Here is a 56,696-nt window from a genome sequence, read left to right as displayed (position 1 = left end):
GACGTGGGCACCGAGCTGACGCCGGACACCCACATGGACCACGGCCGCCTGGTGGAGGCGATCCGGCGCGGGGACGGGGACGCGGCGGCCTCCGAGGCCGCGGGGTACCCGTTCGAATGGCTGAAGGAAGCCCCGGGGCGGGCGCGCGACTGACCCGGGCGCGCGACTGACCCCGGGGGGCCGTGGTGCGTGGGTCCCCTCGCCTCTTGACCCGCCATGGCCTGCAGGCCCTGCGGCAGGCCCACCCCTGGGGCTTCGGGGCCTCCGGCCCTGGCCTACGGCCACCCCAGGCCCGGGCCTGCCTCCGGACCAGCCTGCCACGACGCCTCAAGAGGCTCCCCCACACACCACGGCACCCACTCGCTGAGCGGGGCATCCCCGCCCCCGCGCGCGAGCGACGGACCCGCGGCTCCCTCCCGCCGGGCGTGGTGGCACTAGAAGGGCTCGGCCGCGAGGAGCAGTCGTCGGGGCAGGTACGGGGACTCGACGCGGACCTCCCAGCCCCGGCGACGGGCGTGGCAGGCCAGCGCCAGGACGTCGAGGTCGATCGACGCGTCGACGTCGTCGGCCCGGTCGGCCACCCGGAAGTGGTCGCGGTAGGCCTCCAGGGCGTCGGCCAGGGCCAGGTTGAAGCTCTCCTCGTCCCCCTCGACGAGCTGAGAGAGCAGCACCGCCGGCGGCGGCCGGAAGCCCCAGTCCCGGGCCTTCTCGACCTCCCGCAGCGCGCGCTCGGTCGCCGGCCCGGCGTCCTCTCCCTTCAGGTACGCGTGGAGGGCCACCCGGTACGCGGCGAACGCGGAGCGGTCCTCCTCCGCGTACCCGGGGCCCGTCAGGACCAGCGGTGCGAGGTCCTCGCGCGCGCCGGTGACCAGGGCGAACGCGATGGCGGTCTGCCAGGCGCCCGGGCCCGCCTCGTCGCGGCAGGCCGGGTAGCGCAGCGTGCGGCCGTCGATCTCCACCTCGGCCTCGGTGCCCGGCTCGGCCAGCGCGATCGTGAACAGCGCCGCACCGAGCCGGGAGGCCAGCCGCAGGTTGGCGAGCTGGGCATCGGTGGCGTCCGCGGAGCGCGCGGCCCGCGTCTTGAAGAGGATGTCCTGGTAGCCCACCGCGCTCTCGAGCCGCCACGCCTTGAGGGGCTCGCCGTCCCCGGAGGTGAGGGCCTTGCGGGTGCTCTCCTCGAACCGGGCCTCGTACTCCGGGCCGGAGGTCCGCTCCACGGCCGGCCGCTCGACCACGAGGGGTCCGGCGGCCAGGGCGGCGACCGCGTCGGCGCGCCGGTCGCGGCCGAAGCCCCCGACCCGGGGACCGGCGGTCTCGAAGCCGGTGACCAGGGCGCGCGGCAGGTAGTCGGTGTCGACGGCCGGCGACCAGCCCAGGGTGCGGTACGCCAGTGCGGCGAGGGCGATCGGCAGCAGCGGCAGGAGGCTGCGCGGGCGGGCGCCGGGCCCGGGCAGCTCGGTCAGCGGGAGCAGCAGCGCGGCGAGCCCGGCGTCGAAGGCCTCCCGGTCCTCGACGACCAGGGCGCGCAGGGTGCGCAGGGCCACCGCGTCCGGCCGGTCGAGCAGCTCCGCGCCGCGCTCCCGGGCCCGGGCGGCGATCCGGGCGAGCGCGGCGTCGACCGCGACGGTCTTCTGCTCCGCGGTCGGCGGGTAGTCGTCGTCGTCGTTCCCGGTGTCGCCGACGACCTGGGCCATGAAGCCGGCGACGAGTTCGACGGCGGGGTCCCCCGCCGTGTCGTCGCCGAACTTGTGGCGGGCGAAGTGGAACGCCTCCCCGTGGTACGAGGCCTTGCCGGCGAGGACCGCGAGGCAGAACGCGTCGAGCCACTCGCCCGGGGTGACCGACTCCTCGGGGTGCTCGGTGTCGCCGCGGTCGTACCCCATCCCGAAGTTCACGTAGTCGAGGTGGATGTGGAAGCTGTCGTGCGGGTGGTACGCGGCGTAGGTGACGGCGCCGGCCGCGGCCTCGGTGGCGTCCTTGAGCACGGCCCTGGCCTCGGGGTGGTCGAGGTCGGGGGTGTCGACGGACAGGGCGCCGAGGTAGTCGAGGAACTCCTCCGAGAGGTACTGCCACTCGTACGTGGCCATCCGGCCGCCCCGCGACATGGACCGGACCTCTCCCCCGATCCGGTTCACGAAGTCCGTCCGCGCGGCCGAAACCGCTCCCTGGCCGACCTGGTGACGCTCTATCCGCACTGCCCCGCTCCTTGATCGCTGAACTGCGGCCAGCGTAGGGACGGGGTCTGACAGTCCGTCGGCGGGGCGGACGCGGCGCACCGGGCGGCGGCCGGGTCTCAGCCGCGCTGGTGGCTCACCCAGGCCGACCGCACTTCCTTCCAGCAGCGCCCGGTCAGCTGCAGCTGGTCCGCCGGCCCCACGGCCACCGCCACGCTGTCGCTGTCGAGGTCCCACCACCGGTCGCACTCGATGTGCAGGCGCACCAGGTCGGTCCTCGGGTACGGGTTGTGGCAGCGCGCCGTGACGTGGGACCCCGCGATGTCGGTCTCGCAGTCGGCCCCGAACAGCTCGCGGCGCCCCGGCCGTGCCGGCTGGGCCGGCGGCTCGACGGGGAGCTCCGCAGGATCCACGCCCGCCTGGCCGCCGGGGAAGGCGTCGGCGGGGTCCGGCAGCGCCTCCGCCGCGGCGGGCGCGTCGGTCTCCGCCGCCGCGTCGGCCGCCGCCCCGGGCGCGAGGAGGCCGGTCAGCACGATGGCGGCGGCCAGCAGTGTCGTCGTACGGCTGCGGATCGGACGCACCCCGGTCCTCCCTCCCGCGAGTCGGCCCGGAAGCCCCCGCTCGACGCTCCCCGGGCGTGATCAGTCTGCGGGAAACGCGAGGGCCGCGCCTCCCGGAGGAGGCGCGGCCCAGGTGGGTACGCGCGGCGGCTGGCCCGTACGGGTGAACCCGGTGCGGGTCAGGCGCCCATGATGTGCACGCCGCCGTCGACGTGCACGATCTCGCCGGTGGTCTTCGGGAACCAGTCCGAGAGCAGGGCGACGACGCCGCGGCCGGCCGGCTCCGGGTCGTTCATGTCCCACGCCAGCGGGGAGCGGTGGTTCCACACGTCGGCCAGGTCGGAGAAGCCCGGGATGGACTTCGCGGCCATGGAGCCGAGCGGGCCGGCGGAGACCAGGTTGCAGCGGATGCTCTCCTTGCCCAGGTCGCGGGCGAGGTAGCGGCTGGTGGCCTCCAGCGCGGCCTTGGCCGGGCCCATCCAGTCGTACTGCGGCCAGGCGTACTGGGCGTCGAAGGTGAGGCCGACGACGGCCGCGCCCTCCGCCGGGAACAGCGGCTTGCAGGCCATGGTCAGCGACTTCAGGGAGAACGCCGAGACGTGCATCGCGGTGGACACCGACTCGAACGGCGTGTTCAGGAAGTTGCCGCCGAGGGCGTCCTGCGGGGCGAAGCCGATCGAGTGGACGACGCCGTCGAGGCCGCCGAGCTCGTCGCGGACGACCTGCTCCAGCCGGGCCAGGTGCTCGTCGTTGGTGACGTCGAGCTCGATGACCTTGACGGGCTTGGGGAGCTTCTTGGCGATGCGCTCGGTCAGGGTGGGCCGGGGGAAAGCGGTGAGGATGACCTCGGCGCCCTGCTCCTGGGCCAGCTTGGCGACGTGGAAGGCGATGGAGGACTCCATCAGCACACCAGTGACCAGGATGCGCTTGCCGTCGAGAATTCCGCTCATGGTGATCAGTGACCCATGCCCAATCCGCCGTCAACGGGAATGACGGCTCCAGTGATGTACGACGCGTCGTCCGACGCGAGGAAGCGCACGGCCGAGGCGATCTCCTCGGGCTGCGCGTAGCGGCCGAGCGGCACCTGGGAGACGATGCCGGCGCGCTGCTCGTCGGTGAGCACCTTCGTCATGTCGGTGTCGACGAAGCCGGGGGCGACGACGTTGAAGGTGATGTTGCGGGAACCCAGCTCGCGGGCGAGGGAGCGGGCGAAGCCGACGAGGCCGGCCTTGGAAGCGGCGTAGTTCGCCTGGCCCGCCGAGCCCAGCAGGCCGACGACGGAGGAGACGAGGACGACGCGGCCCTTCTTGGCGCGCAGCATGCCGCGGTTGGCACGCTTGACCACGCGGAAGGTGCCGGTGAGGTTCGTGTCGAGGACGGACGTGAAGTCGTCCTCGGACATGCGCATCAGCAGCTGGTCCTTGGTGATGCCGGCGTTGGCCACCAGCACCTCGACCGCGCCGTGCTCGCCCTCGATCTCCTTGTAGGCCTGCTCCACCTGCTCGGCGTCGGTGATGTCGCACCGGACGGGCAGCACGCCCAGCTCGACGAGCTCCTGCGGGGGCTCCCCCGAGCGGTACGTGATCGCGACCTTGTCGCCCGCGTCGGCGAAGGCGCGGGCGATGGCGAGGCCGATGCCCCGGTTTCCTCCGGTGACGAGAACCGAGCGGCTCAACGGATCACCCTTTCCCTAGCTGTCTGGACAGCGAAAACCTATCGGTCCAGTCGTGTGTACGCAGAATCGGTCCTCGACAGGGCCTGAAGTCGACGGCTGTCGAGTCCCTACAGAAAGAGGTATGCATTCCGGGCGTCGGCGCGACATGATCGGGGCGACCGGTCCCGACCACAGGGAGACATCCGTGCCTCATTCCATCGACGCGGCGTTCACCGCGCTGCCGCTGCGGGCGCTCGCCGACGCGGCGCTCGCGCGGGCGCGCGCTCTGGGCGCCGAGCATGCCGACTTCCGGCTCGAGCGGGTCCGCAGCGCCTCCTGGCGGCTGCGGGACGCCAAGCCCGCGGGCTCCTCGGACACCACCGACCTCGGCTTCGCCGTCCGGGTGGTGCACGGGGGCAGCTGGGGGTTCGCCTCGGGCGTGGACCTGACCATGGACGGTGCGGCGCGGGTGGCCTCGCAGGCGGTGGCCATGGCGCAGCTGTCGGCGAAGGTGATCAAGGCGGCCGGCTCGGCCGAGCGGGTGGAGCTGGCGGACGAGCCGGTGCACGCCGACCGGACGTGGGTCTCGGCGTACGAGATCGACCCGTTCACGGTGCCGGACGAGGAGAAGGCCGCGCTGCTCGCCGACTGGAGCAACCGGCTGCTGGCGGCGGACGGCGTCGCGCACGTGGACGCCTCGCTGCTGGCCGTGCACGAGAACAAGTTCTACGCGGACACCGCGGGCACCGTCACGACCCAGCAGCGGGTGCGGATCCACCCGCAGCTGACGGCGGTGGCCGTGGACGAGCGGACCGGCGAGTTCGACTCGATGCGCACGATCGCGCCCCCGGCGGGCCGCGGCTGGGAGTACCTGCGGGGCACCGGCTGGGACTGGGACTCCGAGCTGGAGCGGATCCCGGGGCTGCTGGCGGAGAAGATGCGGGCGCCGAGCGTCGAGGCCGGCCGGTACGACCTGGTGGTCGACCCGTCGAACCTCTGGCTGACGATCCACGAGTCGATCGGGCACGCCACCGAGCTGGACCGGGCGCTGGGCTACGAGGCGGCCTACGCCGGCACCTCGTTCGCGACGTTCGACCAGCTCGGCACCCTGAAGTACGGCTCCCCGATCATGAACGTGACCGGTGACCGGACCGCGGAGCACGGCCTGGCCACGGTCGGGTACGACGACGAGGGCGTCGAGGCGCAGAGCTGGGACCTCGTCAAGGACGGCACCCTGGTCGGCTACCAGCTGGACCGGCGCATCGCGAAGCTGACCGGCCTCGGCCGCTCGAACGGCTGCGCGTACGCGGACTCCCCCGGGCACGTGCCGGTGCAGCGGATGGCGAACGTCTCGCTGCAGCCGGACCCGGGCGGGCTGTCGACGGAGGACCTGATCGGCGGGGTCGAGCGGGGCATCTACGTGGTCGGCGACCGCTCCTGGTCGATCGACATGCAGCGCTACAACTTCCAGTTCACCGGCCAGCGGTTCTTCCGGATCGAGAACGGGCGGCTGGCGGGCCAGCTGCGGGACGTCGCCTACCAGGCGACCACCACCGACTTCTGGGGCTCCATGGAGGCCGTGGGCGGCCCGCAGACGTACGTCCTGGGCGGTGCCTTCAACTGCGGCAAGGCCCAGCCGGGCCAGGTCGCGGCCGTCTCGCACGGCTGCCCGTCCGCGCTGTTCCGCGGCGTCAACATCTTGAACACCACGCAGGAGGCCGGCCGATGACCCGGAGCACGAAGCCGCACGAGATCGTCGAGCGGGCGCTGGAGCTGTCCACGGCCGACGGCTGCGTGGTGATCGCGGACGAGGAGTCGACCGCGAACCTGCGCTGGGCGGGCAACGCGCTGACGACGAACGGCGTCACCCGCGGCCGCACCCTCACGGTCATCGCCACCGTGGACGGCAAGGAGGGCACCGCCTCCGGCGTGGTCTCCCGCTCCGCCGTCACGGCCGAGGACCTCGAGCCGCTGGTACGGGCCGCCGAGGCGGCGGCGCGCGGCGCGGGTCCGGCCGAGGACGCGCAGCCGCTGGTGACGGGGGTCCCGTCGTCCCCCGACTTCACCGACGGGCCGGCCGAGACCTCCTCGGCGGTGTTCGCGGACTTCGCCCCGGCGCTCGGCGAGGCCTTCGCCCGGGCCCGCGAGGGCGGTCGTGAACTGTACGGGTTCGCCAACCACGAGCTGGTCTCCACGTACGTCGGCACGTCGACGGGGCTCCGGCTCCGGCACGACCAGCCGAACGGGACGCTGGAGCTGAACGCGAAGTCGCCCGACCGGCAGCGGTCGGCCTGGGCCGGCCGGTCCACCCGTGACTTCAAGGACGTCGACCCCGGGGCGCTGGACGCGGAGCTGGCCCGCCGGCTGGGCTGGGCGGAGCGGCGCATCGAGCTGCCGGCCGGCCGCTACGAGACGCTGCTGCCCCCGACGGCCGTGGCGGACCTGCTGATCTACCAGATGTGGTCGGCCGCGGCGCGGGACGCGACCGAGGGCCGCACCGTGTTCTCCAAGCCCGGCGGCGGCACCCGGCTCGGCGAGCGGCTCTCGCCGCTGCCGCTGACGCTGCGCAGCGACCCGAACGAGCCCGGCCTGGAGGCGGCGCCCTTCGTCATCGCGCACAGCTCGGGCGACGACGCGTCGGTGTTCGACAACGGCCTGCCGGTGCCGCCGGTGGAGTGGGTGCGCGGCGGCGAGCTGGCCCACCTGACCACCACCCGGCACACCGCGGCACTGACCGGACTGCCCTCGGCCCCCGGCTTCGGCAACCTGGTCCTGGACGCGGGCGGGGAGAAGTCCCTGGACGAGATGGTGGCGGCCACCGAGCGGGGTCTGCTGCTGACCTGCCTGTGGTACATCCGCGAGGTCGACCCGGCGACGCTGCTGCTGACCGGCCTGACCCGGGACGGGGTGTACCTCGTCGAGAACGGCGAGGTCGTCGGCGAGGTGAACAACTTCCGGTTCAACGAGTCCCCGGTGGACCTGCTGTCCCGGGCCACCGAGGCCGGCCGTACCGAGAAGACCCTGCCGCGCGAGTGGAGCGACTGGTTCACCCGGGCCGCGATGCCCGCGCTGCGGATCCCCGATTTCAACATGAGCTCGGTCAGCAAGGGCGTGTGACCCCCATAGACTGAGATCCACGCGCCCCGGCGCGTGCCGCGGCCACCGCACCGGCCGCTTCTCCACCATTCGAAGGAGTCGAAAGACCGTGACGGACATCGTCGACGAACTGAAGTGGCGCGGGCTGTTCGCCCAGTCCACCGACGAGGACGCCCTGCGCAAGGCGCTCGCGGACGGTCCGGTCACCTTCTATTGCGGCTTCGACCCGACGGCCCCGTCGCTGCACGTGGGGCACCTGGTACAGGTGCTCACCGTGCGCCGGCTCCAGCAGGCCGGCCACCGGCCGCTGGCGCTGGTCGGCGGGGCCACGGGGCAGATCGGTGACCCGCGCCCGACGGCCGAGCGGACCCTGAACGACCCGGAGACGGTCGCGAACTGGGTCAACCGGCTGCGCACCCAGATCGAGCCGTTCCTGTCCTTCGAGGGCGAGAACGCCGCGGTGATGGTGAACAACCTGGACTGGACGGCGGGCCTGTCCGCCATCGAGTTCCTGCGGGACATCGGCAAGCACTTCCGCGTCAACAAGATGCTGACCAAGGACTCGGTCGCCCGCCGGCTGGAGTCCCAGGAGGGCATCAGCTACACCGAGTTCAGCTACCAGCTGCTGCAGGGCATGGACTTCCTGGAGCTGTACCGGCGCCACGGCTGCACGCTGCAGCAGGGCGGGTCCGACCAGTGGGGCAACCTGGTGGCCGGCCTCGACCTGATCCACAAGCTGGAGCCGCACGCGCAGGTGCACGCGCTGGCCACCCCGCTGATGGTCAAGGCGGACGGCACGAAGTTCGGCAAGACCGAGAGCGGCGCCGTCTGGCTGGACCCGGAGCTGACCACGCCGTACGCGTTCTACCAGTTCTGGCTGAACGTGGACGACCGGGACGTCTCCACGTACCTGCGCATCCTGTCCTTCAAGAGCCGCGAGGAGCTGGAGGCGCTGGAGGCGCAGACCGCGGAGCGGCCGCAGGCGCGCGCCGCGCAGCGCGCGCTGGCCGAGGAGCTCACCACGCTGGTGCACGGCGCCGACCAGTGCGCCGCCGTGATCGCCGCCTCGAAGGCCCTCTTCGGGCAGGGCGACCTGGCGGAGCTGGACGAGGCCACGCTGGCCGCGGCCCTCTCCGAGCTGCCGCACGCCACGGTCTCCGAGCTCGTGGCGGTGCCGGACCTGCTCGCCGAGACCGGCCTGGTCGCGAGCAAGTCGGCCGGTCGCCGTACGGTCAAGGAGGGCGGGGCGTACGTGAACAACGTCAAGATCACCGCCGAGGACGCCGTCCCGGCCCGGGAGGAGCTGCTGCACGGGCGTTGGCTGGTGCTGCGTCGCGGCAAGAAGAACCTGGCCGCGGTGGAGCTCACCGGCTGACGGCGCCGACGACGGCTCCGGGCCCTCCCGGCAGCACACGGCGAAGGGGCCGGTCCGCACGCACCGTGCGGGCCGGCCCCTTCGCCGTACCCGTGGGCCTCGACGGGAGCCCACGGGTACCGCTCCCCGTCACGTCGTCTGGCCGCGCTTGCCCCGGATCGCCATGTACATCATGTCGCCGAGCGCCACGACGGCGATCGCGCACGCCAACTGCAGCAGGTGGCGGGTCCAGTCGACGCCCCGGGTGTCCGCGACCCCGATCCAGCCGGCCACCGCGTTGCCGAGGATGGCGCCGGCCATGCCGAAGAGGGTCGTCAGCCACAGGGGCTGGTGCTGCTTGCCGGGCAGGACCGCCCGGGCGATGAGCCCGAGCACGAAGCCCACGATGATCGCCCACAACCAACTCATGTCGCCTCCTCATGCGGCATGCCGCGTTTACCGCGCAGGTGCGCTCAAGTCTCGTCCGACCGGGCGAATTACGCATGTCGGACGCCTCCGTCCGGGGGAGGTCATCGCGGCCGTCCGCCGAAGGCCCGACCCCCGCCCTCGGCAGCACCCGGGACCGGGCGTACCGTGGAGGTCCGGCCCGGGCGAGGAGGCTGCCCGGCGGCACGATGGGGTGGTGGAGCGGTGCGGAAGCGGAACGGTACCGAGGTGTTCCGGATCACCGGAGCCCGGCAGGGACTGGCCGAGGACGTACGTGGTCGCCAGCGCCGCTACGTGATCTCGATGGGCATCCGCACGGTGTCGGTGATCCTCACCGTGCTGTTGTGGAACGTCGAGCGGTACGTGGCCGTGGTCACGCTCGTCGCGGGCGCGCTGCTGCCGTACGTCGCCGTGGTCATCGCCAACGCGGGGCGCGAGCGGGCGCCCTCCCTGCCCTCGCACTTCGTCCCGGCGCCGGTGCGCCCGGCACTGGACGCGGGAAACCTCAATAAAAGCTCAGATCAATCATGAAGTTCCGCTGCACCGCACCGGGTCCTGCGTGACATACTGCCTAGGCGCTCCGCATCCCCCGTCGGAGCGACAGACCGACGCCGGGCAGCTCCCCCCGTGGCTGCTCGGCGTCGTCATTTCGTCTTCTAGGGTTGAGGCGTGATCCTCCCCATCGGACCCGACGAGTCCCCCGCCACCCCGATCTGCTCCGCCAAGGGCTGCCGCGCCGCCGCGGTCTGGGTCCTGGCCTGGAACAACCCGAAGCTGCACACGCCCGAGCGTCGCAAGACGTGGCTGGCGTGCGAGGAGCACCGCGAGCACCTGTCCCAGTTCCTGGGGGTGCGCGGATTCCTCAAGGACGTCGTGAAGTTCGAGGACTGGCAGGACCCGGAGGTCCTGTAGGCACCGTGGGCCGCGTGGGCTCCGGGGGCCCCGGGGCCCCGGAGCCCCCGGAGCCCCCGGAGGTCAGCCGCCGATGGCCGACATCGGGCGGTCGGGCTGGAGGAAGGACGGGTCGTCGAGGCCGGAGCCGGCCTTCTTCCCCCACATCGCCACCTTCCACAGGCGGGCGATCTCCTCGTCCGGGGCACCCGAGCGCAGGGCTCCGCGCAGGTCGGACTCCTCGGTGGCGAACAGGCAGGTGCGCACCTGGCCGTCCGCGGTCAGCCGGGTCCGGTCGCAGGCCCGGCAGAACGGCCGGGTGACGGAGGCGATGACCCCGACGGTGGCCGGGCCGCCGTCGACGATCCAGCGCTCGGCGGGGGCGGAGCCGCGTTCGGCGGCGCCCTCCTCGGTGAGGGTGAAGCGGGTGCGCAGCGAGGCGAGGATGTCCCCGGCGGTGATCATGCCGTCGCGCTTCCAGCCGTGCTGGGCGTCGAGCGGCATCTGCTCGATGAAGCGCAGTTCGTAGCCCTGCTCGACGGCCCAGGCCAGCAGGTCGGGGGCCTCGTCGTCGTTGAGGCCGGGCATGAGGACGGCGTTGACCTTGACCGGGGTGAGGCCCGCGTCGCGGGCGGCGGCCATGCCGTCGACCACGTCGTGGTGGCGGTCGCGGCGGGTGAGGGTCTTGAAGACGTCCGGGCGCAGGGTGTCGAGCGAGACGTTCACGCGGTCGAGGCCGGCGGCCTTGAGGGCGGCGGCGGTGCGCTTGAGGCCGATGCCGTTGGTGGTCAGGGACATCCGGGGGCGCGGCTCCAGGGCGGCGCACTGCTCCACGATGCCGACCAGGCCGGGGCGCAGCAGCGGCTCGCCACCGGTGAAGCGGACCTCGGCGACGCCGAGGTGGGTGACGGCGATCCGGACCAGGCGGACGATCTCTTCGTCGGTGAGCAGGTCGGGCTTGGCCAGCCACTGCAGGCCTTCCTCGGGCATGCAGTACGTACAGCGCAGGTTGCACCGGTCCGTGAGAGAGACCCGCAGGTCGGTCGCCACGCGGCCGTAGGTGTCGATGAGCACTGTGGCCCCCTCCCGTGTCCGGATGTGTAGAGGTTCAGCTACGTGTTCGAGCCTACGCGACGCGTGTTACGGACAGAGGTGCCCGAAGGAACGAGACGCGGCGAGGCCGCGTCGTAGAGAAGTACGACGCGGCCACGCTGCGTGAACGGCGGGTGCCGGAGGGCAGCCGCCGGATCCCGTGGGGGGGGTCAGTGGGCGCCCGTGCCGGTGAGCGAGCGGACCTCCAGCTCGGCGTACTTCTGCTGGTCGGCGGGCTCCTTGGACAGGACGGTGCCGAGCCAGCCGAGCAGGAAGCCGAGCGGGATGGAGACGATGCCGGGGTTCTCCAGGGGGAACCAGTAGAAGTCGGCGTTCTTGAACATCGACGTCTCCTTGCCGGAGACCACCGGCGAGAAGAGGACGAGGACCACCGAGGAGATCAGGCCGCCGTAGATGGACCAGAGCGCGCCCCGGGTGGTGAAGCGCTTCCAGAAGAGGCTGTACAGGATCGTCGGCAGGTTGGCCGAGGCGGCGACGGCGAAGGCGAGGGCGACCAGACCGGCGACGTTGAGGTCCCGGGCCAGGGTGCCCAGGCCGATGGCGACGGCGCCGATGCCGACGGTGGCCCAGCGGGCGGCCCGTACCTCTTCCTGCTCGGTGGCGTTGCCCCTGCGAATCACGTTGACGTAGAGGTCGTGCGCGAAGGACGAGGAGGAGGCGAGGGTGAGGCCGGCGACGACCGCGAGGATGGTGGCGAAGGCGACGGCGGAGATGACGGCCAGCAGGACCGCGCCGCCGGTGGAGCCGGCGCCGCCCCCGACGGCCTCGGCGAGCATGGGCGCGGCGGTGTTGCCGGCCTTGTTGGACGTGGTGATCGCGTCGCGGTCCAGGAGGGCGGCGGCGCCGAAGCCGAGGGCGATGGTCATCAGGTAGAAGGCGCCGATGATGCCGATGGCCCAGTTCACGGACTTGCGCGCGGCCTTGGCCGTGGGAACCGTGTAGAAGCGGATCAGGATGTGCGGCAGGCCCGCGGTGCCCAGGACCAGGGCGAGGCCGAGGGAGATGAAGTCGAGCTTGGTGGTGGCGTCCTTGCCGTACTTCAGACCCGGCTCCAGGAAGGAACTGCCCTTGCCGCTGTTCTCGGCGGCCCGGCCGAGCAGCTCGGAGATGCTGAAGTCGAACTTGAGCATCACCAGGAAGGTGATGAGCAGGGCGCCGGCGATGAGCAGGACGGCCTTGACCATCTGCACCCAGGTGGTGCCCTTCATGCCGCCGATGGTCACGTAGACGATCATCAGTACGCCGACCAGGGCGACGATCGCGACCTTGCCGCCGTCGCTGGTGATGCCGAGCAGCAGCGAGACCAGGACGCCCGCGCCGGCCATCTGCGCGAGCAAATAGAAGATGGAGACGACGATGGTGGACGTGCCGGCGGCGGTGCGGACGGGGCGCTGGCGCATCCGGTAGGCGAGGACGTCGCCCATCGTGTAGCGGCCGGAGTTGCGCAGGGGCTCGGCGACCAGGAGGAGGGCCACCAGCCAGGCCACCAGGAAGCCGATGGAGTACAGGAAGCCGTCGTAGCCGAAGAGGGCGATGGCCCCGGCGATGCCGAGGAACGAAGCGGCGGACATGTAGTCGCCGGAGATGGCCAGGCCGTTCTGGAAGCCGGTGAACTGGCGGCCGCCGGCGTAGAAGTCGGCGGCGCCGCGGGTCTGGCGGCCGGCCCAGATCGTGATGATCAGGGTGGCGACGACGAACAGGGCGAAGAGGGTGATGATCAGGGGACGGTGCTCGGTGGCGGCCCCGGCCGCGAGCGGGACGGCCGGGGTGTGCGCGATGCCGCTCATGCGCCGTCCTCCATACCGGACTTGATGGACTCCGCCTGCGGGTCGAGGACGGCGGCGGCGTGCCGGGAGTACCACCAGGCGATCAGGAACGTGGTGGCGAACTGGGCGAGTCCGAGCACGAGGGCGACGTTGACGTTGCCGAGGAGCTTGATGCCCATGAACCCGCCGGCGTAGTTCGACAGCAGCACGTAGACCAGGTACCAGGCGATGAACGCCACGGTGAGCGGGAAGGCGAACGAGCGGTAGGAGCGGCGCAGCTCGCCGAACTCCGGGCTCTGCTGGACGGCGGCGAACTCCTCGGCCGAGGGCCCGGGCCGGCGCGTGCCCGCGCTGCCGGGGGGCGGGGGTGCTTCGGTGCTCACGGGGTCTCCTTGCGGGGCGGGTGCGATGGGAGCGGACAAAACGACCTCCGTGGGGGGAAGGTGTGACACGTTCCCCCTGTCAACGGCACGGACGGCAGGGCTGGACGGTTCAACACCCGATTTTTCTTTCGGAATTCATTGCTCAAGCGGGAAGATCGGCGCTAGCTTCACTCGTCATGTACCCGTCCAGCGCAACCTGCGCGGACGGCTTTTTCACGGATGATGTGGAGAACCCATGGCTCATCTGGGATCCGGACGCCGACGCCTGCTGGCCGTGCCGATCGGTCTGGCGCTCACGGCTTCGCTCGGTGTCCTCCCCGCGATGACGGCCTCGGCGGCCACGCTCGACGGAGTGGCCGCGACCGCCTCGGACTACACCGGTCCGAAGCTGTCGTACGTGGTCAACCTGGAGCGCACCGGTCCGGGTACGGCCAAGCAGGTGACGAAGGCGATCGAGGCGGTGGGCGGCACGGTCGTGCACGCCTATGAGCAGATCGGCGTCGTCGTCGTCCACTCCCAGAACCCCGACTTCGCGAAGCAGATCCGCGCCGCGAAGGGCGTGACCTCGGCCGGTGCCACCCGCACCGCCCCGCTGTCGCCCGTCCAGACCACGGAGGAGGGCAGCACCCAGGTCCTCACCGCGGACGAGGCCGCCAAGGCCGCCGCCGAGGCCGCTCCCGGTCAGGAGCCGCTGGAGCCCAACCAGTGGGACCTCCGGAAGATCAAGGCCGACGAGGCGCACGCGATCAACCTTGGCAGCTCCAAGGTGACCGTCGGCGTCATCGACACGGGTGTCGACGACACCCACCCCGATCTGGCCCCGAACTTCTCCAAGGACCAGTCGGCCAACTGTGTCGGCGGCGTCGCGGACCAGACGGACGGCGCCTGGCGCCCGTACGCCGACGGCAGCGACCACGGCACGCACGTGGCGGGCACCATCGCGGCGGCCCGCAACGGCGTCGGCATCAGCGGTGTCGCCCCCGGCGTGAAGGTCGCGGGCATCAAGGTCAGCGAGCCGGGCACCAGCCTCTTCTTCACCGAGGCCGTGGTCTGCGGCTTCGTGTTCGCCGCCGAGCACAACATCCAGGTGACGAACAACAGCTACTACGTCGACCCGTGGTACTTCAACTGCAAGGACGACGACGACCAGAAGGCCCTCGTCGAGGCCATCGGGCGCGCCACCAAGTACGCCGAGCGCAAGGGCACGCTCAACGTGGCCTCGGCCGGCAACTCGAACTGGGACCTGGCCGGCGAGTCCATCGTCGACACCACCAGCCCCGACGACGCCACCCCGGTGACGCGCACCATCGACCCGCGCAAGTGCCTCGACCTGCCGACGCAGCTGCCGGGTGTCGTGTCGGTGTCGGCCACGGGTGACCAGGGCCTCCGCTCGTACTACTCGAGCTACGGCCTGGGCGTCATCGACGTCGCCGGCCCCGGCGGCGACAAGTGGCAGGTGCCGGACACCCCGGACAAGAACGGGCGCGTCCTGTCGACCCTGCCGGGCGGCGGCTACGGCTACAAGCAGGGCACCTCGATGGCCGGCCCGCACGTGGCGGGCGTCGCGGCGCTCATCAAGAGCAAGCACCCGAACTTCACCCCGGCCCAGGTGCAGGCGCTGATGAAGGCCGAGGCGGACGAGATGGCCTGCCCCGACAAGGTCTACGACGCCACCGGCGCGCTGGTGGACGCCACCGCGACGTGCAAGTCGTACGGCACCCAGACGGGCTACTACGGCGCGGGCCTGGTCAACGCGCTGCGCGCCGTGAAGTGGTAGCAGCAGCCTGACCCGCGGTACGTCACACGCGGGGGAGGGGCCGGGCGGAATCGTTTCGCCCGGCCCCTCTCGTCATACTCGGCCGGGTCAGGGCTTGATGAGCACCTTCAGGGCGGAGCGGTCGTCCATCGCGCGGTAGCCGTCGGGGACCTCGTCCAGGGTGACCGCGCGGTCGAAGACCGGGGACGGGTCGATGGTGCCGTCGAGGACGTCCGCGAGCAGCTCGGGCAGGTACGCCCGGACCGGGGCGACTCCGCCGCGCAGGGTGATGTTCCGGTCGAACATGACGCCGAGGTCCAGGCCGGTGCCGCTGCCGTGCGGCACGCCCACGTAACCGATGGCGCCGCCGTCGCGGGTGATGTTCACGGCGGTGCGCATGGACTGCTCGGTGCCGACGGCCTCGACGACCGCGTGCGCGCCCTGGCCGCCGGTGAGCTCGCGCACGGCGGCCTCGGCGGCCTCCCCGCGCTCGGCGACCACGTCGGTGGCGCCGAAGCGCTTGGCGATGTCGGTACGGGCGCTGTGCCGGCCCAGCGCGATGATGCGGTCGGCGCCCAGTCGCTTGGCCGCCAGGACGCCGCACAGACCCACCGCGCCGTCGCCCACCACGGCGACGGTGGAGCCCTCGCGCACGCCCGCGCCGAGGGCGGCGTGGTGACCGGTGCCCATGACGTCGGAGAGCGCGAGCAGCGCGGTCAGCAGGTGGTCGTCGGAGGCGGCCGCGGCGGGCAGCTTCACCAGCGTGCCGTCGGCGTGCGGGACGCGGACGGCCTCGCCCTGACCGCCGTCGAAGCCCACGGAGCCCCAGAAGCCGCCGTGCACGCAGGACGTGTGCAGGCCCTCGCGGCAGTAGTCGCAGGTGCCGTCGGACCACATGAAGGGGGCCACGACGAGGTCGCCGGCGCGGAAGCCGGACACCTCGGAGCCGGTCTCCTCGACGATGCCGAGGAACTCGTGGCCGATGCGCTGGCCCGGCTCGCGCTTGGCCTCGCCGCGGTAGGCCCACAGGTCGCTGCCGCAGATGCAGGCGCGCAGCACGCGGACGACGGCGTCCTGCGGCTGCTTGACGGCGGCGTCGGGCACCTCCTCCACGCGGATGTCGTGCGGGGCGTGGATGACGGTGGCGCGCATGTTCGGCGTTCCTTGCCTTCGGGTACTGGCCCGCCGGATCCGGATCGCGGCCCGCGCGGGTATGACGTCCCTACCGTACGCCCGGGTGGTCGGCCGGGCCCGGGCGGAGGGGGTCGTTCCGCGACGGGTGCGGAGACACCCCGCCTATGGGCGAAGGGTGCGTACGCCGGGCCGCAGGCCGCCCGCGGCCAGCAGGTACTGGGCCGCGAGGTACGTGAGCATGATCCAGAAGTCGGGCCGGGGAAGCTGGGGCCACTCGGCCACGCCCGTGGCGATCAGGGTGTCGGAGAGCAGGAACAGCGCCCCGCCGATGCCCGCGACCGGGCCCAGGACGCCTGAGCGGAAGGCCATGGCGGTCAGCAGCAGGCTGTAGCCCGCCACCGGGATGCGCAGCTCGGCCGGCAGGTCGGACCAGAGCAGGCTGACGGTGGTGACCAGGGCGAGGGCGTACGCCGCTCCGAGCAGCGGATGGGCGCGGGCGCGGCCGAAGAGCACGAGGTAGCAGACGTGCCCGAGGGCGAAGGAGCCCATGCCGACGAGGAAGGCCGGGTCGGCGTCGAAGAGCAGCGCCAGGTCACCGCCCCACCCGAAGGCGAGCGCGGCCACCAGCAGCCAGGGGCCGCGCCGGGTCAGGACGTAGCCCACGAGCAGCGGCATCAGCAGCGGCTTGGCGAGCACGTGCCCGGGGTGCCAGCCGGCGAGCAGGGCGCCGAGGTCGAGGACGGACGCGGCGCCGAAGGCGACCAGCAGCCCGCGGGCCACCGCGTCGCGGTGCCCGGCGACCTTGGGCGCGGCCCAGGAGGGCACGCGGAGCCCTGCGGCGGTGCCGCCGACCGGGTCGGGCGTCGGGGCGGTGCGGGCGCTCATGCGGGGGACTCCGTGGGGGTCGAGGGGGTGGGGGCGGCGGGTGCGGTCGGGACGGGAGCCGGGGCCGGGGCCGGGGCCGGGGCCGGCTGCCAGCCGGGGCCCTTGAAGACCCGGCCGGTCCGCTCGCGCCAGCTCGTGGCGGCCCGTACGTCGCGGGCGATGGCGGCGTACTCGTGGGTGGCCACCCGCAGCGGGTTGTGGGTGGCGATGTTCTTCGTCAGGCCGAAGACCGGCCGTTCGGTCTCGGCCGTGAACGAGCCGAACGTCCGGTCCCAGACGATCAGGATCCCGCCGTAGTTGCGGTCCAGGTAGCCGCCCTGCGAGGCGTGGTGCACGCGGTGGTGCGAGGGGGTGTTGAAGACGTACTCGACGGGGCGCGGCAGCCTGTCGATCCGCTCGGTGTGGATCCAGAACTGGTACAGGAGGTTCACCGAGTAGCAGAAGGCCAGCGCCGCCGGGTGCACGCCGAGCGCGATCAGCGGCAGGTAGAAGGGCCACGAGGTGGCGCCGGTCCAGGGCTGGCGCAGCGCGGTGGAGAGGTTGAACCTGCGGCTGCTGTGGTGCACCACGTGCGAGGCCCACAGGATGCGGACCACGTGGTGGCTGCGGTGCTGCCAGTAGTAGCAGAAGTCCTGCGCGAGCAGCATGAGCGCGAAGGTCCACCACAGGAACGGCACCCGCAGCGGGGTCAGTTCGTACACCACCGTGTAGAGCGCGACGAACGGGATCTTCGAGAAGAAGTCGAAGAAGAGGCTGCCGAGCCCCATGGTCAGGCTGGTGGCCGTGTCCTTCGCCTCGTACCCGGCGGCGTCCTCGTCCGGATGGACCCGGTAGCTCACCGCCTCCAGGACCGTGAGCAGCACGAAGGCGGGTATGGACCACAGCACGACGTCGGGCAGGTTCGGCATGCCCGCACCATAGGGCTGGGGGCGCGGCACCGCTAGAGGTTGTTACCGATCGGTATCCGGCGGGGTTACCGAGGGTTCGCGGGATAGGGTCCGTGCACGTTCCAGGGGAGGGGGTCCGGGGGGATGACGGGTATCGAAACGGCCGTCTTACGCACGGCGACCGCGGTGGGGGGATGGCTCTACCGGTCGCGGCTCGGCCAGGTGCCGGGGGCGGGTCTGACGGAGCGGCCGGTACGCCCGGGGCGGCGCTGGCAGCGCCCGGCGGAGCTCGGCGGGCCGGAGCTGCACCGGCTCGCCGAGGGTCTCGCGGACCGGCTCGGCCCGGCCGTGACCGGGCTGCCGGAGCACGAGCGGCTGGCCGCCCTCGACGCGGTGGCCGACGCCTTCGCGGCCCTGGGCCCGCTGGACGCCGACACCGCCTTCGCGGCGGACCTGGACCCCGTCGGGCTGGCGGCGCGGGTACGGGTCCCGTCGGGGGCGGGGCTGAGCGCGGCGGCGGAGGCCGTGTGCGGGGAGCTGGTCCGGCTGGTGTGCGTGCAGGTGGTGGAGCACCTCACGGCGATGCCGTCGTTCGGCGCCCGTGCGGACGTCGAACTGGTGCGGCGTGCGGGCGCGCTGCAGCGTACGGTCGACCGCCTCGCGGCCCGGACCGACGGCGCGGCCCACGCCTTCGAGGAGCGGTACGCGCGGTACGTCGCGGACACCCACGGCCGCCTCCAGCTCTTCGGCCTCACCCTCGGCACGGGCCGCCGCGAGTGGCCCCTGGACCTGGCGTACATCAGCCTGGCGGTCAGTACCGAGCAGCACCGGCTGCAACCGGACGAGCCGGTCCCGCACCAGACCGTGCTCAAGGCGGAACAGGCCCTGGGTGCGGCGGACCGGGTGCTGCTGCGCGGCCCGGCGGGCTCGGGCAAGAGCACGCTGCTGCAGTGGCTCGCCGTCAACGCCGCCCGGCAGGAGGGCGGGCCGTGGAGCACGTGCGTGCCGTTCGTGCTGCGGCTGCGCTCGTTCACGACGGCCGACGCCCTGCCGCTGCCGGCGGATTTCCCGAAGGCCTCGGGTGTGCCGCTGTCCGCCCCGCCGGGGTGGGTCGAGGACCTGATGCTGAGCGGGCGGGCGCTGGTCCTGGTCGACGGGGTGGACGAGGTCCCGCAGCGGCTGCGCGGCCGGACGGAGACCTGGCTGCGTTCGCTGGTCTCCGCCTTCCCGAAGGCCCGGTACGTGGTGACCACCCGCCCGTCGGCGGTGCCGGAGGACTGGCTCGCGGGGCAGGGCTTCGTGCCGCACGCGCTGCTGCCGATGGAGCGGGAGGACGTGGGCGCGTTCATCGCGCACTGGCACGCGGCGGCGCGGGCCGAGGGCGGCTCCGCCGGTGAGGACCTCGACGCGTACGAGGCCTCGCTGCGGGAGGCCGTCTCCGCCCGCCGGGACCTGGGCCGGCTCGCGACGAACCCGCTGATGTGCGCCCTGCTGTGCGCGCTGAACCGGGACCGCCGCATGCAGCTCCCCCGGGCTCGGAAGGAGCTGTACGACGCCGCGCTGGACATGCTGCTGGTACGCCGCGACACCGAGCGGGAGATCGGCGGGGTCGAGGGGGTCTACCTCACCCGGGACGAGCAGATCCTGCTGCTCCAGCGGTTCGCGTACTGGCTGATCCGCAACGGCCAGGTGGAGGCGGGCCGGGACGAGGCCGTCGCGCTGGTGGCGGAGTGGCTGGAGGCCATGCCCCAGGTGCGGGAACAGGGCGACGCGGAGCGGGTGTTCGCGCACCTGCTGATCCGCAGCGGGCTGCTGCGCGAGCCGGTGAAGGGCTCGGTGGACTTCGTCCACCGCACCTTCCAGGACTACCTGGGCGCGAAGGCGGCGGTCGAGTCGCGGGACTTCGGCGTCCTGGTGAAGAACGCCCACGACGACACCTGGGACGACGTCGTCCGCATGGCGGTGGGCCACGCCCGCCCCGACGAGCGGGCCCGCATCCTGCGAGGCCTGCTGAAGCGCGCCGACAAGGTCAAGGGCGCCCGCAACCGCCTGGTCCTCCTCGCCGCCTCCGGCCTCGAACACGCCCCGGAGCTGGACCCGTCCCTGCACGGGGAAATCCAGTCCCGGACCGCCGAACTGGTGCCGCCAGCCTCCCTCACGGACGCGGAGGAGCTGGCCAAGGCAGGAGAGCTGGTCCTTGACCTGCTGCCCGGCCCGGAGTCGCTGAGCGAGGAGGAGGCCGCGGCAGTCATCCGCACCGCCGCCGTCGTCGGCACGCCACGCGCACTGGCGCTCATCACCCGGTTCCGGCACGACAGCCGCGCCCGGGCGGTCGTCCAGCTGAGCCGCGGCTGGGCCCACTTCGACGTGGACGAGTACGTGGAAACGGTGCTGGGCGAGGTGGCCTTGGACTACGTGTATGTGTGGGTGGAGAGCGAGGAGCAGGCGACTGCCCTCCCTCGGCTCCGCCGCCTGCGCTGCGTGCTCGTCAACGGAGACCTCGACCTCCCCCATGAGTTGCTCGAACACCCCACGGTGGAGCGTCTGACCCTGCTGGGGAACCTCCGCTTGACCGATCCGGCACCGATCGCAGGCATGGCGCAGCTGACCCATATCGGCTTCCAGGACTGCCCGAGCCTGTCCACGCTCGCCCCGCTGGCCGGCCTTCCGCTGCGCGGCCTGACCCTGGCACGCGTGGACGGGGGCGTGTCACTGGCACCGCTGGCGGAGCTCGGCGGGCTTGCCGACCTCTCCCTGGACTACCCCGTGGCGATGGCCTCCGTCCGCGACATCCCCGGCGACGCCGACCTGAAGACGCTGGCCCTGTGGAAGGGGGCGCGCCATCTCGACCTCGTGGGACTCGAACGCTGGCCCGCCCTCGAATCGCTGACGCTCGCGGGCGACAAGCAACTCGCGCAACTGGCGGGCCACCGGGTGCAGCCTGCGCTGCGCACTCTGCAGATCCTGGGACAGGACGCTTTCACCCCCGCGACCGTGCCGCAGTACGAGGAGCTCACCTTCCTCGGCGTGAGCAAGTCCACCTTCACCGGCGGCCTGGACGCCCTGAGGAACCTGCCGAACCTGGCCGAGCTCGCCCTGGTCGACTGCGCCGGACCGATCGACCTCGCGCCGCTCACCGCACTGGACCAGCTGAAGATCACCGTGCACCCCGGCACGGAGGTCCAGGGCGCCGAGCAGATCCCGCCGGAGCGGCTCACGTACGTGAAGTACTGAGCCACCCCGGCGGGCCCCCCGTCACCAGACCCGGACCGAGCCCCCTCGGGCGAAGGCCGGGCTGGTGGCGTCGGGAGGCACCTCGGTCAGGGGTGCGGCGATCTCCGCGACCGTCGGGCCGTGCTTCGCGGCCAGGGCGTCGAGGAACGGCAGGTCGAAGCCGTAGACGCGGGCTGCGTTGCCGCCGGCCATGGCGGCCACCTCCGCGCGCGGGAGGCCGGCGTACGCGATGCGCAGGCCCTCGCGGGAGTACGGGGTGGTGCCCTCGTCGTGGGGGTAGTCGCTGCCCCACATGATCTTGTCGAGGCCGATGCGCTCGCGCAGCGGGACCTCGTGGGGGCGCATGAAGCTCGCGCCCACGAAGCAGTTGTCCCGCCAGACCTCGCTCGGCCCCTTCCCCATCGAGTCGGCCAGACCGGCGCCGAACTTGGACTCGGCGGTGGCCGCCCGCGTCGCGGCGCTGACCAGCCGGCCGTGGTAGTAGTCCAGCATGTCGAGCACGCCCGGGATCCAGCCCGAGCCCTGCTCGGTCAGCACCAGTTTCAGGCTCGGATGGCGGCGGAAGGCCCCGCCGAAGACCAGGTGCCACAGGGCCCGGTGCGAGAACCAGGTGGTCTCCACCATGAAGACAGCGCGGGCGGCCGGCTCGGGTCCCAGCGGCGGGGAGGCGGAGCCGCCGTGGTGGTTGACCGGTACGTCCAGCTCGGCGCAGACCGCCCAGATCGGGTCGTAGGCCTCGGAGTACAGCTCCGGGACCGCCGAACCGGGCGGGACGCCGGGCAGCAGGATGCCGCCGGTCAGACCCGCCGCGCGGGTGCGGCGGATCTCGGCCACCGCCGCGTCGACGTCGTTGAGGAGGATCTGGACGACGCCCGCCCGTCGGCCCGGCGCCTGCCCGCAGAAGTCGGCGAGCCAGCGGTTGTGGGCCTGCAGCCCGGCCCAGCGCTGCTCGTACTCGGCGCGGGTGGGCGGCTGCGCCATCAGGGATGCGTTGGGGAAGAACGGCGGGATGGTGTTCGGGAAGACCACCTCGGCGACGATCCCGTCGGCCTCCAGCTCGGCGAGCCGGCGGTCGGAGTTCCAGTTGCGGTCGGCGGTGTCGGCGAGGAGGTCCTCGTACGGGTTGACGTACGTGGCGGCCCAGGCGTCGAAGTCGTCGTGGTGCTTCTTCTCCAGGTACGGCTTGTAGTCGAGCAGGTCGGCGCCCGCGTGGCAGTCCGCCGAGATGACCGTGTAGCGGTCGTCCGCCGGGTGCGCGGGGCTCACGCGTCCACCCCCAGGACCGGGAAGTCGTGCCCGGTCAGCCAGTGCCGGCCGGCCTCGCGCGAGCGCGCCCAGGAGGCCTCGACGGCCGCCTGGTCGGGGGACTGGCCGAGTTCGGCCGGGGTCGGGCCGATCCGGCGGGCGACCGGGGCCAGGGCGTCCGTGTCGAAGCCGAAGACCTCGGCCGCGGCCAGCCCCAGCATCCGGCGGCTCTCCGCGACGGGGATGTCGTGGAAGGTGTTGCGCAGCCACTGCCGGGTGTTGGGCCACGTGCCCTCGGGGTGCGGGAAGTCCGATCCCCACAGGATGTTGTCGACGCCGATCTCGTAGCGCTGGGCGAGCTCGCGGCGCTTGGTGTTGGTGGCGCAGACGAACACCTGGCGGTCGAGGTACTCGCTCGGCGGCCGCTTGAGCTCCGCGAAGGGCGAGAGCTTCTTGCCGCCGTGCGCGCCGAGGTAGAGCCGGTCCATGAACCACAGCTGGTTGGGCAGCCACCAGCAGCCGGACTCGGCGACGCCGAACCTCAGCCCGGGGTGCCGCTCGAAGGCGCCCGACCAGAGCAGGAACCACAGCGGCCGGGCCGGCCACCAGGTGACCTCGGAGACGTAGATGCCCAGGTGGTCGCCGTACTCGTGGCGGGGCGCGGCCCCGGAGTGGGTGACGATCGGCATCGCGGTCTCGGCGGCGGCCGCCCACACCGGGTCGTAGCGGCGGTCGTGGTACGGCTCCTTGTCGACCCACATGGAGGGGATCATCAGGGCCCCGAGGCCGGACTCCTTGGCCCGGTGGATCTCCGCGACGACCGCGTCCGGCTCCGCCGTGATCGGCAGCAGGGCCACGCCGCAGTGCCGCTGGGGGTTCTCGGAGACGAACTCGGCCAGCCAGCGGTTGTGCGCCTGGGCGCCGGCCATGCCGAGCTCGGGGTCCTGGTCGCCGGAGAGGCCGAGACCGACGCCGAAGGGGGCGGCGGTCTGGCTGTCGACGGCGTCCGCGTCGGGGAAGACCACCTCGGCGGCGACCCCGTCGCCGTCGAGCTCCTTCAGGCGCTGGGCGGTGTCCCAGCCGCCGCGCAGGCCCTCCTCGTTGTCGTGGAACCACTTGGCGGCGAAGGCCTCGTTGCGGATGCCCAGCCGGGTGGCCTCCTCGCGGCGGGCGTCGCGCTCGCCGAGGAACTCGTCGAAGGCGCGGTGGAAGCGGGAGTCGAGGTAGGGGCGGTACCGCTCGGTGGGCAGGCCCGCGTGGCAGTCGGAGGAGATGACCAGGTACGGGTCGTCGTACGCGCCGGACGGGCTGTGCTGTGCGGCTTCTTCTGTCACGTCGGGCCCCTCAGTCGAGGATGAAGCTTTCCAGGTAGGCGGGGTTGGCGCGGTCGAGCATCGACTGCGACCGGGCGCGGATCTGCCGGTCGCTGTGCTCGCTGGCCGGCAGCATCCAGAAGCGGTCGGCGCGGATGCCGTCGACGACGTGCTCGGCGACCTCCTCCACGGGGGTGAAGTCCACCTCGTGCCCGGCCGCCCGCATGGCCGCCTCGTACTGGTCGAGGGTGCGGTACGGGCTCTTGCGCGGGCGCTGCTTGGCGTACCGCTCGGGGCGGTTGCGGTGGGACTCCCACAGGCCGGTGCGCAGCATGTGCGGGCCGGGGAAGAGGACGGAGGCGCCGACGGCGGCGCCCTCGGCCTTGAGGTGGGCGTAGAGGGACTCGGTCATGGTGACCACGGCGGCCTTGGTGACGGCGTAGACGGAGGCGGTCGGCAGGGGTGCGATGCCGCCGTCGCCGGAGGAGGTGTTGACGACGTGGCCGGGCGCGCCGCCCGCGATCATGCGGGGGACGAAGGCCTGGATGCCGTGGAAGACGCCCCAGACGTTGACGGAGAAGGCCCACTTCCAGTCGTTGGGCTCGTGCTCCCACATGCGGCCCTCGGCCCCGGAGCCGACGCCGGCGTTGTTGCACAGCACGTGGACCGCGCCGAAGGCCTCGTACGCGGCGTCGGCGAGGGCGAGGACGGAGGCGCGGTCGCTGACGTCGACGGTGCGGGCGAGCACCTCGGCACCCTCCGCCGTCAGCTCGTCGGCGGCCTTGCGCAGGGCCGCCTCCTCCACGTCGCCGAGGACAACCCGGAGGCCCTCGGCGGCGAAGCGGCGGGCCATGGCGAGTCCGATGCCGCTCGCGGCCCCGGTGACGACGGCGGTCTGGCCGGCTTCGAGCCGCATCACGCACTCCCCTCGGGCGGGCCGTCGAAGGCCTGCTGCGGGTCGTCGTAGCGCTGGTGGAGGTAGGGCAGGAGCGCCTGGGCGCTGACCCGTTCGGCCACCCGGCCCTGCTGGTCGGTGGTCTTCTCGCCGATGGTGATCTCCACGAGGCGCCGTACGGGCAGGTCGGCGACCGGGTCGTACATGGACTCGCGCAGGACGACGTCCCCGGTGATCCCCTCCAGCCGGCGCACCTTCTCGTTGCGCGTGCAGTGCACGAGCACGGGGTCCCCGTCGAAGCCCGAACCGTCCACGGCCGGCAGGAACTTGAAGTAGAAGTCGGTCTTGCGGGTCGGCTCGGGCAGCGGCAGCGCGCCGCTGACCGCGCCGCGCACCTCGACGAACGCGATGCCGTGCCGGGCGAGGGCGGCCCGGACGACCAGCCCGTCGCGCTCGACGGTGACCTCGCCGAGCTTCTTGGGTTCGCCGAACACCTCGCGGCCCCCGGTCAGCGCCCGCTCGTGGGTCATCGGCATGACCAGGGGGTACCAGCCCTCGACCCCGTCGTGGCGGGCGGCCACCGCCACGGATCCGGCGCCCAGCGGGTAGCCGGGGAGGTCGACCTTGCTGATGTTGGCCCGGACCAGGGGGCGGTCGCCGGGCTTGAGGGGCGGCGGGAGGACCGCCGCCACCACGTCGGGGTCGGTCTCCCAGACGGCCACGACGCCCGTGGACCAGATGTCGGGGAGGTTCGAGCTCTTCCTGCGCGACGCGGCGATCTCCGCTTCGGTGCGCGCTCCGTACCGTACGCGTGCCATGGGTGTGCCACCCTTCGTCGACGGCTTCCGAACGGCTTCTGTAACACAGTTACACCGAGCCCGATGAAGGGTAAAGAGGGCCGCACACAGCAAAACTGACGGCGTGTCGGACATTCCCACGGAGGAGGACGTCGATGGCGAAGAGCGCGCTCACCCGCGAGGCGGTGCTGGCGGCCGCCGCCGCGCTGGTCAGGCAGCACGGGCCGGACGCCCTCACGATGCGCAAGCTCGCCGCCGAACTGGGCACGGCGGTCACCTCGATCTACTGGCACGTGGGCAATCGCGAGCAGCTGCTCGACGCGCTCGTCGAGCGGACCGTACGGGACATGGCGGCCATCCGGCCGGCCGGCCGCACCCCCGCCGAGCGCGTGGTGTCGGTGGCCCGCAGCATGCGCCGCGAGCTGCGGGAACGCCCGCACCTGATCGCGATGGTGCACGAGCGCGGGCTGACCGACCGGATGTTTCTGCCCGCCCAGCAGGCGCTGGTGCGCGAGGTGCGGGCGGCGGGACTGCGCGGGGCACGGGCCGCGGACGCCGTACGGGCCATCCAGTTCCAGGTCGTGGGCTTCGTCCTGGTGGAGCGCAACCGCGAGCGCTCCCCCGTCCAGTCGCCCGGCGAGGGCGAACTGTGGGACCCGGCGGAGACGGGCGCGGCGGTGCTCGGGGACCCGGCCCTGCGCCGCGCGCTGGCGCGGCCCGCGGACCCCGAACGGCTCTTCCTGGTCTCCGTGAAGGCCCTGGCGCAGGCGCTGCTCGCGCCGAGGTGACGCCCCACGGGCGCGCCGTCCACGGGCGCGTCGTCCCACGGGCGCGTCGCCGGATTTAATGGCTTGGCGGCCGTGCGTGGCCCGTGGTCCAATCGGGGCCTACGGGGGCGGCTCCCCGGCGTGCATCCTTCTCACTCCTTCGAAAAGACTCCGCGCGCCCTCTCTCCGCCTCCGTTCACCGACGTGCGCCGCCGTTCACCGGCTTCCGCCGCCGCGCGCCACGACCGCCCGGGGCGGCCGGCCCCCGCCCGTGTCCCGACGGGCCCCGCGCGTCGTTCCACCACCGCCTCCCGAAGGGGACACCGCTGTTGCACGCTGCCGACTCCGTCCTGCTGCGCCGGATCCAGACCGTGTACGTCGACCACGACCCGGCACCCGCCGGCGGACCGGGACCGGCGCTGCGCAGGCTGGAGGCCGAACTGCTCGGCCGCGGCTGCACCGTCGCCCCCGGACTCCACGCGGCACTGGCGGGGCTCGGCTCGGAGGAACTGGCCTCGGCCCACACCCGGTTGGTGGGCCTGGTGGACGGGCTGCTCGGTTCGGACCGGACCCACCGCCCGCTCTTCCGCGGCTTCCCCGGCGTGGTGCCCCGGGACACCGAGGCCCTGTACCTCGACCGGGTCTTCGCGCACCTGCTCCAGCGGCCGGACCAGCCGTGCGTGCTGTGCGGCGCGGCCAGGACGGTGCGTCCGCTGTCGCCGTGCGCGCACCTGGTGTGCGGGCCGTGCTGGGGCGGGGGCGACTACGACGGCTGCCCGATCTGCCACCGCCGGACCGACGCCACCGAGCCGTTCCTGCGCGCGGTCCGGGCGGTCGGCGCGGCCAGGCCCGCCACCGAGGGCCCGCTGCGGCTGCTCCGGCTGGGCACCGACCGGGCCGCCGACGCGACCGCGCTGGTCGAGGACCTGCTGGCCCGGCGCACCCCGCTGTCGCCGCAGGACCGTCACGACCTGTTGGCGCTGCTGCCGCTCTCCCCCGTGTGGCGCGGGCTGCTGCCCGCCGAGATCCCGGTGCGCGAGACCAAGGCCCTGGTGGTCGGCACCCTGATGGCCGCGCGGCCCGAGGGCGCCGGGGCAGCCGTACGGGCACTGACCGCGGAGCGGCTGACCACGGCCACCGACGTGCTGCGGGTGCTGGCGGTGCTGTCCGGCGGGGACGCGGGGCTGCAGCCACTGCCCCGGTTCGGCGGGCTGCCGCGGCGGCTGCGGCGCGAACTGCTCGGCGTGCTGGACGGGTTGCCCGTGCCGTTCCTGGTCGAGGACGTGCTGCGGCACCCGACCGCCTGGAAGCGGGCCGCGGAGACCCTGCACCCCTTCGAGGGGCACCCCCGCCACCCGCGGGCCGCACTGGCGTTCGCCGTGCTGCGCGCCACCCCGGCCTCCCCGGGCACGGCGCTCGGCGCGGCCCTGCTGGCCACGGCGGCCGCCCATCCGGACGCGGTACGGATGGACGCCGACGGCGGCCGGATCCGGCCGGCCACCTGGGCCGGCCGGCTGGAACAGGCGCTGGCCGCAGGGGACCTCGGCACCGCGGCGGCCATCGCCGCGCAGCGCCCCGGCGAACTGGTGCGCCGGCTCGACCACCTGCTCCGGGTAGCGGCGGGGGGCCGCGGGACCGGCGCGGGGACAGCCACGGCCGACGGTACGGCCGTCGGCAAGGGGGCCGTGGTGGTCCCCGAGGGGAGCGGGTCCGAGGGGCTCCCGGCCGAGCTGGCCGACGCCCTGAGCCACGGGCTGCCGAAGGTGGGACCCGGCCCGCTGCTGTCCGCCCTCGGCGCCCTGCGGGTGCGCACGGAGGACCGTACCGGGGGGCGCCGGGTGTTCTTCCCGGCCGGCGAGGTCACCCGCGCCCTGGCGGTGCCGGAGACCCGGCCGCCGCTGCCCGGGCGCTTCGTCGCGGAGGCCGTGGCGTTGCTGGAGGGGGAGGTGCTGCGGCGGTTCGCGTCCGCCGGCGAGCGGACGGCCACGCGGACGGGCGGGGCCGGGGGCGAGGGCGCCGGCGCGGCGCCACCGGCGTCGTACGACCTCGCCGTCCTGGACACGGACCTGGCCGACCTGACCGTACCCTTCACCGAGCGGGCCACCGCCAAGGCCCTGGTCGCGGTCCCGCGGGGCAGCCGCCAGCCGGTGCCCGCCGGCGAGGTGCTGCGGCTGTTCCTGCACTGGACCGAGCCCGCGGGCGAGCGCACCGACCTGGACCTGTCGGTGGCCTTCTTCGACGCCGACTGGGGCTACGTCGGCCTGTGCGACTACACCTCCCTGCGGTTCGCCGGGGACGCCGCCGTCCACTCGGGCGACCTCACCTCGGCCCCGGCCCCCGCCGGGGCCACGGAGTACGTGGACCTCGATCCGGAGCAGCTGGCCGGTCACGGGGTCCGGTACGCCGTACCGCTGGTCTTCAGCTTCAACAACATCCCGTTCGACGAGCTGCCGGACGCCTTCGCCGGCTTCATGGCGCTGCCCGCCGACCGGCCGCGCGGCGCCCGGTACGACCCCCGCTCGGTCCGCCAGCGCTTCGACCTGGCGGGCGAGTCCCGGATCTGTCTGCCGATGGTCGTGGACCTGGAGCGGCGGCGGTCGCTGTGGACCGACGTCCACCTGCCGCCGGCCGAGGGCTACCAGAGCATCGCCGCGATGGGTCCGCGGCTGGGCGAGGTGGTCCGGGACGTGTACGAGCAGTTCGGCGCGGCGGCGCGGGTGACGCTGTGGGACCTGACGGTGTGGCGGGCCGCCGCCCGCACCCGGGAGGTGGCGGTCCTGCGCCGGGCCGGGCACCCGGGAGCGGGCGACGAGCTCTGGACGCACCGGCGGCGGGCGGGCGAGCCGGTGGCCGCCTTCGCGCACCGGATCGCGGGGCTCTCGGACCCGGACCGGCGCGAACCGGTGGCGGACGTCACGTCCGAGGCGGCCCGACTGGCCTCCGGCAGGAGGGTTTTCCTGGCCACGGTGCACGGCGGCCCCGCCCCCGAGCGGGCGGCGGGCACGGTCTACCGGCTGTTCCCCGGCGCGGGCGCGTACGGGCCCGGCTTCCGGCAGGCCACCGCCGGGGACCTGGTCGCCGAGCTGGGCTGACCGGCCGGCGGCGGGCGGCGGCGAGCTCGACGAAGCGCGGGCGGCCGCGGCCGGGGCGCGGACGGTCGTCGCGGGGCGCGGGCACTCGTCGCGGGGCGCGGGCGGCTGGAATCGACCCCGGCGGGACCGTCACTGTCAGCGGGGGCCCGTATCCTCTGTGACCATGCTCGAGGACCGTACGACCGCAGAGACGACGTGGCCGACCGCGTACCCCCAGGGGTACGCGGTCGTCGACGTGGAGACCACCGGGCTCGCGCGCGACGACCGGATAGTCTCCGCCGCCGTCTACCGGCTGGACGCCCAGGGGAACGTCGAGGACCACTGGTACACGCTGGTCAACCCCGAGCGCGACCCCGGCCCGGTGTGGATCCACGGGCTGACCAGTGACGTCCTCGAGGGCGCCCCCCTGTTCCCGGAGGTCGCCGAGGAGTTCGCCGAGCGGCTGGCCGACCGCGTGCTGGTGGCGCACAACGCCATGTTCGACTGGCAGATGATCGCCCGCGAGTACGCGCGCGCCGAGCTCACCGCGCCGGTCCGTCAGCGGCTGTGCACCATCGCCCTGTCGAAGGAACTGCGGCTGCCGCTGCCCAACCACAAGCTGGAGTCGCTGGCCGCCCACTTCGGCGTCGTGCAGCAGCGCGCCCACCACGCGCTGGACGACGCCCGGGTGCTCGCCGAGGCCTTCCGTCCGTCGCTGCACGCGGCCGCGCGGGACAACGTACGGCTGCCGCTGCTGGAGTGCCGGCCGCTGACCGAGTGGTCGGACGGGCCGGCCCGGCCGAGGATCGGGTACCAGGCCTCCTACCGGTCCGTCAGCTGGCGGCCGGCGCGCCGCCGACCGCCGTGCCCGTACCCCAATCCGGGTCGGTACGAGGACGGCGCGCCGCTCAAGCAGGGCATGCGGGTGGCGTTCTCGGGCGACACCTCGGTGGAGCGCGAGCTGCTGGAGGACCGGGCCGTCGAGGCGGGCCTGCACGTCGCGTCGAGCGTGTCGCGGCTCACGAGCCTGCTGGTGACGAACGACCCGGACTCGGCCACGTCCAAGGTGGCCAAGGCGCGCTCGTTCGGGACCCCGGTGGTGGACGAGGCGGCCTTCACGCAGCTGCTGCGGGACGTGGCTCCGGCAGACGGGTGACCGTGGGGCGACTCGCCCGGGTCCCGCTCGCCCGGCCCCGCCCGCTGGTCCCACCCTGTGGCCCATGGCACGTTGCGAGGTCTGCGGAAACGATTACGGCATGTCCTTCGAGGTGCACGCGCAGGGCGCGGTGCACGTCTTCGACTGCTTCTCCTGCGCCATCCACCGCATGGCGCCCATCTGCGAGCACTGCCGGGTCCAGATCATCGGGCAGGGCGTCGAGGTGGAGGGGCAGTGGTTCTGCGGAGCGCACTGCGCCCGCGCCGAGGGGAAGGTGGGGATCGTCGACAGCGTCCGGTAACCACCGTCTCGCCACATAAAGGACATTCAGGACCCCGACGGGCGTTCCCACCCCACTGCCCCGCGGGCGTGGACGGGGCCCCCTCGTCGGGGTCTGGCACGCGCGGGGTACCGTCGGAGCGTGTACCGCTTCTTGCTGACCCGGCAGTGGGTGTGCTTCACCCTCTTCGCCCTCCTCCTCATCCCCGTGATGATCAAGCTGGGCTTCTGGCAGTTCCACCGCCACGAGAACCGGGTCGCGCAGAACGAGCTCATCGCCCGGAGCCTGGCCGCGAGACCGGTGCCGGTCACCGAGCTCACGTCCCCCGGGCACACCGTGCCGCGCTCCGACTACTGGCGCACGGTCACGGCCACGGGCACGTACGACATCGCGCACGAGGTCGTCGTGCGCCGCCGCACCTCCACCGACGAGCAGGTCGGCGTGCACGTGCTCACCCCGCTGGTCCTCCGGGACGGCCGGGTGGTGATGGTCAACCGCGGCTGGGTGCCGGCCGCCGACGACCAGCGGGCCTACCCGGCGGTGCCGCCGGCCCCCAAGGGCGAGGTGACGGTCACCGGGCGGCTGAAGGCGGACGAGACGACGGGCGCCTCCGGCATCAAGGACCTCAAGGGCCTGCCGCCGCGCCAGGTGATGCTCATCAACAGCGCGCAGCAGGCGGCCCTGCAGCACCGGACGGTGCTCGGCGGGTACGTCGAGCTGACCGCGCCCGTGCCCTCGGACAACAGCCCCGAGCCGATCGCCGAGCCCGACCACGACTCCATCGGCCCGCACATGGCGTACGCGGTGCAGTGGTGGCTGTTCACCGCGGGTGTGCCGGCGGGGTGGGTGGTCATGGTCCGGCGGGAGAAGCGCGATCGCGAGGCGGCGGCGGGCGCCGCCGACGGGGCCTCGGCGGATCCTGCCGATCCTGCCGATCCCGAGGATCCTGCGGAACCGGCCGGGGTGGGGACCGCTTCGGCTTGAGTCGGGTTGGGCTCGGGGTCGGGTTGGGGTCGGGTCGGGGTTGGGGTTGGGGGTGGGCTCGGGTTCGGGTTGGGCGCGGGGGGTTCGGGTTCGGTTCGGGTTGGGTTCTGGTTCTGCTTTCCGTTCGGCAGGATAGGGACATGGATCTTGGACTGAAGGACCGTGTGTACGTCGTCACCGGGGCCAGCCGTGGCCTCGGCTTCGCCTCCGCCCGCGAACTCGTGGCGGACGGCGCGAAGGTGGTCGTGAGCGGCCGGGACGAGAAGGCGGTGGCGGCCGCGGCCGCCGAACTGGGGCCGAACGCCGTCGGGATCGCCGCGGACAACTCCGACCCCGAGGCCGCGCACCGGCTGATCACCGCTGCGCGGGAGCGGTTCGGTCGCTTCGACGGCGTGCTGGTCAGCGTCGGCGGGCCGCCCTTCGGATTCGGTACCGACAACACGGACGAGCAGTGGAGCTCCGCGTTCGAGGCGGTCTTCCTGGGGGCGGTCCGGTTCGCCCGGACGGCGGCGGCGGAGCTGGGCGAGGGCGGGGTCATCGGCTTCGTGCTCTCGGGCTCGGTGTACGAGCCGATCCCCGGTCTGACCATCTCCAACGGGCTGCGTCCCGGGCTCGCCGGCTTCGCCAAGTCGCTGGCCACCGACCTGGGGCCGCAGGGCATCCGGGTGGTGGGGCTGCTTCCGGCGCGGATCGACACCGACCGGGTGCGGGGACTGGACGAGATGTCCGGGGACGCGGAGGCGACCCGGGCCGCGAACGAGTCCCAGATCCCGCTGCGCCGGTACGGCACTCCGGAGGAGTTCGGCAAGGCGGCGGCGTTCATGCTGTCGCCGGCGGCCTCGTACCTGACGGGCGTGATGCTGCCGGTGGACGGGGGCGCGCGGCGGGGGTTCTGAGCCGGCTGCCCGTGGTGGGGGCTTGAGGTGTCGACTCGTGGTCTGTGTGGCGCGGTCGTCGCCTCGGGGCTTGAGGCACCGGCTCATGGTGGGTGCTTGAGGCACCGGCCCGCGGTGGTGCCTGAGGCGTCGTGGTCCTCAGCCGGTGTCGGGGTGGGCTCGCTTCGTGGGCCGCCCCGTGGTGCGTGGGTCCCCTCGGCGCTTGACCCGGCAGGGCCTGCAGGCCCTGCGGCAGGCCCACCCCTGGGACTTCGGGGCCTTCGGCCCTGGCCTTCGGCCACCCCAGGCCCGGGCCTGCCTCCGGACCAGCCTGCCCTACCGGCTCAAGCGCCTCCCCCACACACCACGGGGCGGCCTGCGGGGGCTGCGATCCTCCGCCGGCTCCAGCGGTCTTCCTGCCTTCGCGGGTCGGGGGCGGAGCCGGATGGGTCAGGTGACCCGGCGCACGTGGTGGTCCGTGGCGTGCAGGCGGGCCTCCGCGCGGAGTTCGGCCAGGCCGGCCGAGTCGCGGGCGTGGGTGAGGGCCTGGTCGGTGAGCGCGTCGAGGGCGTCGGCGGGGACGGCGTACGGGGCGAGCAGCAGGCGGACGCGGGCGGTGGGCGCCTCGCGCCTTCCGTGCAGGGTGACCTGCGAGCGGGCGACGCCGTCCTGGGCGCCGAGTTCGGCGCTCAGCGCGGCCTCGAGGGCCCGGCCGCGCAGCAGGGCGAAGGCGCCGTCGCCGGTGTCGACCAGCACCGTCTCCAGCCGGGACCGGCGCAGCTGGGCGAGCAGCCACCACAGGGCGAGCAGGACGCAGAGCGCCAGCGCCGCCAGGACCACGGGCCACCACCAGCCCTCCGCGCGCCAGTGCTGCCGCTCGTCGGCGCTCAGCAGGACGTCGTCGCGGCCCGAGAACGGCCACAGGCCGAGGAGTCCGACGACGCCCAGGGCCAGGAGCACCAGGCCGACGAGCCCGAGCAGGACCCGGTTGACCCGTCCGAGGCGGTTCACCGCACCCGCCCCCCTTCCTTCGTGGGGCGGGTGACTTTGACGTGGACCTGCATCTCGCGCGCGAGTCCGAGCTCGTCGAGCCCCACCGCCAGTACGTGGTCGAGGTCCGCCCGTACCTCCTCCAGCGGGCGGAAGTGCGAGGTCGCGCGGACCGTCAGGCGGGTCCGGCCCACCGCCGCCCGCGCGGACTGGATGCCGGACACCTCCATGGCGCGGTCGCGCAGGACGAGCGCGGCCGCCTTGCGGGTGAGCCCGGCCCGGACGCCGGGCACGACGGTGCGCATGGGCAGCAGGCCGCGCAGCCCGGGGGTGACGGCCAGGACGAGCAGCAGGATCCCGAGGGCCACGGCGGCGGCGGCCGCGGCCGTCACCGCGGGCTCGTCCAGGGTGTGCCGCGCGAGCGCGTCGGCGAGGGAGCGGCGCCACTGCATGCCCGGGCGGTGGGCCCGTACGGCGGCGACGTCGTAGAGGAACACGACGGCGGCGCCGAGCAGGACGAACGCCGTCAGGGCCGCCGGCACGCGCCGGGCCGACCAGAACCGCCGGGCGGTTCCGTGGCGGGCCGGGGCTGCGGGTGCGGGCTCGGGCTCCTTGTGGAGGTCGGGCGGGCGGGAGGTCATCGCAGCCGGGCCCGGGGCGAGGGCTGGGTGTGGGTGGAGTGCAGACGTTCGACGTCGATGTCGACCTCGGGCACCGTCATGCCGGCCAGTTCCTCGACGCGTGCGGCGACGGTGCGCCGGACGGCGGCGCATTCGGCGCCGAGGTCCGACGGGTAGTCGAGCTCCAGGCTGATGCGGACCCGGGCGATGTCGTGGTGCACGGTGACGGTCGCGTGCGGGGGTGCCACGTCGCGCGGTGCCCGGGGCAGCGCCTCGCCGGCGGCCCGGGCGGCGATCTTGGCGACGACGCGGTCGGCGATCCGGGTCGAGCCGCGTTCGGCGGGGGGTACGGCGGCGGCCCGGGAGGGGCGTAGGGGCCGGGGGCCGGGGGCGGCGGGGGGCCGCGGGGCGTCACCGGGGGCGCGGGGCCCGGTCCCGTCGGGGACCGGCCGGGGGACGGGTCCGTCCGGGTCGGGCGTGGTCACCGGCGGTCACCTGAGCCGGTCGTCGCGGCCGCGCGGGCGGAGGAAGTCCCCGAGTTCCACGTCCCCGTCCAGGAAACGGCCCGCCACGAAGCCGACGGCGCCGAGCGCCGCCACGAGAAGGAAGGCGCCGAAGCCGCCGAAGTACCCGGCGAACCCCAACGCCATGCCGGCCAACAGGCCGACCACGGCCATGCTCATCGCGAGCTCCTCTCGGCGGGTGCGGCTACTGGAGCCGGGTACTGGCGGGCGAGTCCGGCTCCTCGTCGTAATCCTCCGGCAGCTTGACGTCGGTGACGGCGATGTTCACCTCGACGACCTCCAGGCCGGTCATGCGCTCGACCGCCGAGACGACGTTCTCGCGGACGGTTCGGGCGACGGTCCGGATGGACACGCCGTAGTCGACGACGAGCTCCAGGTCGAGGGCCGTCTGCACCTCGCCGACCTCGGCCTTCACACCCCGGGAGACGGACTTCGCGGAGCCGCCCGGAACGCGGTCGCGGACGGCTCCGAACGTGCGGGACAGGCCGCTGCCCAGGGCGTGCACGCCGGGGACCTCGCGGGCGGCCAGGCCGGCGATCTTCTCGACCACGTCGTCGGCGACGGAGGTGCGGCCGCGGTCGGCGGCGTCGGGGAGCGGGCTGCGGCCGTGGGTGCCGCGGGTGCCGGACGGGCCGGGTGCGCCGAAGTCGTTGGAGCTGTCGTCGGTCATGCCGGGTCCCTTCGGGATGGTCGGGCTCCACCCACCGTAAGCGGGGTCGGCCGGGACCGCCCGCCCTGCGGGGCTGTTCCCCGGCCCGCCCGGTCTCGAAACGGGGGGCGGGCCTCCGGACGCCTTCCGGGCGCGACCACCACGCCGACGGGCCCCCGGTCGCCGTGGCGGCCGGGGGCCCGTCGGGGTGGTAAGGGTCAGTCGGAGAGGCCCGCGAGGTCGCGCAGCCGGCGGGCCTGGGCGGCCCGCTCGGCGGCGCGCTGGTCCTCGTACGAGCGGGTGACGGCGCCCCGCAGCAGGGTCTTCGTCTCGATCACCGCGTCCCGCGGGGCGGCGAGCAGCGCGGCGGTGAGGTCCTTGACCGCGTCGGCGAGCTCGGTGCCGGGCACGACGAGGTTGGCCAGGCCGATCCGCTCGGCTTCCTCCGCCTGGACGAAGCGGCCGGTGGCGCAGATCTCCAGGGCGCGGGCGTAGCCCACGGCGGAGACCAGCGGGTGCGTGCCGGTGAGGTCCGGGACGAGGCCCAGGCTGGTCTCGCGCATGGCGAACTGCACGTCATCGGCGACGACGCGCAGATCGCAGGCGAGGGCCAGCTGGAAGCCCGCGCCGACGGCATGCCCCTGTACGGCGGCGATGGAGATGATGTCGTTGCGCCGCCACCAGGTGAACGCCTCCTGGTACTCGGCGATCGTGGCGTCGAGGCGCTCGTCCGAGCCCCGGGCCAGGTCGAGGAAGGACGGCTCTCCCTCGAAGCCCTCGGGCGTGAACCCCTGCCGGTCGAGGCCGGCCGAGAAGGACTTGCCCTCACCGTTCAGGACGACGACCCGCACCGTGCCCGGCAACGACCGCCCGGCCTCCGCCAACGCCCGCCAGAGCGCGGGGGATTGAGCGTTTCGCTTGGCCGGATTGGTCAGTGTCACCGTGGCGACCGTGTCTTCGACGCTGAGTCGTACGCCGTCCTTGTCGAGCAGAGCCATCATCGCCTCCGGAGTCAGTCAGCATGCAGCTAAGTGACTGCACAGTAACCACCCAGCCGACCTCACGGCCGACCGGGGGTCACCGAAGCATCCGACGGCAGGTGTGACGATCCGCGGCAGCCCGCGGCCTTGGGTCAGGTCGTGGCCACCTTCTTGCCGCGCGTCGCGCCACCGCGACCGCGCAGCGTGACTCCGGACTCGCTGAGCATCCGGTGCACGAACCCGTAGGAGCGGCCGGTTTCCTCGGCCAGCGCCCGGATGCTCGCACCGGAGTCGTACTTCTTCTTCAGGTCTGCCGCGAGCTTGTCGCGCGCGGCGCCGGTCACCCGGCTGCCCTTCTTCAGAGTCTCGGCCACCCGTGCCTCCTCATGGGAAGTGCGCTCTGGACTTCTCATGATCACCCCTCCCCGCCTTCCTGGCCACCCATTCGACAAGGTCCGTCGGGGGGCTTTTTCCCGGAGTGCTGCGGCCGTCACGAGCGGAATTGCGCAGTCCGGATCTTTGCGGGCCCTGACCTGGAGATTCTTTTCGCCGGCCGAAAAGGAAGTGAGACGGCCAGCACGCAGAGGTACCAGTCCGTCTCACTCAGATGATGGATCACGCATGGGCCGAATGATCCAGAAGCCTCCGGATCATTCGCACCGAACGGGCCGGGCGGGCCCGGGCGGGTCGCCGGGGCGGGCTCAGGCGAGCGCGACCAGGTCCTTGTAGTCCGGGCCCCACAGGTCCTCGATGCCGTCCGGGAGCAGGATGATCCGCTCCGGCTCCAGCGCGTCGACCGCGCCCTCGTCGTGCGTGACGAGGATGACCGCGCCCTTGTACGTGCGCAGGGCGCCCAGGATCTCCTCGCGGCTGGCCGGGTCGAGGTTGTTCGTCGGCTCGTCGAGCAGCAGCACGTTCGCCGAGGAGACCACCAGCGTGGCCAGGGCCAGGCGGGTCTTCTCGCCGCCGGAGAGCACCCCGGCCGGCTTGTCGACGTCGTCCCCGGAGAACAGGAACGAGCCCAGCACCTTGCGGACCTCGACCAGGTCGAGGTCGGGCGCGGCGGAGCGCATGTTCTCCAGGACGCTGCGGTCCGGGTCGAGGGTCTCGTGCTCCTGGGCGTAGTAGCCGAGCTTGAGGCCGTGGCCCGGGGTGACCCCGCCGGTGTCGGGCTGCTCGACGCCCGCGAGCAGGCGCAGCAGGGTGGTCTTGCCGGCACCGTTGAGGCCGAGGATGACCACGCGGGAGCCCTTGTCGATGGCCAGGTCGACGTCCGTGAAGATCTCCAGCGAGCCGTACGACTTCGACAGGCCCTCCGCGGTGAGCGGGGTCTTGCCGCAGGCCGCGGGCTCGGGGAAGCGCAGCTTGGCGACCTTGTCGGAGACGCGCACGGCGTCCAGGCCGGCCAGCAGGCGGTCGGCGCGCTTGGCCATGTTCTGGGCGGCAACGGTCTTGGTGGCCTTGGCGCGCATCTTGTCGGCCTGGGCGTTGAGGGCGGCGGCCTTCTTCTCGGCGTTCTGGCGCTCCCGCTTGCGGCGCTTCTCGTCGGCCTCGCGCTGCTGCTGGTAGAGCTTCCAGCCCATGTTGTAGACGTCGATCACCGAGCGGTTGGCGTCGAGGTAGAAGACCTTGTTGACGACCGTCTCGACCAGGTCGACGTCGTGGGAGATCACGATGAAGCCGCCGCGGTACGTCTTGAGGTAGTCGCGCAGCCAGATGATCGAGTCGGCGTCGAGGTGGTTGGTCGGCTCGTCGAGGAGCAGGGTGTCGGCGTCCGAGAAGAGGATCCGGGCCAGCTCGACGCGGCGTCGCTGACCGCCGGAGAGGGTGTGCAGGGGCTGGCCGAGCACGCGGTCGGGCAGGCCGAGGGCGGCCGAGATGGTGGCGGCCTCGGACTCGGCCGCGTAGCCGCCCTTGGTCAGGAACTCGGTCTCCTGGCGCTCGTACTGGCGCAGGGCCTTCTCGCGGGTGGCACCGGCGCCGTTGGCGATGCGGTCCTCGTTGGCGCGCATCTTCTTGATGAGGACGTCCAGGCCGCGGGCGGACAGGATCCGGTCGCGGGCGAGGACGTCGAGGTCACCGGTGCGCGGGTCCTGCGGCAGGTAGCCGACCTCGCCCGAGCGGGCGATGCTGCCGCCGGCGGGCTGGCCCTCGCCGGCCAGGCACTTGGTGAGGGTGGTCTTGCCCGCTCCGTTGCGGCCGACGAGGCCGATGCGGTCGCCCTTGGCGACGCGGAACGAGGCGTTCTCGATGAGGATGCGGGCGCCGGCGCGCAGCTCGATGCCGGTGGCGGTGATCACGGAAATGCTCCAGGGCGGTTCGGACGGCGGAAGGGGGGCGGTGATGCGTGCTTCGCGTGCTTCGACGCCGCTAATCCGCGAGGAGATTTGCCATGGGAGTAAGTCTAACGGGGGTACGCAACCAGATTTCGGCGCTGTGAGTGGGTTCACTGCGTTCCGCCCCCGCGGTCACGGCCGTGCGGCGCTCCCCCGCCGCGGACCTGCGGGGTCGCCCGGGCGCTCGTTGGCCAGCGGGCGGCGGGTGGGGCTGACCCGGCCGAGGGCGTCGATCGCGACGATGCCCTCCTGCCAGGGCCGGTCGGGGTCGGCGCAGGGCCGGGGCACGAGCAGCACGCCGTCGACGCGGAGCGGCCCGCCGGGCCGGAAGGCGCAGTCGGCGGGGGCGGGGAAGGTCCAGCGCAGGTCGCCGTCGGCGGTGCGGTACGCCGAGATGCGGGCGGGGGTCACGACGGCGAGCATCCGGGTCCCCGGGTCGAGCGGCCACGGGGCGCCGGCGGCCGCGTCGGGCATGGCCCGGTGCCAGCGCACGGCGCCGGTCCGGCGGTCGGTGTCGGTGATCAGCCCGTCGTCCCAGAGGGCGACCGCGTGGCCGGGCACGGCCAACAGGGCGGCGGGCCTGCGGCCGGCGCGGCGGTAGGTCCACAACGGCGGGCCGGTGCCGGGGACGCGGGCGACGACGGCCGCGCCGTCGGTCCGTACGGCGGGCTCGGCGACGGGCCGGCCCGGGCCGGGGTGGACGGTGAGCCGGTCCCCGTACGGGGTTCCGCCGGCGCCGTGGACGGTGCCGGCGAGCGGGGCGGCGGCCGCCGTGGCGAGCAGCGCCGGGAGGGCGGCGCGGGCGGCCCGGCGGACGGCGTTGCGGTGCACGGGCGCCGAGCCTAGTGGGCGGCCCGGGGCGCGCCGGGGGCGGCGGGCCCCGGGTCGCCCGTTCGGCCCTCGCCCGGCGCGGGGCCGGCGCCGTCGTCACAGGATGGGGGGGTCGGTACCCGGAGCGAGGCGGTGCGGCCATGCAGTTCGACGACGATGCCGACCTGGACACGTCCGAGGTCCAGGACGTGCGCGGCAGCCGCATCCCGGGCGGCCGCGCCACGATCGGCGGCGGCGTCGTGGGCCTGATCGCGCTCCTGCTCGCGCTGTTCCTCGGGGTGGGTCCGGAGCAGCTGGGGATCTCCTCGGGGGACACCGAGCCGCAGGCGACCGCGTCGTCGGTCTCGCAGGTGGAGCAGGCATGCCGGACCGGCCGTGACGCCAACGCGCGCGAGGACTGCCGGCTGGTGGCGGTCGTCAACAGCGCGCAGGACTTCTGGCGGCAGGAATTCGCCCGCAGGGGTGGTGCGTACACGCCCGCCCCGACGGTGTTCTTCTCCCGGCGGGTGCCCACGGCGTGCGGGACGGCGACCTCGGCGGTGGGGCCGTTCTACTGCCCGGGCGACCGGAAGGTGTACCTGGACCTGGGGTTCTTCGAGGAGCTGCGGACGACGTTCGGCGCCTCGGGCGGGCCGTTCGCGCAGGCGTACGTGGTGGCCCACGAGTACGGGCACCACGTGCAGAACCTGATGGGGACGCTGGCCCGCGCCCAGGACGGCGGGACGGGCGCGAACAGCAACGCGGTGAAGGTGGAGCTGCAGGCCGACTGCTACGCCGGGGTGTGGGCGCACAACGCGACGCGCACGCCGGACGAGTCCACCGGGCGGCCGCTGATCACGAAGCTGACGGACGAGGACATCAAGGAGGGGTTGGACGCGGCGGCGGCGGTGGGCGACGACCGGATCCAGGAGCGGTTCCAGGGGCGGGTGGCGCCGGAGTCGTGGACGCACGGGTCGGCCGAGCAGCGCCGGCGGTGGTTCCACCAGGGCTACCGCACGGGCGACATGGCGCAGTGCAACACCTTCCGCTGAGCGGTCCGGTCGCCTCCCGGGGACCGTCACACCCTCCTGTCAGACTGTGCCGCGGGTCACTCTCACGAGAGGAAGTGGTCGACATGGCAGGTAGTCCGACCGTCTGTCCGACGCTGCTGTACAACGACGCGAAGGCGGCCGTCCGGCTGCTGACGGAGGCCTTCGGCTTCACCCGGGTCGCGGTGTACGAGGCCGACGACGGCACCGTGATGCACGCGGAGCTGGCGTACGGGACCGGCGTGGTGATGCTGGGCAGCAAGGGGCGGGGCGGGGTCTTCGACACGGCGATGGGGGACGCGGGTCCCACGGGCGTGTACGTGGTGGTGGAGGACGTCGACGCGCACCACAAGCGGGCCGTGGAGCACGGGGTCGAGATCCTGATGGAGCCCACGGACCAGGAGTACGGCTCGCGGGACTACATGGCCCGCGACGGCGAGGGCAACATCTGGAGCTTCGGCACGTACGCTCCGGCCGTCTGACCCGGGCGGGTCCGTCCCGGCGCCGGGGGCGGGGGTCGGGGCGGCGACCCCCGCACCCCGTCAGGCGCCGCCGGTGTGGACCTGGAAGGCGGCCCGGCGCACGGCCTTGGCCAGGGCCGGGTCGGGGTGCGCGGCGGCCAGCGCGACCAGTACCTGCACGGTGCGCGGGTGCCCGACCGCGCGCACCTCGTCGAGCAGGTGGGGCACGGTCGTGCGGACCGCCGAGTCGAGGTGCCGCACGAGGAGTTCGTTCTCGCCGTGGTCGGCGACGGCCGCGGCCGTGTCCACCCACAGCCAGGTCGACTCCTCGCGGGTGAGCACCTCCTGGACGTCCTCGGGGTCGGCACCGTCGTGCTCGGCGAGCCAGAGCAGCGCGTACGGGCGCAGGGTCGGGTCGGCGGCCGCCGCGCGCACGTCCGGTTCGGCGGGGGCGCCGACCACGCGCAGCGCCTCGAAGGCGAGACCGCGGAGCAGGGCGTCCTCGCCGCGGGCGGCCTGGAGCAGCTCGGCGATGGCGCTGCCGACGGGCCGGGCGGCGAGCCAGGCGCGGTACTCGGCGCGGGCGGCGCCGGGGGTGAGGCGGGCGCAGCCGAGGAGCATGTTGGCGGCGGGCTGCTCGATGTTGCCGCCGGCGGGGCTCTGGGCGGCGACGCAGATCTGCTCCAGCTTGACCCACACCGCCCAGCTGCCGAGCGGGGTGAGGGTGGCGCGCTTGGGGCCGAGGGTGAGGGCGTCGACCGCGGCCAGGGCGCCGAGCGCCCAGCGCAGCAGCCGGGCGAGGGCGGCCGGGTCGGGGGCGCCCGCGGTGTCGGCCGCGTCCTCGGGGTTCTCGTACGGGACCTCGCAGCGCTCGTCGCGCAGTTCGGCCACGCGCTGGCCGAGCAGGTCGAGCAGGGCGGGCACCGTCACGGGTCCGGCGGAGAGCTGGAGCAGAGACAGCAGCTGCGGCATGGCCTCGACGACCTCGGCGACGACCTCGGGGGCGAGGTCGGCGGGCGCGGGGTGGATGAGGGACCAGGCATCGAAGAGGGCGACCCAGCCGCGCAGCACGGCGGAGTCGTCGCTGTCCCAGGCGCGCAGCCGCCAGCCGGGGCGGGCACTGGTGCCGTGCATCTCGACGAGGCCGGCGAGCCGGGCACGGTCCCAGGCGGCGCGGATCTGGCCGGGGGTCAGGCGCAGGTCCGTTGCGGCCCGTTCGGCGGTGGCGGCGGGCAGGGTGCCGGGGCGGCCGTCGTCGGACGCGTCGCCCGGGTGCGCGGCGGTCCAGCGGGTGAGCCGCACCTCGTCGGCGAGTGACGCTCTGGCCCGGTTGGCGAGTTCGGCGGGGGCCGGGGTGCCGGCGGGCGGCCGGGGTGCCGGTCGGGTCCGCCGGTTCGTCACCGCCTCGCGGGCGGCGGCCACGGACGGCGTGGAGACGAGTCGGAGTCGGGAGTCGCGCGCCAGCTGCTCATCAGGCTTTCGGGACGTCACGGAGAGCAGTCTCGCCCTTCATCGGCCGAAAGCCCAAACGGAACCGGCCGTTGCCATGAGCGTGTTCACGTCATCGTGACAAGTGCGGGGCAGGTGGGGCCTCGTGAGAGCCGCGTCACACGGGGGAGTTCGCCGGGGGCGCGTTCACATGAGGGGGGTGAGGAAGCGGCGCAGGGCCTCCTCGTAGGCGGCGGGGGACGCGTTCCACATGGCCGCGTGGGGGGCCTCCTGGATGCTGTACAGCGTGACGAGGTCCGGCCGGCGATCGGCGAGCCGGCGGGTCAGGCCCCAGGGGGCGAGGGTGTCGCCGGGGCCGTGGAAGACCAGGACCGGCACCTGCAGCCCGTCGGGGTCGGCGGCCTCGGGCAGCCGGTCGCCGCGCAGCCCGGTCCGGCCCTGGGCGGCCCGGACGGCGAGCGGCACCAGGGGGCCGGGGGTGCCGCGGGCGGCGGCCAGGGCGCGCAGGGTGACGTGCCAGTCGAGCACCGGGGAATCGAGGACGAGGCCGGCGATGCGGTCGCGCAGCGCGGAGCGCGAGGCGGCGTGCAGCGCCATGGAAGCGCCGGTGGACCAGCCGTACAGGACGACCCGCTCGGCGCCGAAGCGCACGGCGTAGCGGATGGCGGCGTCCAGGTCGCGCCACTCGGACTCGCCGAGGTGGCCCAGGCCGTCCGGGGAGGCCGGGGCACCGAGGTCGTTGCGGTAGGCGAGGTCGAGCACGGGCACGAGCTGGCCGTGCAGGAAGGGGATGAGGTTCATGGGGTGCTCGCGGGTGGTGCCGAGCCCGTGCACCGTGATGACCCAGGTGCGGCGGGGGCCGGGCACGAACCACGCGGGCAGGGCGCCGAGCTCGCCGGGTACGTCGACGTCGGCGTACCCGAGCCCGAGGGCGCTGCCCGGGTCGCCACGGTGGAGCGAGGGGGTGAAGCGGACGCGGGTGCCCGGGACCAGCTCGCCGTGGGTGACCCGGTCGAGGCGGCGCACGACGGTGTCGGGGTCGTGGGGCACGCCGTCGAGGACCGGGCCGACGACCGCGTGGACGCCGGGGGCGTCCAGCCCGTACGTGCCGGGGCGCAGCGCGGCCAGGCTGCGGGTCAGCGCGACGCGCCCGTCCACGGCGGAGTGGACGCTGAGCGGGACGGGGTCGGGCAGGGGCCGGCCGGGGGCGGGCCTGAGCACGGCGTCGCCGGCGTAGCGGCCGGCGGCGACCGCGGCCGCGCCGGCGCCCACGAGGGCGGTGACGGCAGCTGCCGTCGCTGTCACGGTGCGCACCGCTCCAGTCTCGGAGGCGGGGGGCCCGACGGCCAGCGGAGGGACGTCCGCGGAGTGATGTGGATCTCATCCTGGGGGTCTCGGTGACTCTCCGTGTCCGGGAGACTTGTCTTGTTCACCTACCCCTGACGTGCATTTTTGCGGACATGAGTGCCAGAATCCGGACAAAATAGGGCGGTATCTGGCCCTCCGGTACACCGATCCGCCCGACCCAGTTCATCTTCCGTTCACTCAGGTTGCCTACGGTCGAACGAGCCACTGACCTCAAACAGAAGCCTGGGTAAATGGAGCACATAACGCTTCTCCTCGGGATCGTGATCGTTACCGCCCTCGTGTTCGACTTCACGAACGGTTTCCACGACACCGCCAACGCGATGGCGACCACCATCTCGACTGGCGCTCTCAAGCCCAAGACGGCGGTGGCCATGTCCGCCGTGCTCAACCTCGTCGGCGCGTTCATGTCCGTTGAGGTCGCCAAGACGATCTCCAAGGGCCTGGTCAACGAGGACGGCATCCAGCCCGAAGTGATCTTCGCCGCGCTCGTCGGCGCGATCCTCTGGAACCTCGTGACCTGGCTGGTGGGCCTCCCCTCCAGCTCCTCGCACGCCCTCATGGGCGGCCTCGTCGGTGCCGCGGTCGCCTCCGCCGGCCTCGGCGCCGTCAACGGCGGCACCCTGGTCACCAAGGTCCTGATCCCGGCCGTCGCCGCCCCGCTCGTCGCGGGCGTCGCCTCGATGGTCGCGACCCGCGCCACGTACAAGTTCGGCAGCAAGGTCGACGACAAGACCTCCGCCAAGGGCTACCGGGCCGGCCAGATCGCCTCCGCGGGCCTGGTCTCCCTCGCCCACGGCACCAACGACGCCCAGAAGACGATGGGCATCATCACCCTGGCCCTGGTCGCCGGCGGCGCCATCGCCCCCGGCTCGAACCCGCCGGTCTGGGTCATCGTCTCCGCCGGCCTGGCGATCGCGCTCGGCACCTACCTCGGCGGCTGGCGCATCATCCGCACCATGGGCTCGGGCCTGACCGACCTCCAGCCGCAGCAGGGCTTCGCCGCCCAGACCTCGGCCGCGAGCGTCATCCTGTCCTCGGCCAACCTCGGCTTCTCGCTCTCCACCACCCACGCGTGCTCCGGTGCCGTCATGGGCGCCGGCCTCGGCCGCAAGGGCGGCGTGGTCCGCTGGTCCACCGCGACCCGCATGTTCATCGCCTGGGGCCTGACCCTGCCGGCCGCCGCCCTCGTCGGCGCGGGCGCCGAGTGGGTCATGCGCATCGGCACCGTCGGCGTCGTCGCCGTCGCCCTCTTCCTGGTCGGGTCCTGCCTGGCCATCTGGCTGATCTCGCGCCGCCAGGTCGTCGACCACCACAACGTCACCGACCTCGACGCCGAGGAGCCGGGCGTGATCACCACCGCCATCGCGGCCGTCACCCCGCCGCCGGCCGGCACCACCGCCGCCGTCACGGACGAGGACCTCAAGGCCACCATCCCGGCCCCCACCCAGCCCGAGGCCCCCCAGGCCCCGGCCGCGGTCTGACCCGCCGCACCACAGAGGACTAGAGGACTTTCGGTATGGACATCGACTGGGCAGCTCTCGGCTCCGTCTTCGGCGTCAGCCTCGGCGCGACCGTCGCCCTGGTGAGCCTGTTCACCCTCGGCATCGTCGGCCTCTCGAAGCACGAGGCCGCGGTCCAGCAGGGCGGCGCGGCCCACCTCGCCCGCTCGGGCGCGTACGCCGCCTTCGCCGCCTGCGCGGCGGCCGTGGCGTACGGGATCTACCTCATCGTCACCTGACGACCGGCGACGACGTGCTCCCCCGCGGGTTCTCCCGCGGGGGAGTTTTCGCATGCCCGCACGTCCGGCCGGGGTCCCGCGGCGGGCTCCCGGCCGGGGCTTCCGCGCGCCCCCGCGTGCACCTCACCGCAGGTCAACGGCGAGTTGACGGGCTATCGCGGTGCGTGGTGGACTGCCCGAGCCATCACGGCGGCAGGAGAGGAAGTCCGGTGCGAATCCGGCGCGGTCCCGCCACTGTCACCGGGGAGTTCGTACGGCCGGACCGTACGCGCGCCCCGGGAGCCAGGAACTCTCACCGCCGGTTACGTCGAACCAGGGCGCGGACCCTGAGTGAGGACATACCTGCCATGCGTGCCGATCGCGTGTTCGCGTACGGCGCGGCGGTGGGCCTGATCGGCGACCGGATCCTCGGCGATCCGCGCCGCGGGCATCCCGTCGCGGCCTTCGGACGGGCCGCGGCCGCCGTGGAGCGCGCCCTGTGGCGCGACCACCGGGGCCGCGGAGCCGTGCACACCCTCGTCTGCGCCGGTGGCGCCGCCGCGCTCGGCGTGCTCGCCGCCCGTGCCGTGCGCGCCCGCCCGGCCCCCGCCCGGATCGCCCTGACCGCCGCCGCCACCTGGGCCGTCGTGGGCGGCACCTCCCTGGCCCGCGAGGCCCGCGCCATCGGCGGGGCACTGGCCGCCGGGGACGCCGACGTCGCCCGGGAGCGCCTCCCCCACCTGTGCGGGCGCGACCCGCAGCACCTGGACGAGCAGCAGATCGCCCGGGCCGTCGTGGAGTCGGTCGCCGAGAACACCTCCGACGCCGTGGTCGGCGCCCTGGTCTGGGGCGCCGTGGCCGGCGTACCCGGGCTGGTCGCCTTCCGGGCCGTGAACACCCTCGACGCGATGGTCGGCCACAAGTCCCCCCGCTACCTGCGCTACGGCTGGGCCTCGGCCCGCCTCGACGACCTCGCGGGCTGGCCCGGCGCCCGCCTGACGGCCGCCGCGGCCGTGCTGGCGGGCCCGGACCGTCGGGGGGCGGTCCGGGCCTGGCGGCAGGACGCCGCGAAGCATCCGAGCCCCAACGCCGGACCCGTCGAGTCCGCCTTCGCCGGCGCGCTGGGCGTCCGCATGGGCGGCACCCTCTCCTACGCCGGCCGGACCGAGCACCGCGCCGTGCTCAACGGCGACGCCCGCCCGGTCTCCGTGCCCGACATCGAGCGGGCCGTCCGGCTGTCCCGGCAGGTCACCTGGCTCGCGCTGGGCGCCTGCGTGGCGGCCCGGGCGCTGGCCGCGCGGAGCCCGGGACGCCGGGCCGGCGGACGCCGGGGCTCCGGGCGTCCGGCCCCGGTACCCCGGCCCCTCGTACGTTCGGTCACGACACGGAAGGCGGCGCGCGGATGAGCGGCGGCGCACGGCTCGGCGGCGGACTGCTGGTCGCCGGCACCACCTCGGACGCCGGGAAGAGCGTGGTCACGGCGGGCATCTGCCGCTGGCTGGCCCGCAAGGGCGTCAAGGTCGCGCCCTTCAAGGCGCAGAACATGTCCCTCAACTCCTTCGTCACCCGCGAGGGCGCCGAGATCGGCCGTGCCCAGGCCATGCAGGCCCAGGCGGCCCGCGTCGAGCCCACCGCGCTGATGAACCCGGTGCTCCTCAAGCCGGGCGGCGACCGCAGCAGCCAGGTCGTGCTGCTGGGCAGGCCGGTGGGCGAGATGAGCGCCCGCGGCTACCACGGCGGCCGCCAGGAACAGCTGCTCGGCGTGGTGACGGACTGCCTGGCCCAGCTGCGGGGCATGTACGACGCCGTGATCTGCGAAGGGGCCGGCAGTCCGGCCGAGATCAACCTGCGGCGCACCGACATCGTCAACATGGGCATCGCGCGCGCCGCCCGCTTCCCCGTCGTCGTGGTCGGCGACATCGACCGGGGCGGGGTCTTCGCCTCGTTCTTCGGCACCACCGCCCTGCTGAGCGCGGCCGACCAGGAGCTGGTGGCCGGCTACCTGGTCAACAAGTTCCGCGGCGACGTCTCCCTGCTGGAGCCCGGCCTGGAGATGCTGCGCGGGCTCACCGGCCGGTCGACGTACGGCGTACTGCCCTTCCAGCACGGTCTGGGCATCGACGAGGAGGACGGCCTGCGGGTCTCGCTGCGCGGCGCGGTGCGCGAGTCGGTGGTGGCCCCGCCGGTGGGCGAGGACGTGCTGCGGGTCGCGGTGTGCGCGGTGCCGCTGATGTCGAACTTCACCGACGTCGACGCGCTGGCCGCCGAGCCGGGCGTGGTCGTGCGGTTCGTGGACCGGCCGGAGGAGCTGGCGGACGCCGACCTGGCCGTCGTACCGGGCACCCGCGGCACGGTGAAGGCCCTGGCCTGGCTGCGCGAGCGCGGGCTGGCCGACGCCCTGGTGCGGCGGGCCGCCGAGGGGCGGCCGGTGCTGGGCATCTGCGGCGGGTTCCAGGCGCTGGGCGAGCACATCGAGGACGAGGTCGAGTCGAAGGCCGGCGCGGTCGACGGTCTCGGCCTGCTGCCCGTACGGATCCGCTTCGAACGGGAGAAGACCCTGGCCCGGCCTTCGGGCACGGCCCTCGGCGAGCCGGTCGAGGGGTACGAGATCCACCACGGCGTGGCGGACGTGCGCGGCGGCGAGCCCTTCCTGGACGGCTGCCGGGTGGGCTCGGTGTGGGGCACTCACTGGCACGGCTCGCTGGAGTCCGACGGCTTCCGACGGGCGTTCCTGCGCGAGGTCGCGGCCGCCGCGGGCCGCCGGTTCGTACCGGCGCCGGACACGTCCTTCGGGGCCCTGCGCGAGGAGCAGCTGGACCTGCTGGGCGACCTGATCGAGGAACACGCCGACACCGCCGCGCTGCTGCGGCTCATCGAGGCCGGCGCTCCGGCCGGCCTCCCGTTCATCGCTCCGGGGGCGCCCGCATGACCGTCCAGACCACGCAGTACCCCTTCACGGCCGTCGTCGGGATGGACGACCTGCGGCTCGCCCTGCTGTTGAACGCGGTGAGCCCGGCGGTGGGCGGCGTGCTCGTCCGCGGCGAGAAGGGCACGGCCAAGTCGACCGCGGTGCGCGCCCTGTCGGCCCTGCTGCCGCCGGTGCCGGTGGTCGCGGGCTGCCGGTTCAGCTGCGATCCCGGGCAGCCCGACCCGGGCTGCCCGGACGGGCCGCACGAGGACGACGCGGCCGCCGCGGGGGCGGACCGGGCGGCGCGGATGGTGGAGCTGCCGGTCGGCGCCTCCGAGGACCGGCTGGTGGGCGCGCTGGACATCGAACGGGCGCTGGCCGAGGGCGTGAAGGCCTTCGAGCCGGGCCTGCTGGCCGACGCGCACCGCGGCATCCTGTACGTCGACGAGGTCAACCTCCTGCACGACCACCTGATCGACCTCCTGCTGGACGCGGCCGCGATGGGCGCGTCGTACGTGGAGCGCGAGGGCGTGTCGGTGCGGCACGCGGCCCGGTTCCTGCTCGTGGGCACCATGAACCCCGAGGAGGGCGAGCTGCGGCCGCAGCTGCTGGACCGGTTCGGGCTGACCGTCGAGGTCGCGGCCTCGCGCGAACCCGGGCAGCGGGTCGAGGTGGTCCGGCGCCGGCTCGCGTACGACGCCGACCCGGCGGCCTTCGCGGCCCGATGGTCGGGGGCGGAGGCCGAACTGCGCGACCGGGTGGTCGCGGCCCGTGCGCTGGTGCCCTCGGTGGCGCTGGGCGACGGGGTGCTGCTCCAGATCGCCGCCGTGTGCGCCGGCTTCGAGGTGGACGGCATGCGCGCCGACATCGTGATGGCGCGCACGGCCGTGGCCCTCGCCGCGTGGGCCGGGCGGACGACGGTGCGCAAGGAGGACGTCCGGCAGGCGGCGCTGCTGGCCCTGCCGCACCGGCGGCGGCGCAACCCCTTCGACGCGCCGGGTCTGGACGAGGAGAAGCTCGACCGGATCCTGGACGGCTTCCCGGACGACGAGCCGGAACCGGAGCCCGAACCCGATCCGGAGCCGCAGGGTCCGGGTGACGGCGGCGACGGCTCGGACGGGCCTGACGGCGGGGACGGCCCGGACGGGCCCGACGACGGCGGGGTGCCGCCGCAGGGCCAGGGCCCCGCGGACGACCGCGCCGCCGAGCCGCCCGCGCCCGAGCCCGGCCCCGAGCCCGCGCCCGAGCCCGAGCCCGCCGCGGCCCCGGCGGCCGAGGCGCCGGAGCAGGCCGCCGTACGGGCCGGGGAGCCCTTCCGCGCCCGCACGCTGAGCGTGCCCGGCCTGGGCGAGGGCGCGGCGGGCCGGCGCTCGCGGGCCCGCACCGCGCACGGCCGCACCACCGGCGCACAGCGTCCGCGCGGCCACCTGACGAAGCTGCACCTGGCCGCCACGGTGCAGGCCGCCGCCCCGCACCAGCGGGCCCGCGGCCGGTCCGGCCCCGGGCTGGTGGTGCGCCGGGACGACCTGCGCCAGGCCGTGCGCGAGGGCCGGGAGGGCAACCTGGTGCTGTTCGTCGTGGACGCCTCGGGTTCGATGGCCGCCCGGCAGCGCATGAGCGCCGTCAAGGGAGCCGTCCTCTCGCTGCTCCTGGACGCCTACCAGCGGCGCGACAAGGTCGGCCTGATCACCTTCCGGGGCAGCTCGGCCGACCTGGCCCTGCCGCCCACCTCCTCCGTGGACGCGGCCGCGGCCCGGTTGGAGAAGCTGCCCACCGGCGGGCGGACCCCGCTCGCCGCCGGGCTCCTCAAGGCGCACGAGGTGCTGCGCGTCGAGCGGCTGCGGGACCCCTCGCGACGGCCCCTTCTGGTGGTCGTCACCGACGGGCGGGCCACGGCGGGACCGGACGCGCTGGCGACCGCCGCGCGCGCGGCCCGGCTGCTCGCGGGCGGGGGCACCGCCTCCGTCGTCGTGGACTGCGAGTCCGGACCGGTACGGCTGGGCCTGGCCGAGCGGCTCGCCGTCGACCTCGGCGGGCCGGCAGTGACCCTCGACGGGCTGCGGGCCGACTCGATCGCGGGCCTCGTGAAGGACGTACGCACCACCACCGACCCCTACAGCACCAGGAAGGCCGCGTAATGCCCCAGGGACAGCCGACCGTCATCCCCGACGACGGCCTGACGACGCGTCAGCGCCGCAACCGTCCGCTCGTGTTCGTGCACACCGGCCCCGGCAAGGGCAAGTCGACGGCCGCCTTCGGCCTGGCGCTGCGCGCCTGGAACCAGGGCTGGCCGATCGGGGTGTTCCAGTTCGTCAAGTCGGCCAAGTGGAAGGTGGGCGAGGAGAACGCGCTCAAGGCCCTCGGCGAGACCGGCAAGGGCGGCTCCGTCGTCTGGCACAAGATGGGCGAGGGCTGGTCCTGGGTGCAGCGCGACGCCCAGCTCGACAACGAGCAGGCCGCGCGCGAGGGCTGGGAGCAGGTCAAGCGCGACCTGGCCGCCGAGACCCACCGGCTGTACGTGCTGGACGAGTTCGCCTACCCGCTGCACTGGGGGTGGATCGACACCGACGAGGTCATCGAGGTGCTCCGCAACCGTCCCGGGCAGCAGCACGTGGTCATCACCGGCCGCAACGCGCCGGAGAAGCTGGTGGAGTTCGCGGACCTGGTCACCGAGATGACCAAGGTCAAGCACCCCATGGACACGGGCCAGAAGGGCCAGAAGGGCATCGAGTGGTGAACGTCCCGCGGCTGGTCCTCGCCGCGCCCTCGTCCGGCAGTGGAAAGACCACGGTCACGACGGGCCTGATGGCCGCGTTCACCGAGCGCGGCCTGAAGGTCTCCCCGCACAAGACCGGGCCCGACTACATCGACCCGGGCTACCACGCGCTGGCCACGGGCCGGCCGGGGCGCAACCTCGACGCGTTCATGTGCGGCCCGGACCTGGTGGCCCCGCTGTTCGCGCACGGTGCCGCCGGCTGCGACCTGGCCCTGGTCGAGGGCGTGATGGGCCTGTACGACGGGGCCGCCGGGCAGGGCGAGCTGGCCTCGACGGCGCAGGTGGCGAAGCTGCTGCGGGCGCCGGTGGTGCTGGTGGTCGACGCCTCGTCGCAGTCCCGGTCGGTGGCCGCGCTGGTGCACGGCTTCGCCTCGTTCGACCCCCAGGTGCGGCTCGGCGGCGTGATCCTCAACAAGGTCGGCTCGGACCGGCACGAGGCGATGCTGCGGGAGGCGCTGGAGGAGGCGGGCGCGACCGTGCTCGGCGTCCTGCGCCGGGCGCCGCAGGTCGCCGCGCCCTCGCGGCACCTCGGGCTGGTTCCGGTCGCCGAGCGGCGGGCCGACGCGATGGACTCCGTACGGGCCCTGGCCGAGCAGGTCCGGGCGGGCTGCGACCTCGACGCCCTCCTGGCGCTGGCGCGGTCCGCGCCGCCGCTGGCGTGCGAGGCGTGGTCGCCCGTGGCGGACCCGCGCGGGGGGACCGCGGCCATCGCGGAGCGCGCGGCGCGGGGCGCGGGCCCCGTCGTCGCCGTGGCCGGCGGGCCCGCGTTCACGTTCTCGTACGCGGAGCACACCGAGCTGCTGTCGGCCGCCGGCGCGCAGGTGGTCACCTTCGACCCGTTGCACGACGAGGACCTCCCCGACGGCACGAGCGGGCTCGTGATCGGCGGCGGCTTCCCCGAGGTCTACGCCCCCGAGCTGGCCGCCAACGAGCCGCTGCGCAAGGCCGTGGCCGAGCTGGCGGCGACCGGCGCCCCGGTGGCCGCCGAGTGCGCGGGCCTGCTGTACCTGGCCCGCTCCCTCGACGGGAAGCCCATGTGCGGGGTGCTGGAGGCGGACGCCCGCATGTCGGAGCGCCTCACCCTCGGCTACCGCGAGGCGGTGGCGCTCGCGGACAACGCGCTCGCCGCCGCCGGCACCCGGCTGCGCGGGCACGAGTTCCACCGCACGGTCATCGAGCCGGGTGCGGGCGCATCGGGTACGGACACCGGTCCGGCGTGGGGGTTCACGCACCCCGAGCGGCGCCTGGAGGGCTTCGTACGGGGCGGTGTGCACGCCAGCTACCTGCACACGCACTGGGCGGCCGAGCCCTCGGTCGCCCACCGCCTGGTCGCGGCGGCGGCCCGGGCGGCGGCCCCCACCGCGGGCGCCCCACCGGGGGCGGCGGCACCGGCATGACCCGGCCCCGCTCACTCCGCGAGGCCGACCACGACCCAGATGCCCACCACTCCCCCGACCGTGCACAGCAGTGTGGACAGCGCCGGGTGCTCGTGGTGGGCCTCGGGAAGGATCTCGGCGGCCGCGAGGTAGAGCAGGGCCCCGCCGAAGAACCCCAGGTACGCCCCCAGGGGTTCCTCCGGAAGCGTGAACAGCGTGGTGGACAGGGCCCCGAGCACGGGGGCCGCTGCGTCCGCGAACAGCATGAGCAGGGCCTTGCGGCGGTCGTTGCCGTACATGCTCGTGAGCGTGTACGTGTTGAAGCCGTCGGCGAAGTCGTGGGTGATCACCGCCAGGGCCACGGCCACGCCCATGCCGCCGCCGACCTGGAAGGCCGCGCCGAGCGCGATCCCGTCCATGAGGCTGTGGCCGACCATCGCCGCGGCGGCCGCCAGACCCACCTGCGGTACCCGGGCGGTCCCGTCGGGGCGCAGCCGGTCGGCGGAGTGCCCGAGGTGCTCGTCCCCGCCGTGGGGGTGCCCGGCGTGGTGGTGCCCGCCCTCTCCCCCCGCCCCGTGCGCGGCCTGCCGTACCGCCAGCAGCCGTTCCCCCACGTGGGCGACGAGGAACCCCGCCACGAACAGCAGCAGCGCGATCGGCACCCCGAAGACCTTCCGGCCGGCGGCCTCCAGGGCCTCCGGCAGCAGGTCGAGGCCGACCACGCCGAGCATCAGCCCGCCCGCCAGGCCCAGCACGAGGTGGCGCCGGTCGGTGACGCGCTGCGCCGTCCACCCGCCGGCCAGCGTCATGAAGAACGCGCCCAGAGCCACGATGACCGCCATAGGGCCCTGCATACCGACTGCGGGTGGTTCGCGCACCTGCGTGCGGCCGAGTGGCGAGGCACACCGTTGACCGCCGGGTTGACATCCGGGAATCATCGCTGCACCCGATCCCCCCACAGTTCGAGAGGACCCTCGTCTTGATCGGCTTGATATCCCGGGCGCCCGACGCCCGGGTCGTTGTCGGTGTCGGTGCCCGCAGGGGCGTGTCCGTGGACGAGGTCTGCGGAGTGGTCGAGGACGCGCTGCGCGGGGTCGGGCTGACGCCCGCCGCGGTGGCGGCGCTGGCCACGGTCGAGGGGAAGGCCGGGGAGGCGGGCATCGTCGGCGCGGCCGCCCGCTACGGCGTACCGCTGGTGGCCTACGACGCCCGGACCCTCGCCGACGTGCACGTGCCGCACCCGTCGGACGACGTACTGACGGCCGTGGGCACGCCCTCGGTCGCGGAGGCCGCCGCGCTCGCGGCGGGCGGCCGGCTCCTCGTACCCAAGCAGCGGTCGGCGCAGGCCACCTGCGCGGTCGCCACGGCCGGCGACCGGCTGGCCGTGGCGTCCGGTCCGGACCTGCGCCACCACGGGGACGCCGAGGTGCGCGGCATCGCGGGGCTGGTGGACCTGGCCGTGAACGTACGGGCGGACACCCCGCCCGCGTGGCTCAGGCACGAGATCGCCACCTCCCTGGACGCCCTGGCGGCCTACCCCGACGGGAGCGCGGCGCGGGCCGCGGTCGCCGAGCGGCACGGCCTGCCGGTCGAGCGGGTGCTGCTGACGGCGGGCGCGGCGGAGGCGTTCGTGCTGCTGGCGCGGGCCCTGCCGGTACGCCGGCCGGTAGTGGTGCACCCGCAGTTCACCGAGCCGGAGGCGGCGCTGCTGGACGCGGGCCACCGGGTGGAGCGGGTGCTGCTGCGCGAGGAGGACGGCTTCCGGCTGGACCCGGCGGCGGTCCCGGAGGAGGCGGACCTGGTGGTGGTCGGCAACCCGACCAACCCCACGTCGGTGCTGCACCCGGCCGAGACCCTGGTGCGACTGGCCCGGCCGGGCCGGGTCCTGGTGGTGGACGAGGCGTTCATGGACGCCGTCCCGGGCGAGCGCGAGGCGCTGGCGGGCCGTACCGACGTACCGGGGCTGGTCGTGCTGCGCAGCCTGACCAAGACCTGGGGGCTGGCGGGGCTGCGGATCGGCTACGTGCTGGCCGACCCCGAGACCGTGGCCCTGCTGGAGCGCGCGCAGCCGCTGTGGCCGGTGTCCACGCCGGCGCTGGTGGCGGCCGAGGCCTGCGTCTCGGAGCGGGCGCTGGCGGAGGCGGAGGAGGCCGCCCGTCAGATCGCGCGGGACCGGGACCACCTGCTGGCGGGGCTGGCGGAGTTCGAGGAGATCCGGGCGGTCCGGCCGGCCGAAGGACCGTTCGTCCTGATCCGGGTGGACCGGGCGGACGAGGTACGGGACCGGCTGCGCACGCTGGGCTTCGCGGCCCGGCGGGGGGACACCTTCCCGGGGCTGGGCCCCGACTGGCTGCGCCTGGCGGTGCGCGACCGGGCCACGACGGGCCGGTTCCTGCAGGCCCTGGACAAGGCGCTGACCCTGACGACGCGCTGACCCTCATCGGCCCCTACGCCGAAGGGTGAGGGCGCCCTGTACCGACGCCCTCACCCTCGGCTCCCCATGGCCTTAGGCCCCCTACCCCCTCGGACCGGTCAGGCCCCGCTGCCGCGGCCCCGGCCACCGCGGCCCAGCACCAGCGCCCCCGCGCCGACGCCGACCAGCAGCAGCGCGCCGCCGGCCACGTACGGGGTGGCCGAACTGCCACCGGTCTCGGCCAGGTTGCCCCCGGTGGTACCGCCGGACTGCGGCTTCACGTCGGGCTTCGTGGTGTGTCCGGGCGGCGTGGGCACCGACGTGGCGGGCAGCGTGGCCGACGGGGTCGGACCGCCCGCCGGCGTCGCGCAGGAGGCCTCGGCGAGCACGACCTCGCCGTCGACCTCGGCCACGTTCAACTTCAACGGGTTGACGGAGACCTTCAGCCGCAGCGCCGTGGCGGCCGCGGTCCGTGAGGTGGTCTCCTTGCTCGACAGGTCCAGCCGCACCTCGCCGACCGCGGGGACGTCGACCTTGGTGGTGCCGCCCGCGGAGAGCGTGACGCGCTTGCCGAGCACGGTGACGGCGCCGAGCGCGTTCGACTCGGCCACGGGACGCCGGCCGGCCTCGCACAGGGCGCGTGCGGTGACCTTCTCGACCTGGATGAGCGAGAGCAGCGGCAGACCCGGGACGTGGATCTTCGCGTTGACCAGCTTCACCGCACCCTCGGCACGACGCCGGTCGGCGGTGGCCGTGGCGCTGGCCACGTCCGCCCGCAGCACACTGACGGGCTTGCCCTGCTCGACCCCGTCCAGCGTCACGGTCAGCGCGGTCCTGTCCGCGCTGGCCGGGGCCTGGACCTCGTTGAGCGTGGCCTTCAGCGGCACGTGCACGGTCTTGTTGAGCAGCCCGACGTCGAGTCCGGTGCGCAGCACGACGGCGCTCGCCCTTCCGTCCCCTCCGGTGGCGTGCGCGGGGCCGGCGGTGAGGAGCGCGGTGGGACCCGCGGCGAGGGCCGCGGCGGCCAGCGCGGCTGAGGAACGGCGTACGGGCGTACGGAAGGTGTTGCTGTTCAAGGTGGTGGAACCCCCAACGAGTTATGGAGCCGCGGGCGGCGCCAATGGGGGACACTGCGCCGCCGACGGCCTCGACCCGAGGAATCCTTACGCACTGAGAGTGAACGAGCGGCAACCTGGCGTGAGTTCACTCCAAAGAGGGGTTTCCGCCTGCGCATTCGAATCACGCGACACGGCACCCCCGCACAACCCACCCGAGGCACCCCCACACCCACGAACCCCGCCCACACGAGCCATCCCAACGATGCCGATCAGCAAGGGGTAACGCCCACGTCAACCACCCCGTCCGGCCCGAAGAAGCCCGTGACTCCCCCTCGTTGGGGCCCCGGCCACAGACACCCCGCCCCTCCCCCACCCAGGCCGCCGACTCCTTGGCGGTGCCGGTGGGTCCCGTGGTGTGTGGGGGAGGCGCTTGACAGGGGTGGCAGGCTGGTCCGGAGGCAGGCCCGGGCCGAGGGGGGCCGCAGGCCCGGCCGA

52 protein-coding genes and 1 riboswitch (1 of these 53 running past the window's edge) are annotated in these 56,696 nt (G+C 74.0%); of the genes, 24 read left to right on the top strand and 28 right to left on the bottom strand.

What is annotated here, in order from left to right; genetic code table 11:
• A protein-coding gene (locus ACIQCH_RS27930) for a FadR/GntR family transcriptional regulator (protein WP_402585284.1) crosses the window boundary here: on the top strand, positions 1-153 show its final stretch. The gene continues 537 nt to the left of window position 1, outside the view; the window shows 153 of its 690 coding nt (coding positions 538-690); the start codon falls outside the window, past its left edge; its stop codon occupies positions 151-153.
• 281 nt (positions 154-434) lie between these two features.
• Here the strand turns inward: ACIQCH_RS27930 and ACIQCH_RS27925 are convergent, their stop codons facing one another.
• The 4 genes from ACIQCH_RS27925 to fabG all read right to left on the bottom strand — a co-directional run bounded on the left by ACIQCH_RS27925 (position 435) and on the right by fabG (position 4,409).
• Entirely contained in the window at positions 435-2,195 is a 1,761-nt protein-coding gene (locus tag ACIQCH_RS27925; RefSeq protein WP_402585282.1) for an Imm49 family immunity protein, read from the bottom strand.
• Positions 2,196-2,293: 98 nt separating this feature from the next.
• On the bottom strand, positions 2,294-2,755 hold the full coding sequence (locus ACIQCH_RS27920; RefSeq protein ID WP_402585280.1) for a hypothetical protein: 462 nt from the start codon (positions 2,753-2,755) through the stop codon (positions 2,294-2,296).
• 158 nt (positions 2,756-2,913) lie between these two features.
• On the bottom strand, positions 2,914-3,684 hold the full coding sequence (gene fabI / locus ACIQCH_RS27915; protein WP_402585278.1) for an enoyl-ACP reductase FabI: 771 nt from the start codon (positions 3,682-3,684) through the stop codon (positions 2,914-2,916).
• 5 nt (positions 3,685-3,689) lie between these two features.
• Entirely contained in the window at positions 3,690-4,409 is a 720-nt protein-coding gene (gene fabG, locus ACIQCH_RS27910) for a 3-oxoacyl-[acyl-carrier-protein] reductase (protein WP_402585276.1), read from the bottom strand.
• Between the two features lie 184 nt (positions 4,410-4,593).
• On the opposite strand from fabG, the gene ACIQCH_RS27905 reads away from it, so the two are divergent.
• The 3 genes from ACIQCH_RS27905 to tyrS all read left to right on the top strand — a co-directional run bounded on the left by ACIQCH_RS27905 (position 4,594) and on the right by tyrS (position 8,859).
• Entirely contained in the window at positions 4,594-6,117 is a 1,524-nt protein-coding gene (locus ACIQCH_RS27905; RefSeq protein WP_402585274.1) for a TldD/PmbA family protein, read from the top strand.
• Entirely contained in the window at positions 6,114-7,505 is a 1,392-nt protein-coding gene (locus ACIQCH_RS27900) for a metallopeptidase TldD-related protein (protein WP_402585272.1), read from the top strand. The genes ACIQCH_RS27905 and ACIQCH_RS27900 overlap by 4 nt, the downstream gene beginning before the upstream one ends.
• Positions 7,506-7,593: 88 nt before the next feature.
• Positions 7,594-8,859: a tyrosine--tRNA ligase gene (tyrS, locus tag ACIQCH_RS27895; RefSeq protein ID WP_402585270.1), complete on the top strand. Its 1,266-nt coding sequence runs from the start codon at positions 7,594-7,596 to the stop codon at positions 8,857-8,859.
• Between the two features lie 129 nt (positions 8,860-8,988).
• Here the strand turns inward: tyrS and ACIQCH_RS27890 are convergent, their stop codons facing one another.
• A complete protein-coding gene (locus ACIQCH_RS27890; protein ID WP_402585268.1) occupies positions 8,989-9,267 on the bottom strand; it encodes a GlsB/YeaQ/YmgE family stress response membrane protein in 279 nt (92 codons plus the stop codon).
• A 222-nt stretch (positions 9,268-9,489) separates the two neighbouring features.
• Between ACIQCH_RS27890 and ACIQCH_RS27885 the strand changes: the two genes are divergently transcribed.
• Both ACIQCH_RS27885 and ACIQCH_RS27880 read left to right on the top strand, forming a co-directional pair.
• Positions 9,490-9,816: a DUF3099 domain-containing protein gene (locus tag ACIQCH_RS27885; protein WP_402585266.1), complete on the top strand. Its 327-nt coding sequence runs from the start codon at positions 9,490-9,492 to the stop codon at positions 9,814-9,816.
• A 141-nt stretch (positions 9,817-9,957) separates the two neighbouring features.
• Positions 9,958-10,197, top strand: coding sequence for a hypothetical protein (locus ACIQCH_RS27880; RefSeq protein WP_402585330.1), 240 nt, complete (start codon positions 9,958-9,960; stop codon positions 10,195-10,197).
• A 63-nt stretch (positions 10,198-10,260) separates the two neighbouring features.
• On the opposite strand, the gene moaA is transcribed toward ACIQCH_RS27880, so the two are convergent.
• The 3 genes from moaA to ACIQCH_RS27865 all read right to left on the bottom strand — a co-directional run bounded on the left by moaA (position 10,261) and on the right by ACIQCH_RS27865 (position 13,438).
• Positions 10,261-11,250: a GTP 3',8-cyclase MoaA gene (gene moaA / locus ACIQCH_RS27875; RefSeq protein ID WP_402585264.1), complete on the bottom strand. Its 990-nt coding sequence runs from the start codon at positions 11,248-11,250 to the stop codon at positions 10,261-10,263.
• A gap of 188 nt (positions 11,251-11,438) precedes the next feature.
• Positions 11,439-13,076, bottom strand: coding sequence for a cation acetate symporter (locus ACIQCH_RS27870; RefSeq protein WP_402585262.1), 1,638 nt, complete (start codon positions 13,074-13,076; stop codon positions 11,439-11,441).
• The gene (locus tag ACIQCH_RS27865) at positions 13,073-13,438 is read right to left on the bottom strand and encodes a DUF485 domain-containing protein (RefSeq protein ID WP_402585260.1); all 366 of its coding nucleotides are present in this window, start codon (positions 13,436-13,438) and stop codon (positions 13,073-13,075) included. The genes ACIQCH_RS27870 and ACIQCH_RS27865 overlap by 4 nt, the downstream gene beginning before the upstream one ends.
• Positions 13,439-13,673: 235 nt before the next feature.
• Between ACIQCH_RS27865 and ACIQCH_RS27860 the strand changes: the two genes are divergently transcribed.
• Entirely contained in the window at positions 13,674-15,215 is a 1,542-nt protein-coding gene (locus ACIQCH_RS27860; RefSeq protein ID WP_402585258.1) for a S8 family peptidase, read from the top strand.
• An 87-nt stretch (positions 15,216-15,302) separates the two neighbouring features.
• On the opposite strand, the gene ACIQCH_RS27855 is transcribed toward ACIQCH_RS27860, so the two are convergent.
• From ACIQCH_RS27855 to ACIQCH_RS27845, 3 genes are all read right to left on the bottom strand, one after another.
• Complete coding sequence (locus tag ACIQCH_RS27855; RefSeq protein WP_402585256.1) at positions 15,303-16,346, bottom strand: zinc-dependent alcohol dehydrogenase family protein; 1,044 nt, start codon at positions 16,344-16,346, stop codon at positions 15,303-15,305.
• 144 nt (positions 16,347-16,490) lie between these two features.
• Positions 16,491-17,213 carry a lysoplasmalogenase gene (locus tag ACIQCH_RS27850; protein ID WP_402585254.1) on the bottom strand — a complete coding sequence of 241 codons (723 nt, stop codon included), beginning with the start codon at positions 17,211-17,213 and terminating at the stop codon, positions 16,491-16,493.
• A complete protein-coding gene (locus ACIQCH_RS27845; RefSeq protein WP_402585252.1) occupies positions 17,210-18,121 on the bottom strand; it encodes a sterol desaturase family protein in 912 nt (303 codons plus the stop codon). Before ACIQCH_RS27845 ends, ACIQCH_RS27850 begins: the two co-directional genes overlap by 4 nt.
• Before the next feature lie 123 nt (positions 18,122-18,244).
• Between ACIQCH_RS27845 and ACIQCH_RS27840 the strand changes: the two genes are divergently transcribed.
• A complete protein-coding gene (locus ACIQCH_RS27840; RefSeq protein ID WP_402585250.1) occupies positions 18,245-21,334 on the top strand; it encodes an NACHT domain-containing protein in 3,090 nt (1,029 codons plus the stop codon).
• A 21-nt stretch (positions 21,335-21,355) separates the two neighbouring features.
• Here the strand turns inward: ACIQCH_RS27840 and ACIQCH_RS27835 are convergent, their stop codons facing one another.
• Genes ACIQCH_RS27835 through ACIQCH_RS27820 form a run of 4 tightly spaced genes read right to left on the bottom strand, consistent with a single transcriptional unit; the run spans position 21,356 to position 25,605 of the window.
• Positions 21,356-22,600 carry an amidohydrolase family protein gene (locus ACIQCH_RS27835; protein WP_402585248.1) on the bottom strand — a complete coding sequence of 415 codons (1,245 nt, stop codon included), beginning with the start codon at positions 22,598-22,600 and terminating at the stop codon, positions 21,356-21,358.
• Positions 22,597-23,913 carry an amidohydrolase family protein gene (locus ACIQCH_RS27830; protein ID WP_402585246.1) on the bottom strand — a complete coding sequence of 439 codons (1,317 nt, stop codon included), beginning with the start codon at positions 23,911-23,913 and terminating at the stop codon, positions 22,597-22,599. Before ACIQCH_RS27830 ends, ACIQCH_RS27835 begins: the two co-directional genes overlap by 4 nt.
• A gap of 10 nt (positions 23,914-23,923) precedes the next feature.
• Positions 23,924-24,808, bottom strand: a complete 885-nt coding sequence (locus ACIQCH_RS27825; protein WP_402585244.1) for an SDR family NAD(P)-dependent oxidoreductase — start codon at positions 24,806-24,808, stop codon at positions 23,924-23,926.
• Positions 24,808-25,605: an acetoacetate decarboxylase family protein gene (locus tag ACIQCH_RS27820; protein WP_402585242.1), complete on the bottom strand. Its 798-nt coding sequence runs from the start codon at positions 25,603-25,605 to the stop codon at positions 24,808-24,810. Before ACIQCH_RS27820 ends, ACIQCH_RS27825 begins: the two co-directional genes overlap by 1 nt.
• A gap of 134 nt (positions 25,606-25,739) precedes the next feature.
• Between ACIQCH_RS27820 and ACIQCH_RS27815 the strand changes: the two genes are divergently transcribed.
• The 6 genes from ACIQCH_RS27815 (at position 25,740) to ACIQCH_RS27790 (ending at position 32,738) form a co-directional block, all read left to right on the top strand.
• Entirely contained in the window at positions 25,740-26,372 is a 633-nt protein-coding gene (locus ACIQCH_RS27815; protein ID WP_402585240.1) for a TetR/AcrR family transcriptional regulator, read from the top strand.
• A gap of 308 nt (positions 26,373-26,680) precedes the next feature.
• A complete protein-coding gene (locus ACIQCH_RS27810; RefSeq protein WP_402585238.1) occupies positions 26,681-29,443 on the top strand; it encodes an RING finger family 4 domain-containing protein in 2,763 nt (920 codons plus the stop codon).
• A 163-nt stretch (positions 29,444-29,606) separates the two neighbouring features.
• Positions 29,607-30,578, top strand: coding sequence for a DEDDh family exonuclease (locus ACIQCH_RS27805; protein WP_402585236.1), 972 nt, complete (start codon positions 29,607-29,609; stop codon positions 30,576-30,578).
• Between the two features lie 64 nt (positions 30,579-30,642).
• Entirely contained in the window at positions 30,643-30,879 is a 237-nt protein-coding gene (locus ACIQCH_RS27800; RefSeq protein WP_402585234.1) for a hypothetical protein, read from the top strand.
• 120 nt (positions 30,880-30,999) lie between these two features.
• A complete protein-coding gene (locus ACIQCH_RS27795; protein WP_402585232.1) occupies positions 31,000-31,842 on the top strand; it encodes an SURF1 family protein in 843 nt (280 codons plus the stop codon).
• A gap of 140 nt (positions 31,843-31,982) precedes the next feature.
• A complete protein-coding gene (locus tag ACIQCH_RS27790; protein WP_402585230.1) occupies positions 31,983-32,738 on the top strand; it encodes an SDR family oxidoreductase in 756 nt (251 codons plus the stop codon).
• 429 nt (positions 32,739-33,167) lie between these two features.
• On the opposite strand, the gene amaP is transcribed toward ACIQCH_RS27790, so the two are convergent.
• The 9 genes from amaP to ACIQCH_RS27745 all read right to left on the bottom strand — a co-directional run bounded on the left by amaP (position 33,168) and on the right by ACIQCH_RS27745 (position 39,647).
• Positions 33,168-33,728, bottom strand: coding sequence for an alkaline shock response membrane anchor protein AmaP (gene amaP / locus ACIQCH_RS27785; RefSeq protein WP_402585228.1), 561 nt, complete (start codon positions 33,726-33,728; stop codon positions 33,168-33,170).
• The gene (locus tag ACIQCH_RS27780) at positions 33,725-34,348 is read right to left on the bottom strand and encodes a DUF6286 domain-containing protein (RefSeq protein WP_402585226.1); all 624 of its coding nucleotides are present in this window, start codon (positions 34,346-34,348) and stop codon (positions 33,725-33,727) included. Before ACIQCH_RS27780 ends, amaP begins: the two co-directional genes overlap by 4 nt.
• Positions 34,345-34,647: a hypothetical protein gene (locus tag ACIQCH_RS27775; RefSeq protein WP_402585328.1), complete on the bottom strand. Its 303-nt coding sequence runs from the start codon at positions 34,645-34,647 to the stop codon at positions 34,345-34,347. The genes ACIQCH_RS27780 and ACIQCH_RS27775 overlap by 4 nt, the downstream gene beginning before the upstream one ends.
• A 171-nt stretch (positions 34,648-34,818) precedes the next feature.
• Entirely contained in the window at positions 34,819-35,010 is a 192-nt protein-coding gene (locus ACIQCH_RS27770) for a hypothetical protein (protein ID WP_030203185.1), read from the bottom strand.
• Positions 35,011-35,035: 25 nt separating this feature from the next.
• Complete coding sequence (locus tag ACIQCH_RS27765; RefSeq protein ID WP_402585224.1) at positions 35,036-35,521, bottom strand: Asp23/Gls24 family envelope stress response protein; 486 nt, start codon at positions 35,519-35,521, stop codon at positions 35,036-35,038.
• Positions 35,522-35,718: 197 nt separating this feature from the next.
• Complete coding sequence (locus tag ACIQCH_RS27760; RefSeq protein ID WP_402585222.1) at positions 35,719-36,498, bottom strand: enoyl-CoA hydratase/isomerase family protein; 780 nt, start codon at positions 36,496-36,498, stop codon at positions 35,719-35,721.
• A 134-nt stretch (positions 36,499-36,632) separates the two neighbouring features.
• The gene (locus ACIQCH_RS27755) at positions 36,633-36,854 is read right to left on the bottom strand and encodes a helix-turn-helix domain-containing protein (RefSeq protein ID WP_030203198.1); all 222 of its coding nucleotides are present in this window, start codon (positions 36,852-36,854) and stop codon (positions 36,633-36,635) included.
• 327 nt (positions 36,855-37,181) lie between these two features.
• The gene (locus tag ACIQCH_RS27750; protein ID WP_030203201.1) at positions 37,182-38,780 is read right to left on the bottom strand and encodes an ABC-F family ATP-binding cassette domain-containing protein; all 1,599 of its coding nucleotides are present in this window, start codon (positions 38,778-38,780) and stop codon (positions 37,182-37,184) included.
• Between the two features lie 168 nt (positions 38,781-38,948).
• A complete protein-coding gene (locus ACIQCH_RS27745; protein ID WP_402585220.1) occupies positions 38,949-39,647 on the bottom strand; it encodes a PQQ-binding-like beta-propeller repeat protein in 699 nt (232 codons plus the stop codon).
• A 140-nt stretch (positions 39,648-39,787) separates the two neighbouring features.
• On the opposite strand from ACIQCH_RS27745, the gene ACIQCH_RS27740 reads away from it, so the two are divergent.
• Together ACIQCH_RS27740 and ACIQCH_RS27735 are read left to right on the top strand one after the other, a co-directional pair.
• On the top strand, positions 39,788-40,678 hold the full coding sequence (locus tag ACIQCH_RS27740) for a neutral zinc metallopeptidase (protein WP_402585218.1): 891 nt from the start codon (positions 39,788-39,790) through the stop codon (positions 40,676-40,678).
• Between the two features lie 83 nt (positions 40,679-40,761).
• Positions 40,762-41,157, top strand: a complete 396-nt coding sequence (locus tag ACIQCH_RS27735; RefSeq protein ID WP_402585216.1) for a VOC family protein — start codon at positions 40,762-40,764, stop codon at positions 41,155-41,157.
• Positions 41,158-41,217: 60 nt separating this feature from the next.
• On the opposite strand, the gene ACIQCH_RS27730 is transcribed toward ACIQCH_RS27735, so the two are convergent.
• Positions 41,218-42,537 carry a hypothetical protein gene (locus ACIQCH_RS27730; protein ID WP_402585326.1) on the bottom strand — a complete coding sequence of 440 codons (1,320 nt, stop codon included), beginning with the start codon at positions 42,535-42,537 and terminating at the stop codon, positions 41,218-41,220.
• A 234-nt stretch (positions 42,538-42,771) separates the two neighbouring features.
• Entirely contained in the window at positions 42,772-43,899 is a 1,128-nt protein-coding gene (locus ACIQCH_RS27725) for an alpha/beta hydrolase (protein ID WP_402585214.1), read from the bottom strand.
• A gap of 284 nt (positions 43,900-44,183) precedes the next feature.
• On the opposite strand from ACIQCH_RS27725, the gene ACIQCH_RS27720 reads away from it, so the two are divergent.
• The 7 genes from ACIQCH_RS27720 to ACIQCH_RS27690 all read left to right on the top strand — a co-directional run bounded on the left by ACIQCH_RS27720 (position 44,184) and on the right by ACIQCH_RS27690 (position 52,751).
• On the top strand, positions 44,184-45,434 hold the full coding sequence (locus ACIQCH_RS27720; protein WP_402585212.1) for an anion permease: 1,251 nt from the start codon (positions 44,184-44,186) through the stop codon (positions 45,432-45,434).
• A gap of 35 nt (positions 45,435-45,469) precedes the next feature.
• Complete coding sequence (locus ACIQCH_RS27715) at positions 45,470-45,691, top strand: hypothetical protein (protein WP_402585210.1); 222 nt, start codon at positions 45,470-45,472, stop codon at positions 45,689-45,691.
• 150 nt (positions 45,692-45,841) lie between these two features.
• A riboswitch (cobalamin riboswitch) is annotated at positions 45,842-46,004 on the top strand.
• A 34-nt stretch (positions 46,005-46,038) separates the two neighbouring features.
• Entirely contained in the window at positions 46,039-47,076 is a 1,038-nt protein-coding gene (locus tag ACIQCH_RS27710; protein WP_402585208.1) for a cobalamin biosynthesis protein, read from the top strand.
• Positions 47,073-48,599, top strand: coding sequence for a cobyric acid synthase (locus ACIQCH_RS27705; RefSeq protein ID WP_402585206.1), 1,527 nt, complete (start codon positions 47,073-47,075; stop codon positions 48,597-48,599). Before ACIQCH_RS27710 ends, ACIQCH_RS27705 begins: the two co-directional genes overlap by 4 nt.
• Positions 48,596-50,716 carry a putative cobaltochelatase gene (locus ACIQCH_RS27700; RefSeq protein ID WP_402585205.1) on the top strand — a complete coding sequence of 707 codons (2,121 nt, stop codon included), beginning with the start codon at positions 48,596-48,598 and terminating at the stop codon, positions 50,714-50,716. The genes ACIQCH_RS27705 and ACIQCH_RS27700 overlap by 4 nt, the downstream gene beginning before the upstream one ends.
• Positions 50,716-51,315: a cob(I)yrinic acid a,c-diamide adenosyltransferase gene (gene cobO / locus ACIQCH_RS27695; protein WP_030203223.1), complete on the top strand. Its 600-nt coding sequence runs from the start codon at positions 50,716-50,718 to the stop codon at positions 51,313-51,315. The genes ACIQCH_RS27700 and cobO overlap by 1 nt, the downstream gene beginning before the upstream one ends.
• A complete protein-coding gene (locus ACIQCH_RS27690) occupies positions 51,309-52,751 on the top strand; it encodes a cobyrinate a,c-diamide synthase (protein ID WP_402585203.1) in 1,443 nt (480 codons plus the stop codon). The genes cobO and ACIQCH_RS27690 overlap by 7 nt, the downstream gene beginning before the upstream one ends.
• An 11-nt stretch (positions 52,752-52,762) precedes the next feature.
• On the opposite strand, the gene ACIQCH_RS27685 is transcribed toward ACIQCH_RS27690, so the two are convergent.
• Positions 52,763-53,572, bottom strand: a complete 810-nt coding sequence (locus tag ACIQCH_RS27685) for a ZIP family metal transporter (RefSeq protein WP_402585201.1) — start codon at positions 53,570-53,572, stop codon at positions 52,763-52,765.
• A 146-nt stretch (positions 53,573-53,718) separates the two neighbouring features.
• On the opposite strand from ACIQCH_RS27685, the gene cobC reads away from it, so the two are divergent.
• A complete protein-coding gene (cobC, locus tag ACIQCH_RS27680; RefSeq protein ID WP_402585324.1) occupies positions 53,719-55,164 on the top strand; it encodes an Rv2231c family pyridoxal phosphate-dependent protein CobC in 1,446 nt (481 codons plus the stop codon).
• A 98-nt stretch (positions 55,165-55,262) separates the two neighbouring features.
• Here the strand turns inward: cobC and ACIQCH_RS27675 are convergent, their stop codons facing one another.
• Positions 55,263-56,219: an SCO1860 family LAETG-anchored protein gene (locus ACIQCH_RS27675; protein ID WP_402585199.1), complete on the bottom strand. Its 957-nt coding sequence runs from the start codon at positions 56,217-56,219 to the stop codon at positions 55,263-55,265.
• Positions 56,220-56,696 lie beyond the last annotated feature (477 nt).

The organism is Streptomyces sp. NPDC093225 (genome assembly GCF_044753805.1).
Lineage (GTDB): Bacteria > Actinomycetota > Actinomycetes > Streptomycetales > Streptomycetaceae > Streptomyces.
The sequence above is the reverse complement of the archived record's forward strand: the minus strand, read 5'-3'. Positions and strand labels throughout refer to the sequence as shown.

Coding starts and splice junctions, on each gene's coding strand:
- fabI (WP_402585278.1), bottom strand. CDS start 3,684: ATGAGCGGAATTCTCGACGGCAAGCGCATCCTGGTCACTGGTGTGCTG.
- ACIQCH_RS27900 (WP_402585272.1), top strand. CDS start 6,114: ATGACCCGGAGCACGAAGCCGCACGAGATCGTCGAGCGGGCGCTGGAG.
- ACIQCH_RS27890 (WP_402585268.1), bottom strand. CDS start 9,267: ATGAGTTGGTTGTGGGCGATCATCGTGGGCTTCGTGCTCGGGCTCATC.
- ACIQCH_RS27870 (WP_402585262.1), bottom strand. CDS start 13,076: ATGAGCGGCATCGCGCACACCCCGGCCGTCCCGCTCGCGGCCGGGGCC.
- ACIQCH_RS27860 (WP_402585258.1), top strand. CDS start 13,674: ATGGCTCATCTGGGATCCGGACGCCGACGCCTGCTGGCCGTGCCGATC.
- ACIQCH_RS27855 (WP_402585256.1), bottom strand. CDS start 16,346: ATGCGCGCCACCGTCATCCACGCCCCGCACGACATCCGCGTGGAGGAG.
- ACIQCH_RS27850 (WP_402585254.1), bottom strand. CDS start 17,213: ATGAGCGCCCGCACCGCCCCGACGCCCGACCCGGTCGGCGGCACCGCC.
- ACIQCH_RS27845 (WP_402585252.1), bottom strand. CDS start 18,121: ATGCCGAACCTGCCCGACGTCGTGCTGTGGTCCATACCCGCCTTCGTG.
- ACIQCH_RS27840 (WP_402585250.1), top strand. CDS start 18,245: ATGACGGGTATCGAAACGGCCGTCTTACGCACGGCGACCGCGGTGGGG.
- ACIQCH_RS27825 (WP_402585244.1), bottom strand. CDS start 24,808: ATGCGGCTCGAAGCCGGCCAGACCGCCGTCGTCACCGGGGCCGCGAGC.
- ACIQCH_RS27820 (WP_402585242.1), bottom strand. CDS start 25,605: ATGGCACGCGTACGGTACGGAGCGCGCACCGAAGCGGAGATCGCCGCG.
- ACIQCH_RS27815 (WP_402585240.1), top strand. CDS start 25,740: ATGGCGAAGAGCGCGCTCACCCGCGAGGCGGTGCTGGCGGCCGCCGCC.
- ACIQCH_RS27805 (WP_402585236.1), top strand. CDS start 29,607: ATGCTCGAGGACCGTACGACCGCAGAGACGACGTGGCCGACCGCGTAC.
- ACIQCH_RS27800 (WP_402585234.1), top strand. CDS start 30,643: ATGGCACGTTGCGAGGTCTGCGGAAACGATTACGGCATGTCCTTCGAG.
- ACIQCH_RS27790 (WP_402585230.1), top strand. CDS start 31,983: ATGGATCTTGGACTGAAGGACCGTGTGTACGTCGTCACCGGGGCCAGC.
- ACIQCH_RS27780 (WP_402585226.1), bottom strand. CDS start 34,348: ATGACCTCCCGCCCGCCCGACCTCCACAAGGAGCCCGAGCCCGCACCC.
- ACIQCH_RS27770 (WP_030203185.1), bottom strand. CDS start 35,010: ATGAGCATGGCCGTGGTCGGCCTGTTGGCCGGCATGGCGTTGGGGTTC.
- ACIQCH_RS27765 (WP_402585224.1), bottom strand. CDS start 35,521: ATGACCGACGACAGCTCCAACGACTTCGGCGCACCCGGCCCGTCCGGC.
- ACIQCH_RS27760 (WP_402585222.1), bottom strand. CDS start 36,498: ATGGCTCTGCTCGACAAGGACGGCGTACGACTCAGCGTCGAAGACACG.
- ACIQCH_RS27740 (WP_402585218.1), top strand. CDS start 39,788: ATGCAGTTCGACGACGATGCCGACCTGGACACGTCCGAGGTCCAGGAC.
- ACIQCH_RS27735 (WP_402585216.1), top strand. CDS start 40,762: ATGGCAGGTAGTCCGACCGTCTGTCCGACGCTGCTGTACAACGACGCG.
- ACIQCH_RS27720 (WP_402585212.1), top strand. CDS start 44,184: ATGGAGCACATAACGCTTCTCCTCGGGATCGTGATCGTTACCGCCCTC.
- ACIQCH_RS27715 (WP_402585210.1), top strand. CDS start 45,470: ATGGACATCGACTGGGCAGCTCTCGGCTCCGTCTTCGGCGTCAGCCTC.
- ACIQCH_RS27710 (WP_402585208.1), top strand. CDS start 46,039: ATGCGTGCCGATCGCGTGTTCGCGTACGGCGCGGCGGTGGGCCTGATC.
- ACIQCH_RS27705 (WP_402585206.1), top strand. CDS start 47,073: ATGAGCGGCGGCGCACGGCTCGGCGGCGGACTGCTGGTCGCCGGCACC.
- ACIQCH_RS27700 (WP_402585205.1), top strand. CDS start 48,596: ATGACCGTCCAGACCACGCAGTACCCCTTCACGGCCGTCGTCGGGATG.
- cobO (WP_030203223.1), top strand. CDS start 50,716: ATGCCCCAGGGACAGCCGACCGTCATCCCCGACGACGGCCTGACGACG.
- ACIQCH_RS27685 (WP_402585201.1), bottom strand. CDS start 53,572: ATGGCGGTCATCGTGGCTCTGGGCGCGTTCTTCATGACGCTGGCCGGC.